This is a genomic window from Acidovorax sp. (assembly GCF_046341535.1).
Classification (GTDB): Bacteria; Pseudomonadota; Gammaproteobacteria; order Burkholderiales; family Burkholderiaceae_C; genus Acidovorax.
This window is the reverse complement of the sequence record NZ_JBKDRI010000078.1, coordinates 1-48,505: the sequence shown is the minus strand read 5'-3', so window position 1 is coordinate 48,505 and position 48,505 is coordinate 1. Positions and strand designations below refer to the sequence as shown.

Below are 48,505 nucleotides of genomic sequence, written 5' to 3'. Positions count from 1 at the left end.
AAAGCGAAAATCGGCGAGAGCGAGGACAGTTTTTGCCGAATTTGCAGCCCCATAGCCGAGCTATGGGGCAAAAAGGCGGTTAAAAATGGACCGCTGCGGTCGATTTGCAGCCGACGATTTCCAAGTCCGACAGGCTCCTAGCCGCCGTTGTGTCTCCAGCCATGTGCCACCCATGAAGACCCGATTCATCCTGATCCAGACCAGCCATGCCGGCAATGTGGGCGCCGCCGCGCGCGCGATGAAAACCATGGGGTTTGATGACCTTGTGCTGGTCGCCCCCCGCTGGCCGAACGTGCTGCGTCGGGAAGAAACCATCCAGCGCGCCAGTGGGGCGCTGGATGTTCTGGCGAACGCCCGCATCGTGGCCACGCTGGATGAGGCGCTGGAGGGCATGAGCCACCTTTGCGCCACGGCGATGACCCCCCGCGACTTCGGCCCACCCACGGCAGCGCCCCGCCAGCATTTCGAAATGCTATTGAATAAGGAGCATCTTGACGCCACGGGATCCGCGCGGAAGGCTGAAAACATTCATCAATCCGATGCTGCATCTCCCGGATCGGCTGCGCAGACAGGCGTGGCCTTCCTGTTTGGATCTGAGCGTTTTGGCATGGCCAACGAGGATGTTTACCGCTGCCATGTGGCCCTGTCGATTCCGACGAACCCGACGTTCGGCTCGCTCAACCTGGGCGCGGCCATCCAGGTCATTGCCTATGAGTGGCGTCTAGCGCTGGGTGGATTCGAGGTACAGGACGCAACACCCGCTCGCATCCAGGCGGATGCGGCCCAGGTGGCGGGGATGTTGGATCATTGGGAGCAGGCGCTGACAACCATCGGGTTTCTCGACCTGGCCGCACCCAAGAAGCTGATGCCCCGCCTGAACCAGCTTTTCAATCGGGCGCAGTTGGCGCCGGAGGAAATCCATATCCTGCGCGGTGTCGCCAAAGCCATGATCGAGGCTGCGCACCCAAAACGCTAGACTGGCCAGCCTTACATCAAAGAGTTCACCCATGTTCGCTCGCCTGCGTTCAGACATCCAGTGCATCCTCGACCGCGACCCTGCTGCGCGCAGTACGTGGGAGGTGATCACCTGCTACCCAGGTTTGCACGCTATCTGGCTGCACCGGCCGGCCCACTGGTTCTGGAATCACGGTTTCAAGTGGCTCGGCCGGTTCACGTCGCACTTTGCGCGCTGGTTCACCGGTATCGAGATCCACCCCGGCGCCAAGATTGGCGAACGGGTCTTCTTCGATCATGCGATGGGGGTGGTGGTGGGCGAGACCGCCGAGATCGGAGACGGCTGCACCATTTACCAGGGGGTCACGCTGGGCGGTACCTCCCTGTACAAGGGCGCCAAGCGCCACCCCACGCTGGGCAAGGACGTGGTGGTCAGTGCGGGCGCCAAGGTGCTGGGCGGTTTCGAGGTCGGCGACGGCGCCAAGATTGGCAGTAACGCGGTGGTCATCAAGCCCGTGCCCGCTGGCGCCACGGCCGTGGGCATCCCTGCGCGCATCATTCCGTCCAAGGTCGGCGAGAGCGCCGACGTCACCGAGTCGCAGCAAGCTCGCCAGTTCACGGCATACGGCATCACGCAGGACGACGATCCGCTCTCGCAGGCCATGCGGGGGCTGATTGACAACGCAGCCACCCAGGATCACCAGATCACGCTGCTATGGCAGGCCATTGAGAAGCTGTCGGCCTCTCATAGCGGGGCCAAGGACTGTGTGCCGTGCGATGCAGCCCTCAAAGAGCAGTTCGAGGCTGGCAAACTCAATGAGCTGGTGGGAAAGTGAGACCACCTTGCATCGGTGCGTCTCGGCCGTGAGCCTGAGGGCCCCGGAAGGGTCAGTTCTTGATGTACAGCAGGATGGCCGCCCGGGTCGCATCATCCAGGTTGGGGGTTGACATCCCTAGCTGGAACCCGCCTCCGCTGCTGCTCAGGATTGCGTACAGGACGATGGCACGCAACTTCAGCGGCTTGCGTCCGCTGGGCGGTACGGGCAAGGGCAGATGCACGACGCACTCGGTGTGCGCTGGCAAACTGACCAAGCACAGCACACTGAGACCGCCCTCGCTGATGTCCATGGTGCGCACCGACATGGGGGGGCGACCGGCAATATGGAGTTCTGCCTGTACCCGTAACACGCGTCTGGGCTGTACGCGACGTTCGGCTCCGGATGGTTTGGGTGGGGGAGTACTCATGATGGTCTGATGGTCGTCTCGACCTGCCTGCATCAGGGTGGTCGTTTTATGGTTTAGCCCCTCCTGGGCCGTACCGCATTATTAGGGCGGAACGATCTGCACACATCCTCGCGCGTTTCCAAGTAAGGTCCGCCCAGCAAGTCTACACAATATGGCACCGCTGCAAAGATACCGGGAACGCCTGCCGGATTGGCTTGAGTGGCCGGTAGTCCGGAAAGAGTCTGCCCAATCGCCTTGGGCTGCCCCGGAAGGTTGATGATCACGCTCTGGCCTCGCACCACCGCAACCTGGCGCGACAGGATGGCGGTGGGCACAAACTGCAAACTGATCTGGCGCATTTGCTCGCCAAAACCGGGCATCTCCTTGTGGGCCACGGCCAGCGTGGCCTCGGGCGTCACGTCGCGCAGGGCGGGGCCTGTGCCGCCGGTGGTCAGCACCAGGCTGCAGCCGGCATCCACCAGTTCGATCAGCGTGGCGCTGATCCGATCCTGCTCGTCGGGGATAAGGCGGGGCTCGAAGGTGATGGGGTTGTAAAGGGCCCGCGTGAGCCAGTCCTGCAGCGCAGGCAGACCCTTGTCTTCGTACACGCCGGTACTGGCACGGTCGCTCACCGAGACGATGCCGATGCGCACCGGGTCAAAGCCAGATGCGGCCTCTTGCGTATCAGTCATTGACTTCATCCTCCACTTCGCCGCGACCGTGACCGACCGCTGCGGGGCCGCCCAGGTGCTCTCGCACCAGTTGGAACAGTTCGCGGTAGGCGCGGCCCTTGCGCGGTGCCAGGCCTTGCGAGACCTGTACGTTAGCCTGTTTGCCGGCGGGCTGCGCGTCCTTGCGGGCTTGGCGGATCAGCGCGCGAAGCTGCTGAGTATCCGTGTCGGCGTGTTCTGCCATCCACACGGACAGCGCCTCGTCGTCGGCAATCAGACGGTCGCGCCAGTACTCTGCCAGGTGCAACTGCATTTTCTCGGTGGCCGAGCCCTTGTGCTGCTCTTGCAGGGCCTGGCGGGCCGCCTGAACCACTTCAGGGTCGAGCTTGCGCATGATCTTGCCCACATACTGCATCTGGCGGCGCTTGCCTTCAAAGTTGGTGATGCGCCTGGCTTCGGCCAGGGCGTCCACCAATTTGTCGGGCAGCCCGACGGCGTTGAACAGGTCAGCGCGCAGCGTCAGCAGTTCTTTGCCCAGATCCTGCAGTTCGTCACTTTCGCGCTTGAGGTCGGTTCGGCTGGCATCGGGTGTGCCTTTGAGTTCGGCCTTGAGCTGGATGTCCAGTTCGCTGCCTTCGGCAACGAACTGGCCTCGCACGAAGTAGCCTTTTTTGGGTTTGCGTGACATGGGTTGGGGGCAAAGGGGGCCCGTGAGCAAGGTGCGTCACGGCGGCAAGTATCATAGCCTCCGCTATGAACAAACCCACCCTAGGCGCCGTGCGCGCCGCCGCCGCCCGGGCCACCGGGTCTGACCGCGCCACCTCTTCCGACACTCCGCAACAAGGCTTCAGCTACAGCCGGCCTTTCTTTGAAGCGCTGGTGGATCGCGCCCTGGCGCACGCCAAAAAGCTGGGCGCCACCGACGCGGGTGCCGAGGCCTCCGAGGGTTGCGGCCTGTCGGTCAGTGTGCGCAAGGGCGAGCTCGAAAACGTGGAGCGCAACCGTGACAAGTCGCTGGGCGTTACCGTGTACATTGGCAAGCGCCGCGGCAACGCCAGCACCTCTGATTTCTCCAGCCGCGCCATCGAGCAGACGGTGCAGGCGGCCTATGACATTGCCCGTTTCACGGCCGAAGATCCCGTGGCGGGCCTGCCCGACGCCGACGATATCGCTGCACCCGAAACGCATCGCGACCTGCAACTCTTTCACCCCTGGGTCATTGACAGCGAGGGTGCCGCGCGCCTTGCGATGGAGTGCGAGGCCGCAGCATTCAAGACGCACCGGCGCATCACGAACAGCGAAGGCGCGGGCGTGTCCGCGCAGCAGAGCCATTTTTTCAGCGCCCACACGCGCGGGTTTCGCGGCGGCTATGCGAGCTCGCGCCACAGCTTTTCGGTGGCACCCATTGCCTCGTTGCCCGGCAAAAACTCTGAAATGCAGCGCGATGTTTGGTACAGCTCCATGCGCAATGCCGATGAGCTGGCCTCGCCGCAGGATGTGGGCCGCTATGCCGCCCAGCGCGCCCTGAGCCGCCTGGGCAGCCGCAAGATTGCCACTACGCAGTGCCCGGTGCTGTTCGAATCCACATTGGCCGCCGGTCTGCTGGGCGGTTTCGTGCAGGCCGTGAGCGGTGGCTCTCTGTATCGCAAAAGCAGTTTTTTGCTCGACTCGCTGGGCAAGATGGTTTTCCCCAAACATGTCGATGTCCTGGAAGACCCCTTCATCCTGCGCGGCAAGGGCAGTTCGCCGTTTGACGAAGAAGGCGTTCGCGTAGCCCCGCGCAAGGTGGTCCAGGGTGGGCGCGTGGAAGGCTACTTCCTGTCCAGCTACTCGGCGCGCAAGCTTGGCATGAAGACCACCGGCAATGCCGGCGGCTCGCACAACCTGGTGATGACATCACGCCTGACCCAGCCTGGTGACAACCTCGATGCCATGCTTCAGAAGCTGGGCACCGGCCTGTTTGTGGTCGAGCTGATGGGGCAGGGCGTGAACTACGTCACGGGCGACTATTCACGCGGCGCCAGCGGCTTTTGGGTCGAAAACGGCCGCATTGCGTACCCGGTGCACGAGATCACCATTGCCGGCAACCTCAAGGACATGCTCAAGGGCATTGAGGCCGTGGGCGCCGATGCCTACAACCATGGTGCCAAGACCGTGGGGTCCATCCTGGTCAACCGCATGAAGGTGGCGGGTAGCTGAGGCCTCGTCAGGCCGCCATCGGGCGGTGCTGGGCGCGGTCTGCGTAAGCCGTCACAGATCGTCCAGCCGACCCAGCAGCGCCTTCGCTTGTGCCCGGATGGCGGCCGTGTCGGTATCCGGCATCTTCTGCAACTGCCGGTACACCAGGGCGATGCGCACGTTCTTGCCCAGCGTGCCCTGGTGGCGCAGGAAGAAGTCCCAGTACAGTGCGTTGAAGGGGCAGGCGGACTCGCCCGTGCGCTGCTTGCGATCATAGGCGCAGCCCTTGCAGTAGTCGCTCATGCGGTCGATGTACGCTGCGCTGCTCACATAGGGCTTGGTGGCCAGGAGGCCGCCGTCGGCAAACTGGCTCATGCCCAGGGTGTTGGGTAACTCCACCCATTCAAAGGCGTCGATGTACACACCCAGGTACCAGCGGTGTACGGCTGCGGGGTCCAGCCCGGCCAGCAGCGCAAAGTTACCGATCACCATGAGCCGCTGTATGTGATGGGCGTAGGCACCGTCGAGCGACTGGCCTACCGCGTGCGACAGGCAGCGCATGCGGGTTTGGCCGGTCCAGAACCATGCGGGCAGCGGCGTGGTGTGGCCCAGCGCGTTGCGCCCGTCGTACCCCGGCATCTGCGCCCAGTAGATGCCGCGCACGTATTCGCGCCAGCCGAGAATCTGGCGGATGAACCCCTCCACCGCCGCCAGGGGGGCCTTGCCTGCGCGGTAGGCGATCTCGGCGCGCTGCACCACCTCTTGCGGCCCCAGCATCTTGGTGTTGAGCGCGAAGGACAGCAGCGAGTGGAACAAGCGCTCGCCGCGGGTGCTCATGGCGTCTTCATAGGCGCCAAAGTGGGGCAGTGTGGTGTCGATGAAGTGGTCCAGCCATTGCAGCGCCTCAGCCCGGTTCAGTGGCCAGCGCAGTTGCGCTGCATGCGGGTTGCCAAAGCTTTTGACGCCCGCTGCCTCAATGCGGGCCCACAGCGCACTGTGGTCGTGGGTGGGCCGTGCGTCGGCGGGAAGGGCGGGCGTGCCGGGCCAGGGCTTGCGGTTGTCGTGGTCAAAGTTCCATTGCCCACCCTCGGGCTCGCCAGCGTCGTCCATCAGCACCGCGTGCCGGGTGCGCATGCGGCGGTAGAAGCTCTCCATCAACCATTGCTTGCGGCCTGTGAACAGCTCGGCCACCTCGGTGCGCGTGGTGTAGAAATGTGCGCTATCGACCGCTTCCACCGCAAACGCTTGCGTGGCGGCCCACTCGCGCAGCTGTGCGTCGAGCCGCCATTCGTCGGGCTGCTGGTACTGCAGCCGGTTGGCGCGGTAGTGGGCCATCAGCGCCTGCAGGTTGGCCGGGATGGATTGCCGGTTGCTGGCGTCATCGATGGCGACATACCGCACGCGATGTCCTGCCTCGCGCAGTTGCCGCGCCAGGTCGCGCATCGCGGCAAAGAGGGCCAGGATTTTTTGCGCATGGTGCAGTACGTAGTCGGTTTCTTGCCGCACCTCCATCAGCAGGTACACCACCCCGTCGTCGCGGCTGGAAAACCAGTGGTGGTCCGGGTTGAGCTGGTCGCCCAGCACCAGGCGCAGTGTGTGTGCGCGCGCGGGCAGGGCTTCGGTGTCACCCGTCATGCGGCGCTCCACATGCGGCGGTAGCTGCCGTCGGCGTCGTGGTCCTGTGCCTGCTTTTGCGGGTTAAAGCGCCTGCCACCTCGTGGGTCGGTACCACGCCCGGCGATATACAGCCAGTTGCCCTGGTTGCTGTAGGGGTCGTAGTCCAGCAGTTGCGATTCAAACCATGCCGCGCCGGCACGCCAGTCGCCGTACAGGTCGTGGATAAGGTAGCTGGCCGCGACCTGGCGCAGCCGGTTGCTGAGGTAGCCGGTGGTCGATAGTTCGCGCATGGCGGCATCGACCAGGGGCTCGCCGGTGCGGCCTTCGCACCAGCGGGCAAAGCCCTGTGCGTTGTGGGTGGGTGGTGGCAGCGCAGACAGGCCGCGCGCACGGTACAGCGCGCGGCCGTGCTGCAGGTGCAGCAGCCGGAAATAGTCGCGCCAGAGCAGTTCGAACCACAGCCAGTAGCTGCCATCGCTCGCGCCGTGGCTTTGTTCAAACGCCCGCAGTTCGGCCATCCCCTGCCGTGCCGACAGCGCGCCGCAGGCCAGCCAGGGCGAGAGCTTGCTCGAATAGTCGATACCGGTCAGACCGTTGCGCGTGGCCTTGTAGCTGTGCGGCAATTTGCGCGCCAGGTATTGCGCCAGATGGGCGCGCGCGGCATCCTCGCCGCCGTGGAACGCGCTCAGGCCGTAGGGGAAAGACGAGCGGGTGTCGGTGGCGCCCGCGCTGTAGGCGGGTTCGGTGGGGGCAGGCGGCTGCAGGTCATGGGGCGGTGGAGGCAGCAGCGTTTTGGGCGGTTCCAGCGGCTGCGGTGGCTGAACGCCCTTGCGCTCCACTGCCTGCCGGAATGCGGTGAAGACGCCCGGCAGCTCCTGTGGCCCCCAGGGCAGGTCGCCCGGATCCAGCAGGCTGCTGTTCCACACAGCGTGTACCTGCACGCCCGTGGCGCGCAGGGCTGCCACCTCATCCTGTTCATAGGGTACGGCAATGTCTTCACACACCACCACGCTCGCGCCCACCCGCCGGGCCAGGGCAGGGATTTCGGTGGCGGCGCTGCCATGCAACGGTACCAGCGGGTTGCCCAGCCCGGCCAGGCGCGTGCCCAGCGCCTGCACCGCCGCCTGCTCAAAGGCGCGGCGATGTATTCCCACCCGCGCAAAACCCCAGCGGGTCGCCTCATCGGGCGGCGGGTGGCAGAACACGGGAATCAAATGGGTGGCGCCACAGCGCAGCGCCGCGACCAGTGCGGGCTGGTCGTGCAGGCGTAGGTCGCGGCGAAACCAAAACAGCACGGTGCTCATGCGGCGCTTTTCCCCATGCGTTTGCGCTCGTTGCGGCAGCGCTCCGAACAGTACTTCACCTCGTCCCAGACCTTGTCCCACTTTTTGCGCCAGCGAAACGGCAGGCCGCAGTGCAGGCAGATCTTTTGAGGAAGGTCTTGTTTCTTGCGCATGGGCGGGTCGATGGGTGTTACTGGGTCACAAGCTTCGCCCGGGATGGACGCGCCGAACCACCTCGCGGCGCTCGGTGCGAGCGCAGGCGTGCTTTACCGTGGGCTGATCATCCGGCTGGCGACGGCCTGGCCGCTCAGCCAGGCGCCCTCCACCTTGCCGCCGTGCAGCCAGTCTCCGCACAGGCCCAGCTTCACGGTCTCGTCCCACCAGAAGCCGATGGTCAGCGGCGGCTCGGTGTCTGCATAACGCCAGCGGTGGGCTGTGGCGGCCAGCGGAGGCGGCCCGCCCAGCGCGCGAAACGCGTCGACCAGGGCGGCCGTCACCGACTCGGCGGTGTCTTCGATGTGGGCCTCACTCCATTCGGGGCTGGCGTGCAGCAGCCACGTCTCCTGGCCTTTGCGTCTGGGCTTGCTGCTATTGCGTGCCACCCAGCGCAGCGGGCCTGCGTTGATGAATGCCCCTTCCCAGCCCAGCGGCGGCGGAGCCGCAAACCGCAGCATGACAGCCCAGCAGCCGCGCATCTGCGCACTCTGGGCCACCTCCACGGCCGGAAACGATACCGGTGTCAACAACTGCACCGCCTGCGGTGCGGGCACGGCCAATACCACGGCACCGTAGGTGGGGGCGTGCACCCCGTGTTCGACGGACTCGATCTTCCAGCCTTTTGCGCTGTGCTCCAGACGCTGCACGGTCGTTTGCACCCGCAACGTCCCGGACTCGCCCAGCCGGGACGCAAGCCATCCGGCTGGCGATGTCATGCGAGGCGTGCCCACAAAGCGTTCGAGCGGGGTGGTTGGTGCAGACCAGGTGTTTCCATCGAAGCTTGTCAGGCGCGCATCCCACAGGCTGGCGACGCCTGCGGCCTCCCAGCGTGCCACCTCGGCGCGAAAGGCCGGGTCGCGCGCCGTGAAATACTGGGCGCCGTGGTCGCATTGCCACAAGCCCGCAGTGTCCTCGGCGCGGCGGGTGCTCATGCGGCCCGAAGGGCCCCGGCTCTTGTCGAACAGGTGGACGGTGTACCCCGCATCCAGAAGCCGGTGCGCGCATGACAAACCGGAGAGTCCGGCGCCAATGACGGCCACTGGAAGGTATGCGGCAGTGATCATGGTTTGGGGCCTGTGCGTTGGTGGCTCACCCAGATAAGAGCCTTCGGATCGATGCCCAGCTGCGCCACGCGCGTGATGAGCTGCTCACGCAGGGCGGGGGGCATCTGCCGGTCGCGCGACAGAATCCAGCAGTAGCTGCGGTCGGGCCCGACCACGATGGCCCAGCGGTAGTCGCTATCGAGCGCCGCGACGTGATAGCCGCCGTAAAACGGGCCAAAAAAAGACACCTTGAGCGAGCCTGTTTGCGAACTGCCGGTGAACAGCGCTTTGCCCACCGCCTCGCGCCATTCCTTCTTGCCTTCGTCGTAGCCGCGGTTGATGACCCGCACGCTACCGTCGGGCTGGCGCTGGTAGGTGGCGCTCACGTCGTTCATGCCGCGCTCAAAACGGTGGTCGAGCCGTGCAAGTTCGTACCAGGTGCCTTCGTATCGACCCAGGTCGAAGGGGGCAACAGCCTCAATACCTTCAGGTGGCCGGGTAGAGCCGCAACCCACTAGCAACACAGCGACTGCGCTGGCCAGTACCAGCGCCGCCAGCCGAGAAATGGAATACCGGGTTTTCATACGATACGATCAGGTCGCGAAACAAACCTGATGGTATCGCAGTCGGCCAGTGGTTCACGGCGCGACCGATGCGATGCGCCTGCCCTGGGGATACGAAAATTGCAGTGAAATTAGCCACCAGCGCTCGCTGCATATTGATAAGTTGCTATAAATATAGTAGCAATTTATTTCGTATGAGCCTGCCGATACCCGGTCGGCACCCGGGGCGCGGCAGTGAAAACGATGGCACCTCCGCCTGTGAGAGCCAGTTGTCGATCTTGTAAACCCCGGCGAGATCGTCAACAGGCAGGCCCCCAGGAGCGAGACCAGCCGTCTGGTAAGCGCGGGAAGCGATCAGAAATAGACCGGCCTTGACGCGGTGGTGCAGGGGCCAATCAGCCCGCCAACGCCGCTTTCACGGCAGCCGACACCTGGCCCATGTCGGCCTTGCCGGCCAGGCGGGTCTTGACCACGCCCATCACCTTGCCCATGTCGCCCGGGCCCGATGCACCCAGCTCGGCCACGATGGCTTTTACCGCGGCGAGGGTTTCATCGGCTGACATGCGCTCAGGCAGGTAGGCCTGCAGGACGGCCATCTCGGCCTTTTCCTTGTCGGCCAGGTCCTGGCGGCCTGCGCTTTCGAAGGCGGCGATGGAGTCCTTGCGCTGCTTGATGAGCTTGTCCACGATGGCCACCACGGCCACATCGTCCAAAACGATGCGCTCGTCCACTTCCTTTTGCTTCATCGCGGCTTGCAGCAGGCGGATGGTGCCCAGGCGCTCGCTGTCCTTGGCGCGCATGGCGGCTTTCATGTCTTCGGTGATCTGGTCCTTGAGGCTCATGGCGGCTTCCTTGGTTGGTGTTAGACAAGAACGGGGGGTTGCCAAAACGCTTTCTGGCCAGGCGCTCACGCCGCAGACAGCCGTGCTGCGACGGCAAGGCGTTGCAACGACGCCAGAAAGCCTTTTGGCGAACCCCAAAAACGAAAACCCGCGCTTGGCGTCCCTAGCGCGGGTTTGGCGGCTGTCGTCCAGTCAAGGACTGGGCCAAAGCTGTGCTTAGTACAGCTTTTTAGGCAGCTGCATGCTGCGCACGCGCTTGTAGTGGCGCTTGACGGCGGCTGCCTTCTTGCGCTTGCGCTCGGCGGTCGGCTTTTCGTAGAACTCGCGGGCGCGCAGGTCGGTCAGCAGGCCGAGCTTTTCGATGGTGCGCTTGAAACGGCGCAGGGCAACGTCAAAGGGTTCGTTTTCTTTTACGCGGATCGTGGTCATTAGCGAATGGTTTCCAATTGGTGCCTGCAGAGGGGCTTGGGGAGATCGGGCCACAAGTCCTTGCAAAGCGGTTTCCCCGTCTGTAACTAGTATTTGGCCGACGGGGCAGTGCCAGCAAAGCCGAGTATTATAGCTTGAAGGTTGAGGGCAGGCGCAAGCCCGTCAGCCGTGGAGTCTAAAAAAATGGCAGGGTAGGCGATTTTCCCCGGCGCTGGGCGGGCGCTGACCGCGCCCTGGTGCTTCAAGGGGGGGTAGGCGGCAAGGCTTGCGCACAGGCAAAGGCGCTCGACCACGCCCACTGAAAGTTGTAGCCCCCCAGCCAGCCCGTCACATCGACCACTTCGCCGATGAAATACAGACCGGGCTGCGTGCGGCATTCCATGGTCTGTTGAGATAGCGCGCGCGTGTCCACACCGCCCAGCGTCACTTCAGCCTTGCGGTAGCCCTCGGTGCCGGTGGGGGTCAGCTCCCACCGTGCCAGCTGCTCAGCAAGCTGTGCCAGCGCCTTGTCCGATGCTTCGTTGACCGGGCGTTGCCACTGCGCATTGCGCTGCGCCCAGGTGTCGGCCAGGCGGCTGGGCACCAGGGTGGCCAGCTCATTGGCAATCAGCTTGCGCGAACGGGTCTTGGCCTGGAGCAGTGCCTCAGCCAGGGGGGCTCCGGGCGCCAGGTTGATGACCACTGGGGTGCCCGCGTGCCAGTAGCTGGAAATCTGGAGCACGCCAGGCCCCGAAAGCCCACGGTGCGTGAACAGCAGGTCTTCGTCAAAGGCCATGTGGTTCTTCTTGCCGCCCGTGCTGATCCGCACCGGCAAGGCCAGCCCGGCAAGCTGGGCGTAGGGCTGCCAGGCGTCGCCGTCGAAGGTCAGCGGCACCAGACCGGGGCGGCGCTCGACCACCGGCACGCCAAACTGCTGTGCCAGCCGGTAGCCGAAGTCGGTGGCGCCGATCTTGGGGATGGAAAGGCCCCCCGTGGCCACCACCAGCGAGCGCGCCTGCACCGCCCCCCGGCTGGTATCAATTTGATAGCTGTGAGGGCAATCAGGACTTGCGGAACCGGCTAAAAAACTTATTTTTTTGACACTGCAGGGTTGCCAGCGCTCCACGGCGCCCTGGGCGCACTCGGCCAGCAGCATGGCGATGATGTCCTCGGCGCTGCGGTCGGCAAACAGCTGGCCCTTGTGTTTTTCGTGGAAGGCAATGCCATGCTTTTGCAGCAGGGCCGTGAAGTCGGCGGGCGTGTAGCGCGAGAGTGCCGAGCGGCAGAACTGCGGGTTTTGACCCACAAAATATTTGTGGGGCGCGGCCGGGTCCAGGTCGCGGTTGGTGAAGTTGCAGCGCCCACCGCCCGAGATCCGAATCTTCTCGGCCACCTTGTCGGCATGGTCGATGAGCAGCACCTTCAGGCCGCGCTGCCCGGCCTGCGCGGCGCAAAAAAGCCCGGCTGCGCCAGCGCCGATGATGACGGCGTCAAAGGAAAAATCGATAGGTGGCACTGCAGGATCTGGGGTTGGGCGGGCGCATGCTCGCCATTGTCGCGCCTGCGCGTCGGCGTCAGGCCGATGCGGTCCGCGAATGCGGTGGATGCACTGCGGCGTCCTTCGCGCTGGAGCGTGGTTGCCAAGGTGTCCCGGCAGCCGCTCGGCTTTGCGCAATGACGCATCCCCCTACGGCTGCGCTAATATGGGATTTTGCCTGGGGAGGAGCGCGCCATGAACCCTGTCCGTTATGCCTTGTGGCTTGTGGTGCTGGGCTGCATGTCGCCTGCCTGGGCCGTTTACAAATGCACCGACGCCACCGGCAAGGTGTCGTTCCAGGATGCTCCTTGCCCCGGTCAGGGGCAGAAGATTGAGGTCCGCCCCGGCACCCGGGGCGCCACGCCGGTGCAGGCGCCGGGCAGTGTGGCAGCCGAGGGTGCTTTTGGCGCGACGTGGCAACGCAAGAACTATCTGCAGACCAAAGGCATTCCGCAGGCGCGCGCTGCGGTGGAGCGCAGTCAGCGCGAGTGCGCGGCCACGGGCGAGGTGGCTGCGCATGCCGGTCCCTTGCGACGCGGCAACCTCCCCGCCGGTAATCAGCCTGTTCAGGACATGGCTGCCAAGGCCGCCGAGGCCAAGGCGGCATGCGATGCGCGGACCCAGTCGCTGCGCGAACAGTTGCAGGACCTCGAGAAAGAGCTCGCCGGGCTCTGACGTCGCGGCCCCAGAGGGCACCCATCGCCGTCAACCAACACTTCTCCCGGCGCGGCATCGCGTTTGGACGGTGGCGCCGGACAAGGACTTCAGGAAGGCCCATGCGCGGCATCGATATTGCCCTGTGCCGCCTAAAATTGCGCGCATGAATATCCCCTCGCACCAGCTCAGCATGACCGTGCTCATGACGCCCGACATGGCCAACTTTTCGGGCAACGTGCATGGTGGCGCCATCCTCAGGTTGCTCGACCAGGTGGCCTACTCGTGCGCCAGTCGGTACTCTGCCTGCTACGTGGTCACGCTGAGTGTGGACCAGGTGATGTTCTTGCAGCCCATCCATGTCGGTGAGCTGGTCACGTTTTTGGCCAGCGTGAACTACACCGGATCGTCATCGATGGAAATTGGCATCAAAGTGGTTGCCGAGGACATTCGCTCGCAGGTGGTGCGGCATGTCAACAGCTGTTTCTTCACCATGGTGGCGGTGGACGAATCGCGCAAGCCGGTGCAGGTGCCGCGGCTTTCGCCCTCGACGCCGGAGGAGCGCCGCCGCTGGGATGCGGCAGTGATGCGCAAGACGCTGCGCAAGGAACTGGCCGAGCGGTTTGAGCAGGTACGGCAGCCCACCGTGGCGTGACCCTGCTGTCGTGAGGTTGAACCTAAAAACGGCAGTTGGATGCATTTGCCAGCGCTGCTGATGGGGCGCCAGGCAAGGCGCGACGACGCGGCAGGCTCGTGCCTGCAAGGAGGAGCAACACCGCATGGCGCTCCAAAAGCGGTGCTAGGAGCCTGTCGGACTTGGAAATCGTCGGCTGCAAATCGACCGCAGCGGTCCATTTTTAAACGCCTTTTTGCCCCATAGCTCGGCTATGGGGCTGCAAATTCGGCAAAAACTGTCCTCGCTGGGGCCGATTTTCGCTTTCGACGCTCCAAGTCCGACAGGCTCCTAGCAAGTGCATAGCGCTGTCACCCCCAAGGTGCGGCTGCGAAAACAACCCAAGGCTCGAGTCCACGCGGTGTGCGGCAAGATGACAAGCGGTCAACTGCCGTTTTTAGGTTCAGACTGCGCGCTGCAGCGCCATGCCCTCGCTGGCATCGCTGGGTTCACCTGTGAAGACACCCGCGCCGATGACCGCCACGCATTCGACCACATCCCCCACCACGATGACGGAGGGGCTGATGAGCCCTTCGCGCACGATGGTGGCGTGCAGCGCATCCAGCGTGGTCACGGCGTGTCGCTGCTGCGGCAGGCTGGCATGCTGGATGATGGCTACGGGCGTCTTGGGCGGCAGACCGGTCAGCAGTTCCTGCTCGATCACGGCGGCACTGCTCACGCCCATGTAGATCACCAGCGTGAGCTTGGCATCGCGGGCGGTGGCGGCCAGTTGCCGCCAGTCGGTACCCGCGTCGCCGGGCTTGGCATGCCCGGTGACAAACACCACGCCGTGCGCGTGCTCGCGGTGGGTGAGTGGTGCGCCCAGCGATGTGAGTCCCGCCAGCCCAGCCGTGATGCCGTTGATCACCGTCACCGGCACACCCGCCGCGCGCAGGTGCTCCACTTCCTCACCGCCACGGCCGAAGATGAACGGGTCTCCGCCCTTGAGGCGCACCACGTTTTCGCCTTCGTTCACGGCCATGAGCATCAGCTTCTCAATGAAGGCCTGCGGCGTGCTCTTGCAGCCGCCGCGCTTGCCCACGTAGACCACGCGAGCCCGGGGCGATGCGTGCGCCACGATGGCATCGCTGACCAGATCGTCCACCAGCAGCACCGTGGCGGCCTGGATCGCCTTGAGTGCCTTGATGGTCAGCAGTTCCGGATCACCCGGGCCGGCTCCCACCAGCGTGCAACTGCCGCCGGGGGTTCGCGGCGGCGATCCGGGGGAGGCTGTGAAGGGGGTGGGGCGGGTCATGGGGTTGTCTCCGTGGCAGTTTGGTGTGCCAGCTGCAAGATATGTTCCACCTGTCGCTCGATGGCTGTGGGCACGGGTAGCTCGCCCGCCAGCACGCGGCGGGTGTAGGCGGCGGTGGTGGCCACATCGATCTCGGCGGGCAAGCCTGGCACGTCGCTGGCGGTGCCGGGCCTTTGGGCGTCCAGCACCGTGTGGGTGCCATTGAGGAAACCGTCGTAGCGGGGGCTGCGCCGGGGGTCGGTGACGACTTCGCCCTCCAGTCCGCGCGAGAGCAGGGCGCTCATGCGCAAGTGGGTGAACACGGCGAGCAGCATCTCGAAGTATTCCGGGTGGGTGTAAGCCGTGACCACCACCGATGGCCCCGCGCACGGGTTGATCAGTTTGACCACGCTGTGCCCCGGGTTGCGCAGGCCTACCACCTCGCGCACGGCCAGCAGGCGTGCGAGGCCCGGGTGCAAGTGCTGCGTGTGGATGTGGCGCACCTCACCGTTTGCTATTTTTTCAGGAGCTGTCAGGGCAGGCACACCAAGCGTAAGCAGTACATCTGATGCCAGAACCCGCCGCGCCTCGGTGCGCATGCCGTGCAGCAGCACGGGCAGGCCCTTGCGGGCCAGCAGCAGGGCCAGCAGCGGCGTCAGCACCGGCAGCTTGCGGGCACCGTTGTAGCTGGGCAGCACGATCAGCGGGCGGTCGGTGGCAGGTAACCGTGCCACACGCTGGTGCGTAGCGTCCAGAAAGCCACACATCTCGTCGGCTGTTTCGCCCTTGATGCGCATCGCCAGGCAAAAAGCCCCGACCTCCAGGTCGGTCACCTGACCCTCCAGCACCTGACCGAACAGGTCGGCCGCCTGCTCGCGCGACAGCGGCCGCGCGCCGCGCGCGCCGCGCCCGATCTCTTTGATGTACTGGCTGATGCCCATTTTGTCTGGCGGCAGGGCTTGTAAAACAGGGCCCCAGCGTCGTTGTTTCGGCTTGCCGTACACGTGTACTGTCTGCGCCGAAAATGCCTGGCCGGAGCCCTGTTGCACAAGCTTTTGTGCGGTAGTGGTGAGGTAGATGGCTATTTTGGCGCAGTCAAGCCAACTTCTGGTTATATGGCTGCCTGCGTTTGCGTCAGCGGCTTGAGTGCAAGCGGCCCGGTACTGCGCACCATGCGCTTGAGTTCGGGCAGGCACGAGCCGCACTGGGTGCCGCATCGCAGTTGGCCTTGCAGTTGCGCCAGGCGGTCGTCGTCGGTGCCTTGGCACTGTGCCAGCGTGGCCGCGATGGCGGTATCGGTCACGTTCAGGCAGGAGCACACGGGCTTGCCGCGCGACTGCACTGCCACGGGCGCCGTGGCGCCGGGCACCAGCAGCAGGCGGCCGTAGGTCTGTGCGGGCAGTTCTTCCTGCAGCAGCGTCTTGAGCCAGCCCTCGGCGCGGGTGTCTCCGGCAAGCACGATGCCTTCAAGCCGGGTGTCATCACCCTGGCGTGCCAGCCGCGCGGCCCGGCGCTGGCCGCGTTTTTTGTCTGCATAGCGCAGCGTGTCGGGGCCTGCCATGCCCAGCAGGGATTCAATGTGCGACAGCAAGGCATCGGACGATGCTTCGTGGGCGGCGGCGCGCAGCAGCACGCCGCAGCGCTCGCGGCCGGTCGCATCCAGCGCGGCATGGTTGCCAAAGGGCACGCACGTTGCGAACGGAAACTGGGCCATCAAGGCAGACAGCGCTTGACGGGTGGCCAGCGCGTTTTCAGCAGGGAGCCAGGCCATGGCCAGCAGGGTCCAGGGCAACTCGGCCCGCAGGACTTTGACGGCGGCATGTTTCAGCTCTGGCTGCTTGGAGGTGGGGCAAAACGCCGAGGTCGTGAGCGCATTCACCCCCGCCAGCCGCTCGCCGGTGGATGACATTCCGCTCAAAAATTCGCTGCCCCAGTGCATGGCCATGAACACCTGGGACAGGCCCAGTGAGGTGTCGGCCTGCACAGGTACCACGATGGAGCCGCGCTTGCTGGTCACCTGCACCAGGTCGCCGCTGGCAAGCTGGCGCCGCTGCATGTCCTGCGGGTGCATCTGCAGGCTGGGTTCGGCCACATGGCCGAACAGGCGGCCCAGCGTGCCAGTGCGCGTCATGCCGTGCCACTGGTCACGCAGGCGGCCCGTGGTCAGGCTGAAGGGGTAGCGCGATTCACGGGGCTCGGCGGTGGGCTGCCAGGCGTGGGCGGCAAAACGCGCGCGGCCGTCGGCAGTGGGGAAGACGCCGTCTTCATACAGGCGGGCCTTGCCCGTGGTGGAGCCTTCAGGCAGTGGCCATTGTTGGGGGCCTGCAGTCTCGAGCAGCTCCCACGACAGGCCGGTGATGTCCAGGTCGCGCCCGCGTGTGCTTTCGCGGTGTTCGTTCCATATGGCCTCTGCGCCTGCCTCTGCGGTGTCTGTGGCGTAGGGAAACAGCGTGGGCGCACTAGGCCGCAGGCGCGCCTCGAGCCGGTGCGCAAACTGCACCGCGATGGCCCAGTCATGGCGCGTCTGGCCGGGCGCGGGGACGGCCGGGCGCACGCGCGAGATGCGGCGCTCGCTGTTGGTCACGGTGCCGGTCTTTTCGCCCCAGGTGGTCGCGGGGAGCAGCAGGTCGGCGTAGGCGCAGGTCTCGGCGGTGGCAAAGGCTTCCTGAACGACCACAAACTCGGCGCGCTGCAATGCGCGGCGCACGGTGGCCTGATCGGGCATGCTTTGCGCCGGGTTGGTGCAGGCAATCCACAGGGCCTTGATCTCGCCGTCTGCCGCAGCCTGAAACATCTCCACGGCTGTCTTGCCGGGTTGGCTGGGCACATCGGCCACACCCCACAGCGCGGCCACTTCGGCGCGGTGCCCTGGGTTGGCCAGATCGCGGTGGGCGCTCAGCAGGTTGGCCAGGCCGCCGACCTCGCGCCCGCCCATGGCGTTGGGCTGGCCGGTCAGGCTGAAGGGGCCTGCGCCGGGCTTGCCGATCTGCGCCGTGGCCAGGTGCAGGTTGATGAGTGATGCGTTCTTGGCGGTGCCGCTGCTGCTCTGGTTGAGGCCCTGGCAGTACAGGCTCAGTGTGGCTTTGGATTGGGCAAACCATCGGGCTGCCGTGGTCAGGTCGGCCTCGGAAATGCCGCACACCTGCGCCACGCGCCCCGGCGTGCAGTCGCGCACCAGGGCCTTGAGTTCGGCAAAGCCCGTGGTGTGCGCGTCGATGTAGACGGCATCGATCCAGCCTTCCCACAGCATCAGGTGCAGCATGCCGTTGAACAGCATTACGTCGCTGCCCGGCTGGATGGGCAGGAACAAATCGGCCATGCCCGCCGTGTCGGTGCGGCGCGGGTCGGCGACGATGATTTTCATGGCCGGATTGGCCGCGCGCGCGTCTTCAATGCGGCGAAACAGCACGGGGTGGGCCCAGGCCGCATTGCTGCCCACGATGAACAGGCACTGCGCGTGGTTCACGTCGTCGTAGCACGCAGGCGGCGCATCGGCGCCCAGCGTCTGCTTGTAGCCCGCCACCGCGCTGCTCATGCACAGGCGCGAGTTGGTGTCGATGTTGTTGGTGCCAATCAAGCCCTTGGCCAGCTTATTGAAGACGTAGTAGTCCTCGGTCAGCAACTGGCCGCTGACGTAAAGGCCCACCGCGTCGGGGCCATGCTGGGCGATGGTGCGGGCGAATTGGTCTGCGGCCACGGTGAGTGCCGCGTCCCAGGTGACCGGCCGTGCGGTTTCGCCGCGCTGGCTGCGGCGCAGCGGTTGCAGCAGGCGACTTTGCACCGTGACGGGACTGGCCGCGGTGAGGTGCAGGGTCGAGCCCTTGGTGCACAGGCGACCGAAGTTGGCGGGGTGGGATGGATCGCCGCGCACACCGGTGATCTGCGCCCCTTCCGTCTGGATGATCACGCCGCAGCCTACGCCGCAGTAGGGGCAGGTGGATGGGGTTTCTTGCATGGCGTGGTTTGGGTTTTTTGGTGCTCTGGCGCTTGTTGATCAACTGCCAGCAGCACGATGTTCAAGCGTTTTGGTGTGGATGCCAAGGGTTGCTTGGTGCCTGGCGAAGCCTGGGCTGGCTGGTCTGGAATGCGCAGCATCCAAAAAAATGCCGCGCACCCAAGGCCACCTCAAACCCCAGCCACCCGCCGAGCAGGCCCCGCGATCGGGCGCGTCAGATCCGTGGCCACGGAGCGCAGCTCCCCCGCATCCAGGTACACCGCGCCGCCCTCCACCTTCACCGCAAACTTGGGCGTGCACCCCTCATCCGGCGCGGCCGCCTGCCCGTCGCACAGCCCGATCGACCAGTTGTGCAGCGGGCAGGCCACCTGGGTGCCAAACACAATGCCTTGGCTCAGCGGCCCGCCCTTGTGCGGGCAGCGGTCCAGCAGCGCGAAGATGCCGCCGGCATCGTTGCGGAACACCGCCACATCCAGGCCTTGTTCGCGGGCCACGCGGCGGGAGCCGAGCACAGGGATGTCGTCCACGCGGCAGATCAGTTTCCAGGTGGTCATTGCTATTCCTTTCGTAGCTGCTTACGCTTATCCATCAAGCGTGATGGCCATTTTTGTTTGGTAGTTTGCCTCAGCGATACCGTTCGCCCTGAGCCTGTCGAAGCGCTGTGTGCAAAAAGCGCCCCGGCCTGGACCGGCTCAGCCTGAACGGATGGGGGCCGCCCGTGGCATGGAGTGCGTCAAGTCTGTGCATCCCCAGCCGGGTCAAGCCACCGCAATCGGGATGAACTGGCGTGTATCCACCGCCGCCTTGTCCAGCTCGAACCAGGGGTCGGGCTCGCCATCCAGGGCAAACTGCAGCTGTTCCCACAGCGCCTTGCGGCCTGCATGGTCCTCCAGAATGCGCTTTTTCACGTAGTCCAGGCCGACGCGGTTCACGTAGTGAACGGTGCGCTCCAGATACCAGCCTTCCTGGCGGTACAGCTCGCAGAATGCGCCGGTGTATTCCAGCACCTCCTCTGCGGTTTTGAGCTTGGTGAAGAAGTGCGCCACCTCGGTCTTGATGCCACCGTTGCCGGCGACGTACATCTCCCAGCCGCTGTCCACGCCGATGATGCCCACATCCTTGATGCCTGCTTCGGCGCAGTTGCGCGGGCAGCCGCTGACGGCGAACTTAACCTTGTGCGGCGCATACATGCGCCACATGGCGCGCTCCAGGTCCTTGCCCATTTGCGTGCTGTCTTGCGTGCCCATGCGGCACCACTCGCTGCCCACGCAGGTCTTGACCGTGCGCAGTGCCTTGGCATACGCGTGGCCGCTGGGCATGCCGATGTCTTTCCACACGGCCTGCAGGTCTTCTTTTTTGACACCCAGCAGGTCGATGCGCTGGCCGCCGGTGACTTTGACGGTGGGGATCTTGTACTTGTCCACCGCATTGGCAATGCGGCGCAACTCGTCGGCGGTGGTCTCGCCGCCCCACATGCGAGGGATGACGCTGTAGGTGCCATCCTTTTGGATGTTGGCGTGGCTTCGCTCGTTGATGGCGCGGCTTTGCGGGTCGTCCTTGGCCTGCTTCGGCCAGGTGCTGATGAGGTAGTAGTTCACGGCCGGGCGGCAGGTGGCACAGCCGTTGGGCGACTTCCAGTCGAGTGCCTTGAACACATCGGCAATCGTCAGGAGCTTGCGGTCGCGGATCGCCTCCCGCACCGCCTGATGTCCATGGTCCGTGCAGCTGCAGATCGCCTTGGTTTTGGGCGTTGCGCTGTAGTCGCCACCCGCAGTGAACATGATGATCTGCTCCACCAGGCCGGTGCATGAGCCGCACGATGCGCTGGCCTTGGTGTGCTTGCGGACCTCTTCCAGGGTGAACAGACCCCGGTCCTTGATGGCCTTGCAAATCGCGCCCTTGGTGACGCCATTGCAGCCGCACACCTCGTCAGTGTCGGCCATGGCCGATGCCTTGCTCTGGCCCTGGTGGCCCACATCGCCGATGTTGCTTTCGCCGAACATCAGCTTGTCGCGAATGTCGCCCACACTGCGTCCGTCGCGCAGCAGCTTGAAGTACCAGCTGCCGTCCACCGTGTCGCCGTACAGGCAGGCACCCACCAGCTTGTCGTTTTTGATGACCAGCTTCTTGTAGACGCCACCAAACGGGTCGCTCATCACGATTTCTTCGGTATCGTCGCCGCCCTGAAAGTCCCCCGCAGAAAACAGGTCGATTCCCGTGACCTTGAGCTTGGTGGAGGTGAGCGAACCCTGGTAGCGGCCAATGCCATGTTCGGCCAGGTGGTTGGCCAGAACCTTGCCTTGCTCGAACAGGGGCGCCACCAGGCCGTAGGCAATGCCACGGTGGGCAGCACATTCGCCCACGGCGTAGATGCGTGGGTCCGTGGTGGTCTGCAGCGTGTCGCTCACCACGATGCCGCGGTGGACATGCAGGCGCATCTTTTCGGCAAGCTGTGTGTTGGGGCGTATGCCCACGGCCATCACCACCAGGTCGGCGGGCACCTCGGTGCCGTCCTTGAAGCGGACGCTGGCCACCCGGCCTTGCTCGTTGCCCGAGAGCTCGACCGTCTGGGCGCCCATTAAAAACTTCATGCCGCGTTCGTTGAGCGACTTTTGCAGCATCCTGCCGGCCACCTCGTCGAGTTGGCGCTCCATCAACCAGTCGGCGACATGCACCACGGTCACCTGCATGCCGCGTTTCATCAGCCCGTTGGCGGCTTCAAGGCCCAGCAGCCCGCCGCCGATCACGACGGCGTGCCGGTAGGTGGCGGCGGCGTCGATCATGGCCTGCGTATCGGCAATGTCGCGGTAAGCCAGAACGCCTTGCAAATCCTTGCCGGGGATTGGCAGGATGAAGGGATTGGAGCCGGTGGCCATGATGAGGCGGTCGTACTCGGCGGTGATGACGCGGCCGTCCTTGCTGCAGGCGCTGACCACGCGGTGCACGCGGTCCACGTCCGTCACGGTGAAGCCGGTGTGCAGCGTGATGTGGTGATCTCCATACCACTGCCAGTCGTTCAGGACGATTTCGTCGATGGTTTGCTCGCCCGCCAGCACGGGCGACAGCAAGATGCGGTTGTAGTTGGGGTGGGGCTCAGCGCCAAACACCGTGATGTCGTACAGGTCGGGCGCGATCTTGAGCAGCTCTTCCAGCGTGCGCACCCCTGCCATGCCGTTTCCTACCATCACCAACTTGAGCTTCTTCATTGCGACTCCCCTGCACTGCGGCGCGCCGCTGTGCGTGGCCAAACAAAAAAGGCGCCCTCACGACGCAGCTTCGAATGGTTCGAAACCGCATGTGGGGACGCCTTCGTCCTGACTGCCCGCAAAGTGCGCCGTTGCACTGGGCAAGAGGCCCCTTTGGGCCTGCGTGCCTCGTTCAAGCAATGTGTGTGCCAGGCTCGCCGCACCGCCGTGGGGCGACAGACGTCGTTGTTAACGTCTTGCAACACTTGCGAGCTAAAAAAATAAATTGGTTGTTGATTTCGAATCGATCGTGCTCAATCGCGCCGAAAGAGTCGACGTTGAGGCACCTGTGCATCACGGCCTGCGGGCTGCGCTGGCCCGGGCTGGGGGCGCCCACCGCATAGCTTTTGTGGCCCATGGCGTGCCCGTGGGCTGCAAAAAGCGCCTGGTGGCCCATCCCGATGAGGGCAAGCGTTTCCTCGCGAGGGTCGTACAGGCTTACCCGGCGCTTTCTTGACCTAGGTTAAGTTCGCATCGACAACCGCGCGTAAGCTGTGCGAACGCTTTGCACCGCCCGCGGTGAGTGACGCCAAGGTTCCTGATCGTGATCTTTGAGCCAACTGGATGGAGTTGATTTCACTTCGCCGCGTGCGGTTGCGCAGGGCGTACATTTGCTTTCAAACATTGCCCTTTTGAGATCGTTGCCGAGAATCAGAACTTAGTTACCACTCGATGCGACGGCGGTCCTCAGAGTGGGTAGACAGGAGACCTTTCATGCGCGTAAATCTGCCCGTCAACCAGAATGAATATCTGTTTCCCAAGGGTGAGACGTTGGTGTCAACCACGGATCTCAAGGGCCGAATACTCTATTGCAACCCCACCTTTGTGGAGGTCAGCGGCTTTGAAAAGGAGGAGTTGCTGGGCCAGCCCCACAACATGATCCGTCACCCGGACATGCCTGAAGAGGCGTTTCGCGACATGTGGGCCACCATCGAGAGTGGGATCCCCTGGTCTGCCCCGGTCAAGAACCGGCGCAAGGATGGCAGCTTCTATTGGGTGATGGCCAACGTAACCCCATTGATGGACGGCAGCAAGCCCATGGGGTTCATGTCGGTGCGCACCGAGGCCACGCGGGAGCAGATCAAGGCTGCCGAAGCGCTCTACCAGACGATGCGCGAGGAAAAGGCTGCGGGCAAGGCCATCCATGTGCTTCGTAGTGGTCGGCTGGTGAAGACCGATTGGTGGAGCCGGCTGGCATCTCTGGCGCGGCTGGGGGTTGCGGGCAAGACGGTGGTCCTTCAGATGCTGGTGGTGCTGGCTGCATGGGGCGCGGCCACGGTGGGTGGCGCAACGATGTCGCTACCGGCCGTGCTGTCGTGGCTTGGCGTGCTGGTGTTGGCAGCAGGTTCCGTGGTGTACCTGCAGTCCGTCACGATTGCACCCTTGCGCCAGATGCTGGCTTGGGCCAACCGCATGGCTGCCGGCGACCTGACCCAACGGATCACCGTGACCCATCAGGACATCATCGGGTCCCTGCAGCAGGCTCTGTCACAGCTCAATGTGAACCTGATGTCGATTGTTCGGGATGCTCGGCATGAGAGCACCCGGATGCAGGTCTCCACCCGTGAAATCGCGGAGGGCAATCAAGACCTGTCGGCCCGCACCGAGTCGCAGGCCAGCAACCTCGAGCAGACCGCTGCTTCGATGGAGGAGATCACGGGCACCGTGCGTCATACGGCAGATTCTGCCCAGCAGGCCACGTCGCTGGCGTCCCAGGCTTCCTCGGTGGCCGAGCGCAGCAGCGCCGCAGTCGATAGCGTGGCGGACACCATGCGGCAGATCCAGTCGTCGTCGGGCCGCATCGGCGAGATCACCCAGCTGATTGACAGCATTGCGTTTCAGACGAACATCCTGGCCCTGAACGCGGCGGTCGAGGCCGCACGCGCTGGCGAGCAGGGGCGGGGTTTTGCGGTGGTGGCGGCCGAGGTGCGAAGCCTGTCGCACCGAACGCTGTCGGCCGCCAAAGAAATCCGCCAGCTCATCGATGCCTCTGCGGCCAAGGTTACGGAGGGTCACCAACGAACCGATCAGGCGCAAAAGACCATGTCGGAGGCGCTGGACTTGGTACGCCGGGTCAACACGCTCATCGGTGAGATTCACCATGCCTCCAACGAGCAACTGAGCGGCATTTCACAGGTCAATGCTGCCGTGGCGCAGCTGGACAACATCACGCAGCAAAACGCCGCCCTGGTCGAACAAAATGCGGCGTCTGCCATGCGCCTCAATGAGATGGCTCAGACGGTCACCGAGACAGTGCAGGTGTTCCGGGTCGATTCGTCGCCTTCGGCTCCAAGCCGCGATGCGGTAGCGCTGCGCAAGGAAATGAAGGCAGCGTCGGGCGTGCGGGCGCTCAGCTCCTCCTGAAAGCCAGGGTGGCACCGGCTGGCAGCGCTGGGCTTGCGCTGTCGGCCCGAATGGGCTGAAATCACCCCGAGAACTGGGTTGCGCTTGACGCGCCGGTGGAGCGTGAGCGCTGCAAGCGCGGGGTTTCGTGGTGAGAGCGTGAACACCATTGCACCGTCCGGTGGTGCCTTGGCGTTTTTTGAAGGAGATGTTTATGACCGTCGTCTCAGAAATTCTTCAGTCCAAGCCGGATGCCACGGTGCACACCATCGGCCCTTCAGCCTCGGTGCTGGATGCCCTGCGGCTCATGGCCGACAAGGGGATTGGCGCCGTGATGGTCATGGAGGCAGACGCCATCGTGGGCATCTTCACCGAGCGCGACTACGCCCGCAAAATCGCCCTGATGGGGCGCACCTCTACCGCCACACCGATGAGGGATGTGATGACCGCCGCAGTGCTGTTTGTGCGGCCAGACCAGACCAGCCAAGAGTGCATGCAGATCATGAGCAGCCACCGCTTGCGCCACCTTCCGGTGGTCGATGGCGGCAAGCTCGTGGGCATGATCTCGATCGGTGACCTGGTCAAAGACATCATTTCCGAGCAGAAATTCATCATTGAACAGCTCGAGCAGTACATCAGCGGAAGCCATTAAAGACAAGCACCTGAGTGGCTGCGCCACGTCCCCCTTCTCTCGCGCAATGGCACTGACTCCGGGCTGAGCTTGTGCCATGGTCTGCCAAGGGGTATGAACGGGAAAGGGCTCTGACCGATCTGGTCAGAGCCCTTTTTGTTGGGGGTTTCTGGGGCCTCTGCGACCCCGCCGCTCAAGCGGCTTTTTCGACGTGCCCCTGGCGCGTGTACAAAAAGTCGATCACGGCCTTGCGGTAGTGCAGGTACTGCGGGTCTTCAGCCAGCTCGACGCGCTGGCGGGGGCGGGGCAGTTGAACGGTCAGCACCTCGCCAATGGTGGCGGCGGGGCCGTTGGTCATCATCACGATCTTGTCGGACAGCAGCACCGCCTCGTCCACGTCGTGCGTCACCATCACCACCGTGCTCTGCGTGCGCGCGACGATCTCCAGAAGCTCGTCCTGCAGCTTGGCGCGGGTGAGTGCGTCCAGCGCGCCGAAGGGCTCGTCCATCAGCAGCACCTGGGGCTCCATGGACAGCGCCCGGGCGATGCCCACGCGCTGCTTCATGCCGCCCGAGATTTCGCCCGGGCGTTTTTGCGCGGCATGCGTCAGGCCCACCAGGGCAAGCGCCGCCTCGGTGCGCGCGCGCAGCTGGGCTTTGGTTTCACGACCACCAAACACGCGCTCCACCGCGAGATAGACATTGTCGAAACACGTGAGCCAGGGCAGCAGCGAGTGGTTCTGGAACACCACTGCGCGCTCGGGGCCCGGGCCCTTGATTTCCTTGTTGGCGCACAGCAGCGCGCCGCTGGTGGGGGTGGTCAGGCCGGCAATCAGGTTCAAGAGTGTGGACTTGCCGCAACCCGAGTGGCCGATCAGCGCCACGAACTCGCCCTTGGCGATGGTCAGGTTGATGTCCCGCAGCGCAGGAAACAGGCCCTTGGTGGTCTTGAAGGTCTGCTCGACACCTTGAACCTCAATGAATTTACTGGAGTGCGATGCGTGGGTGGATGGGGATGTCATGCCTTGACCTCTTCAAACGTGAATGCCGTTGCCAGCTTGATCAGCGCGAACTCGAGCACCAAGCCCACGATGCCGATCACGAAGATGGCGATGATGATGTTCTTGACGTTGAGGTTGTTCCACTCGTCCCACACCCAAAAGCCAATCCCCACGCCGCCGGTCAGCATCTCGGCGGCCACGATCACCAGCCACGCGGTGCCCACCGCCAGGCGCACGCCGGTCAGCATGTAGGGCAGCACGGCGGGGAACAGGATCTTGGTGGCGATCTTCCACTCGCTCAGGTTGAGCACGCGGGCCACGTTCATGTAGTCCTGCGGCACGCGCTGCACCCCCACGGCGGTGTTGATGATCATGGGCCAGATCGAGCAGATGAAAATGGTCCAGATGGCGGCCGGGTTGGCACCCTTGAACACGAGCAGGCCGATGGGCAGCCAGGCCAGCGGAGACACGGGGCGCAACAGGCTGATCAACGGGTTGAACATGCGCGAGAGGAACTTGAAGCGCCCGATGATGAAGCCGGTCGGGATTCCGACCAGCGCCGCCATGCCAAACCCGATGGCCACGCGCTGCAGACTCATCAGCACGTTCCAGCCCACACCTTGATCGTTGGGGCCGTTGCGGTAAAACGGGTTGCTAAACACATCCAGCGCCTGAAGCCAGGTGTCCTTGGGGCTGGGAATGTTGCCCCCCGTGGTGGTGGAGACCATCGCCCAAAGGCCCACGAGCAAGCCCAGGCCGCACAGCGGCGGCAGCACGGCCATCCAGAAGCTGCGCGACAGCGCGGCCCAGTCGCGGGCGGGAGCCGCCGGGGGCGCGGTCTCTGTGCCAGCGGCTGCAGATTTAGGGTTATTTTGGCCTGTTACGCTTGATGGTAAAGCGCTGACCGCTACTTTATTCATAGCATTGTGCGCAGCCATGGGGGCTGCATCCAAAGGGGAATGAAAAACGGCACTGACCATGGTGTTCTCCTGAGTGCACGGCTGACTGGCGTGGGATGGGTCGGTAGTACGGCTGGCGCTAGGAGCCTGTCGGACTTGGAGCGTCGAAAGCGAAAATCGGCCCCAGCGAGGACAGTTTTTACCGAATTTGCAGCCCCATAGCCGAGCTATGGGACAAAAAGGCGGTTAAAAATGGACCGCTGCGGTCGATTTGCAGCCGACGATTTCCAAGTCCGACAGGCTCCTAGGGCGGCCCGCGGTCAGGCCTTGATCTTGAAACCGTCGGCGTACTTGGCGGGGTCTTTGCCGTCCCACACCACGCCGTCGATGAACTTGCTGGTGCGCATCACGTCCTTGGGCACGCTGATCTTCATGGCGCTGGCCACCGACTTGTACAGGTCAATCTGGTTGACCTGCTTGGCCACGGCAAGGTAGTCCGGGTGGTCCTTGAGCAGGCCCCAGCGCTTGTGCTGGGTAAGGAACCACATGCCGTCGGACAGATAGGGGAAGTTGACCGCTCCGTCGTTGAAGAACTTCATGTGGTTCGGGTCGTCCCAGGTCTTGCCCAGGCCGTTTTGGTAGCGGCCCAGAATGCGCTGGTTGATGGCGTCCACGCCCGTGTTCACATAAGCCTTGCCCGCCACCGTTTCGGCCATCTTCATTTTGTTGGACAGGCTGGCGTCAATCCACTGGCTTGCCTCCAGGATGGCCATCATAACGGCGCGGGTGGTGTTGGGGTACTTCTTGACGAACTCGGCCGTGGTGCCCAGCACCTTTTCGGGGTGGTCTTTCCAGATGTCTTGCGTGGTGTTGGCCGTGATGCCAATGCCATCCATGATGGCGCGGTGGTTCCAGGGCTCGCCCACGCAAAAGCCATCCATGTTGCCCACGCGCATATTGGCCACCATCTGCGGTGGCGGCACGGTGATGAGCTTGGCGCCCGACAGCGGGTTGATGCCCGCGGCCGCCAGCCAGTAGTGGATCCACATCGCGTGGGTGCCGGTGGGGAAGGTTCCGGCGAAGGTGTATTCGCGCTTTTCCGTGGCCATGAGCTTGGCCAGGCTGGGGGCGTCCACCGCGCCTTTATCGGCTAGTGCCTTGGACAGCGTGATGGCCTGGCCGTTGTGGTTGAGGTTCATTAGCACGGCCATGTCCTTCTTGGGGCCAGCGGTGCCCAGGTGCACGCCGTAGATCAGGCCGTAGAGCACGTGGGCAAAGTCCAGTTCGCCGTTGACGAGCTTGTCGCGAACGCCGGCCCAGCTGGCCTCTTTGTTGGGGATGATGGTCACGCCGTACTTCTTGTCAAACCCCAGCACGGACGCCATCACCACGCTGGCGCAGTCGGTCAGCGGGATGAAGCCGATCTTGACTTCCTTCTTCTCCGGGGCGTCGGAGCCTTGTGCGTGCACCAGGGCGCGCAGGGCCGGGCTGACGCCCACGGCCCCCACACTGGCGGCCTGCAGCACAGTGCGGCGGCTGAGGCTGGTTTTCAACAGATCGGTCATGGGGTGGTTCCTCGCTGCGTTAAAAAAGCAAAAGGCGTCCTCACCGCGCCCGCAAACCATGCAGTGCATGCCTTGCGCGAGGGTGGGGACGCCTTTGTCCGGTGCGAAGCCCTGGGGCTTCTGTGACTGCACCTGCCCGCCATTGGGCGGGTGCCGCCAGTGAGACCTTCATTGGTCTTGCGATATGTGAAGCAAGCAGCGTGCCAGACTTTCGGGATCGGAAGGGGCGCCCCATTCACTACAAAATACGTAGCACTTGGCCGATATTTGAAGCGCGATTTGGTCTATGTCAGCCTGGCTGTTTGCGCTGACCGGCTGCGCGACGACTGAATGCTGCGCCGGTGTTTCTTTCAGCGGTCTGCACGCTATTTGTGCATTGCACCATGGCTGATACCGGTCATCGCCGTGGTTTCATCGCGCCCCAACGGCCGGCCCGTGGCGCGTGTTGCGCCTGCCCCTCAGCCCAGCAGTTCGGCCGCATCGAGCATGCGCTGGGAGACTTCGGCCAGTTTCAGGCCCTTGTCCATGGCGGTCTTGCGCAGCTTGTCATAGGCGGCCTGCTCGGTCAGGCCCTGGCGCTGCATCAGCAGGCCTTTGGCGCGGTCGATGGTTTTGCGGTCTTTCAGCTCGCTTTTGGCGTCGGCCAGCTCGGCGCGCAGGGCCTGCTCGTGCTGAAAACGCGCCATCGCCACGTCCAGGATGGGGCGAATGCGTTGCGGAGCCAGCCCGGCCACGATGTAGGCCGACACGCCCGCGGCCACGGCGTCCTTCACATGCGAGGTGTCCTCGTCGTTGGTGAACATGACGATGGGGCGCCGTTCGTTGCGAGTGGCCATGACCACATGCTCGAGCGCATCGCGCGCCTCGCTCTCTGCGTCCACGATGATGAGATCAGGCTGCAACTGCGCCAGCCGGTCACTCAGGAACACATCGGCCGGCAGGGTGGCGATCAGGTTGTAGTGGTTCTCCAGCAGGCCGATACGCAGCGCGCGCGAGCGCTCCGCCTGCAGCGCGGCATGTTCGTCGTCGAGGTCTTCCACCGCCAGGTCCGGTGCCACCACCACGATGCGCAACGTCTCTTTCATGGCCTCTCGTCAAGCAAGTTTCACGCCTTGGAGTATGCGCCAACACGGTGCAGGGGCCTCAATGTGAGCCCGGTGGCGTGATCCTTTTGAAGCCTGAAACTTGCTAATAGATGCTAGCGCGGCAGGGCATACCCGATAGGGGTAACCCAGGCCCGCGCATTCAAATGCCCCCTCTTTGGATCATTGATTGGAGCTTTTTGAATGACAAAACATGTTGACCGGCGTCATGCTTTGGCCCTGACCGCGCTCTCGCTGGCGGCGGCCACGCTGCTTTCGGGTTGTGGCAAGGTCCCCGACACGATCAAGATCGGTGTTGCACAGCCGTTGAGCGGTCCCTTGGAAGCGCTCGGGCAGGATTTGCTCAACGGCGTGAACCTGGCGGTCGCGGAGCTCAATCAGGCCGGATACACAGTCGACGGGAAGCGCGTGACGCTGGAAGTGGTGGCGGTGGACGATAAGGCTGACGCAGCGACGGGCAAGACCGTGGCCCAGCAGTTGGTGGATGGCGGCGTTGTTGCAGTCATTGGTCACCTCAACTCGGGCGTGAGCATTGAGGCCGCACCCATCTACGCGGCCAAGGGCATCGCGCAGATTGCCATCTCAACCAACCCCAAATTCACCCAGCTGGGGTTTCCCACAACGTTCCGCATGGTGGCCAACGACAACTTGCAGGCCCGCGCGATTGGCTCTTTTGCGGCTACGCAATTGGGTGCGACCCGCTACGCTGCGTTGGACGACGGCACCCCCTATGGCAAGGGCTTGGCAGACGGCGCCGCCGAGCAGCTGAAGGCGGAAAAAAAGGAAATCCTGATCCGAAAGTCTTTCGATGACAAGACGGTGGCGTTCGATGATCTGGCAGCTGAGCTCAAAGCCTCAAAAGTAGAGGTGATTGTCTCTACCCTGAACGATTTTCAGGCGGTTGCCTTGCTGGAGGCCCTGCGCAAAGTCGGTTACACCAAAGTAAAGCTCCTGGGCGGCGACACCATCAAGACCACGGACATGGCCAAGGCCATGGGCATGGTGGATGGTATCTACGCCACATCGCCCGTGCTGGAGGCCAAGGAATTTGGCTCTACCGGCAAAACGTTCCTGGAAAAATACACCGCCGCCTACAAGAAGCCACCGGCCTATGGTGGCCACTACAGCTACGACAGCACCCATGTGCTGTCTGCCGCCATCCGGAAGGCCAAGTCGGCCAACCCCACTGAAATTACCAAGGCCATGCACTCCATCAATGGCTACGCCCCCGTGATCGGCACCATGACCTGGGATGACAAGGGCGAGCAACGCTATGCAGCGGTAGGCGTATACGAGCTGCGCGCCGGTGCATGGGAGCTGCGCATGCGGTCCGACCGCTGGTAGCGCAGCGCCCGTGGGGCCATGGTTTGTGACCCGGGTTTTACACTCGGCGCATGAGTTTGCTGATCCTCGGTATCGAATCGTCCTGCGACGAGACAGGCGTGGCGCTGGTGCTTTGCGCGGGCCAGGCGGTGCCCACGCTGCTCGCGCACGCGCTGCACAGCCAGATTGACATGCATCAGGCGTACGGCGGCGTGGTGCCCGAGCTGGCCAGCCGCGACCATATCCGCCGGGTGCTGCCGCTGACCCAGGCGGTGCTGGCCGACGCGCACCAGACGCTGGCCGATGTGGATGTGGTGGCCTATACACGCGGCCCCGGCCTGGCCGGAGCCCTGCTGGTGGGTGCGGGTGTGGCATGTGCGCTGGGCGCTGCGCTGGGCAAGCCCGTGCTGGGCGTGCATCACCTGGAGGGGCACCTGCTGTCGCCATTTCTCAGCGCAGACCCGCCCGAGTTCCCGTTCGTGGCGCTGCTGGTATCGGGTGGGCACACCCAGCTGATGCGCGTGGACGGCGTGGGTCGCTACAAGATTTTGGGCGAAACCATCGACGATGCTGCGGGCGAGGCGTTTGACAAGTCTGCCAAGCTGATGGGCCTGGGATATCCGGGCGGGCCTGCCTTGTCGCGCCTGGCCGAACGGGGTAGCGCAACGGCCTTCAAGCTGCCGCGCCCGCTGCTGCACAGCGGCGATCTTGACTTCTCGTTTGCGGGCCTGAAAACCGCTGTGCTTACGCAGGCGAAAAAGCTGGGCGACGACCTGGAGGCCCGCAAGGCCGACCTGGCCGCGAGCACCGAGGCGGCTATCGTCGAGGTTTTGGTGAAAAAGACCCTGGCAGCGCTGCGGCAAACGGGCCTGCAGCGCGTGTTGGTGGCCGGGGGCGTGGGGGCCAACCGCCACCTGCGCGCGCAACTGGATGCGGCCTGCGCGCGCAGCAGCGTGCGCGTGCATTACCCCGAGCTGCACCTGTGCACCGACAACGGCGCCATGATCGCCATGGCGGCCGCCATGCGGCTGCAGTCGGGCCAGCAGCAAGCCCACACCGACTACGCGTTTGACGTCAAGCCGCGCTGGCCGCTGGATGCCATCGGGGCGAAGGCCTGATCGGGCCATCGCCGCCCGCATCGCGGCGAACGCCTGACCGCGCGGTGCACGGTCGGGGCAGCCCGCCCGGGCTCAGTCGATCGCCAGAGGGATGGCCTGGCTCACAGGTTCCACGCGCGCCAGCGTGAGTGTGAGCACGCCGTTTTCCAGTTTGGCGCGGCTGGCGCTGGCATCCAACTCGTGGGCAAGCTCCCAGGTGCGGTGCAGCTTGCGCGGCGCGCCTTCTGCGCTTTGCACGCTGACCGTGGAGCCTGCCAGGTGAATCTGAAGCTGTTCCCGGCTCAAGCCCGGCACATCCAGGGCCAATGTGGTGGTCTTGTCGTCCTGGGTCACGGTGCAGCCGCGGCTCGGCGTGGGTGCGGAGCCGGCCAGCGCGCCCATCAAAAAGCGCTGCAGGGCCAGGTCGGCGCGGCGTGGCTGAAACACGTAGGAAGCACGGGGAATCATGGGGGTAAAGATCATGGAGGAGCTCCTATACACTGCGCGGCTTTCGACATGGCGGCCGCATGCTCGGCAACTATGTGCGACAGCAATGCATTTCAAGGGAATCACTGGCATGAATAAATTGCGTCTTGCACGCTTGAAAAATAGCTTGAAGGCTCTAGGAGCCTGTCGGACTTGGAGCGTCGAAAGCGAAAATCGGCCCCAGCGAGGACAGGTTTTGCCGAATTTGCAGCCCCATAGCCGAGCTATGGGGCAAAAAGGCGGTGAAAAATGGACCGCTGCGGTCGATTTGCAGCCGACGATTTCCAAGTCCGACAGGCTCCTAGGTCCGGCCGCTTGCGGCGTCTGCGCGGCTCTGGCCCTTGTGCTGCCTGCCCCGGCAGTCTGGGCCCAGGTGGCCGCCCCTGCTACCTCGACGGCATTGCCTGCAACGCAGGCCCGACCCGTGAAAATCGCGCTCATTGAAAGCCTGTCCGGCGCATTCGCCAACACGGGCGAGGCGGTGTACCGCAATGTCTTTTGGGCACTGGAGCGCGTGAACGCGCGCGGTGGCGTGCAATTGCCGGCGTCGGCCGGTGGCCCGCGCCCGCTGGCGCTGGAGCGCTACGACAGCAAGGGGCAAAACGAAGAGGCTCTGTCGGCGCTGCGCGCAGCCATCGACGATGGCGCGCAGGTTGTCTTGCAGGGCAACTCGTCGGCCACGGCAGCGGTGCTGATCGACGCCATCAACAAGCACAACGAGCGCGAGCCCGGCAAGCGCGTGCTCTTTCTGAACTACTCGGCTGTCGATCCGATCCTCACCAACGAAAAGTGCAGCTTCTGGCACTTTCGCTTTGATGCGCATGCCGATATGCGCATGGCCGCTCTGATGGAGGTGATGCGCGAGGACAAGGCGCTCAAGCAGGTGTACCTGATTGGGCAGGACTACAGTTTTGGCCACGCCGTGCTGCGCGAGGCGAAAAAGCAGCTTGCGGCCCAGCGCCCCGATGTGGCTGTGGTGGGCGAAGAACTGCACCCCATTGGCCGCGTGAAGGATTTCGCTCCCTACGCGGTCAAGATCAAGGCCAGCGGCGCGCAGGCGGTGGTCACGGGCAACTGGGGCAACGATCTGACCTTGCTGGTGAAGGCGTCGCGCGAAGTGGGCTACGAAGGCAGTTTCTACACCTTCTATGGCAATGCGCTGGGGGCCCCGGCGGCCATGGGCGACGCGGGCATTGGCAAGGTGTTTGCCGTGGCCGACTGGCTGCCCAACGTGCCGGGCGCGCAAAGCGAGGCGTTCTACCAGTCATTCCGTGCGCGTTTTCCCAAGCCGCAGGACGACTATGTGCACATGCGCATGCAACTGATGGTCGAGGCCCTGGCTCAGTCGATTGAACGTGCCGCCAGCACCGACACGCTGGCAATCGCGCGCCAGATGGAGAACGCCAGCGTGCAACTTGCCGGGCAGGGCGGCAGCATGCGTGCGGGCGATCACCAGTTCCAGCAGGCGCTGGCGGTCGGCGTGATGGACAAGAAGGGCGCGCCCGGAGTCAAGTTTGATGTGGAAGGCTCGGGCTATGGGTTTCGCGTGGTGCGTCAGATCCCGGCGGCCAAGGCGCAGCAGCCGCACAGCTGCAACATGCAGCGGCCCTCCTGATCGACCGCTTGGCCCCTGGGGCGGCTGCCGTCACGGGCTGCGGCGCGCAGCAGCGACTTCGCGCCCCAGCTCGATGACGGCCATGGCGTAATAGCTTGACCAGTTGTAGCGCGTGATGGCGTAGAAGTTCTCGGTGCCTGCCACATAGTTTGGAGGCTCTGCGCCGTTTTGCAGCTCCACCAGCGCCAGCAGTCCGGCGTGCTGCGCGCCAGCGGCATCCAGCACGGCGCCCTTGGCCTGCATGCTGGCCGCACTGAAGGTGGGCAAAATGTCGGGGACCAGCAGGTCATCCAGCTGCAGCCTGCTCGCGTCAAACTGCACGGCAAAGTGCGTGGGCATGCCCGGTGTCCAGCCGTGTCCGCGAAAGTAGTTCGCCACCGAGCCGATGGCGTCCGGCGCGCTTTTGAAAAGATCCACCCGGCCATCGCCGTCGAAGTCGATTGCGTAGCGCACCCAGCTCGATGGCATGAACTGGCCCAGCCCCATGGCCCCGGCATAGCTGCCGCGCGCTTCGAACGGATCGGCACCACTGCGCTGGGACAGGCTCAAGAACTGCTCGAGCTCGCGCCGGAAGAATTCCGTGCGCTCTGGCGCGCGGGGGTGCGCGGCAGGAAAGTCAAATGCCAGCGTCGCCAGCGCATCCATCACACGGAAGGTTCCCATCTGCTGGCCGTAGATGGTTTCCACGCCGATGATGCCGACGATGATCTCCACCGGTACCCCGTACTCGCGCTCAGCGCGCTCCAGCGTCGCCTGGTTCTCTTGCCAAAAGCGCAGACCGGCGCGGATGCGGATCGGGTCGATGAACCGGCCTCGATAGGCGCGCCAGTTCTTGGCAGTGCCTTTGGCGGGGGGCAGCATGAGCCGCGGCACCTGCGGCAGAAACCGTGCCTGCCCGATGGTCTGGCGAACCCATTCGCGGTCCAGGTCGCGGCGGGCGGCCACGTCGTCTGCAAACTGCAGCGCCTGCGGACGCGACGCGTAGAGCACCGGTGCCTTGGGATGGGCGGCCCCGTGGCCGGTCGCTGGCCGGTGGGCTGCGGGCTTGGAAGATTTTGGTTTATTTTGCGCAGTTGCGCCTGCTGCTACTATGGTTGTAGCTATCATAAAGATAGCGGCCGCAAGCCGGGATGCTGCTGTGTGCATGGTCTTCCCTAGGCGTTGCTGGCGTGCCGACGGGCTTGCCCCGCGGCAGCCGCGTTTGCGTTGCTGGGGGCCTGAGGCCAGCGCAGGGCGCGGTACTCGCGCCGCAGGTCGGTCAGCGCTGTGCGGTCTGACTGCGCGGTGGGCGCATAGCGCAGACGCTCCAGGCGCAGCAGCCAGTCGGCCACGGCGGCTCCTTGCGCTCCAAACTGCGCCTGTATGCGCTGCGCCATCGACCGCGGCGGAAGGTGGTCCGGCAAGGGCAGGCCCGCCATTGCCAGGCGTCGGCGTGATCGGTCCAGCAAGCGCAGCCACGGGTCGTGCTGGCTGCGCTCCCACAGGCTCCATCCCACGCCCCCCAGTGCAAAGGTCAGCACGATGATCCCCAGCACCATGGTCAGGTCTTGCCAACTGGGCGACTGGAACCCGAGCGCCTTGAGCAGATCCATCTGCCGCGACTGGGTGTAATTGAGCACCCACTGATTCCAGCGGCTGTTGACGGCCTCCCATACGGCGCGCATGTTCTGCACAAGGTCTGGACTCAGCGCGCCTACGGCGTTGGCGAATGCGCCGCGCGGTGCTTGCAGGCGCTGGGAAGCCCCGGTGCGCCCGGGTGAAACGGCGCTGGTGGGGTCCACGCGCACCCATCCTTTTGCGGGCATCCATACCTCGGTCCAGGCGTGGGCGTCGCTCTGGCGTACTGTCCACAGCGAGTCCACCGGATTGCGTTCCCCGCCCTGATAGCCGGTGACGATGCGCGCCGGGATGTCCATGGCGCGCATCAGCACGACGAACGCCGAGGCGATGTGTTCGCAAAAGCCTTCCTTGCGGTCAAACCAGAACTCATCGGCCGTGTGTTGCCCGTACACGCCCGGGTCGAGCGTGTACACGAAGCCGCCGGTGCGCAGCCGTGCGAGCACTGCCTCGACGAGGGCGGGGGAGTTGTCCCGCGAGGGGTCGGGCGCAATGCGCGGGTCGTTGCGCATTTGCTGGGCCAGTGCCAGTGTGCGCGGGTTAAATCCCGCGGGCAGTTCGGTGTAAGCCCGCAGCGCGGGCGTCATGGCCACCGGGCCGTGCGCGAATCGCGGGTAGCTGGTGGCGCTGTAGCGCACAACATCGGTGATCGGACGCATCGCCAGCCACTGCAATTCCTGCGTCATGAACGTGCCGACGTTGGCAATTTCGGGTTTGTCGGGCGCAGCGTCCAGTAGCAGCAGCCAGGGATGCTTGTGGGGCTCCAGAACGACTTCGTAACGCAGTGGTTCGCCCTGGGTGCGCAGGTTGGCGGGCGGGGTGGGCCTGGCGGCAATGATCTCCCCGGCCTGGTCGGACATCGGCAGCCACTCGGCGCCATCGAATGATCCAAACACCGGGCCGCGGAAATAAAGATCGCGTTGGGGCGGGGGTTCGCCGCCGGGCGTCTCGAACCGGATGCGCATGGCCACACCATCGTCCAGCGCCATTTGCGCCACGCTGCCAATCTTCATCACCCCCGAGAGTCCGCTGCGCCCGGCCATGGCGTCGCCAGGCACGCCCCACAGCGGGGCCATGCGGGGAAACAGCATGAACAGTGCAGCCATGATGGGCGCGCCCAGAAGCGCCATGCGCACCGCCGTGCGCAGCGACTGCGCCAGGGGCGGACGGCCTACCGGCATGTGGGCATTGACCAGCGCTGTGAGCAAGCCCAGCAGCGCCACCAGCATGGCGGCTGCGGTCAGCAGCGACTGCGAATAAAAGAAGTTGCTGAGCATGGTGAAAAAGCTCAGGAAGAACACCACCATGGCATCGCGGCGGGCGCGCAGCTCCAGCATCTTGAGCGTCAGCAGCATCACGATGAGCGTGACCCCCGCATCGCGCCCGAGGATGGTGCGGTGCGTGAACAGCGTGCCCGCCACTGCAACCCCCAGCAATAACAAAAGCGTCCAGCGGCTGGGCAATGGCTGGCCGCTCCACGCCAGCCAGCCCCGCCACAGCATCAGGCTGGCGACCATCAGCGTGGCCCACACCGGCAGGGTGCCGACCTGCGGCGCGATCACCCACACGATCACGAACAGCAAAAACAGGGTGTCGCGCGCGTCGCGGGGCAGGGATGCGAGTGTTTGGCGCAGGGTCATCGGGTGGCGTGGCTAGGGGTGCGAGTTGCTATAAAAGTAATAGCTATCAGGGATTGGCGGACGTGCGTGGCAGGGTTTTTTGGTTCATATTTTGGTGCCAGGTTCGTTCACAGCAGCGCCAGGGTTTCCAGGCAACGCCGCCGGTGGGCTGCGCCCGTGTCGGGGGCGATCTCGGTGCCTGCCACGCGCAGACCGTAGTCCAGCCCCAGCCGGTCGGCCTGCAGCACCCAGGCCGTCAGGCGCGAGATGCGGGCTTCGGGGTTGGGCACGGCGGCCAGGTTGATGTCCAGCCACAGTTCATGCCGCTGCGCCTGCTGCGCGTCGCGGCTGACCAGATCGTCAGTGCCGGTGCCCAGCGACTTGGCCGCCTTCTTCCAGACCACCAGCTTGAGCGGATCGCCGCGGCGGTATGCGCGCACGCCATCGAACTCGTTCATGCCCTGCGACTGCGCGCTGCCCGTGCCGCCGCCGCGCGGCACGCCTGCGGGCAGGGGCGGAGCCGGAGTTTCCGGCGTGGGGTACACCAGCACCTGGGCTGCGGGGCGCCAGTAAGTCCACACGCGAAACGTGCCCAGCGGGAAGCGCGTTTCAGCCGTGAGGGTAGGGATGCGATGCAGCCCGCGCCGCAGGGGCCGAAAGGCGATCTGCACCGTGGCAGTGCCTTGCGCGGGCACATCGGACCAGACCCAGTGGTGGGCTTCGCTGCCGTCGCCATGCACCGACATCCCCACGCCGTAGCGGGCGCTGGTGCGGTCGCTGGAGAGCTGTACCTCAATCGCCGCGGCGCTGCCCAGAAACTGCGGTTCGGGCGCGTTCAGGTGCAGCGTCAGGCCGCGCAGGTTGGCATGGCAGATATGCATGCCCACCACGGCGCTACCCGCCAGCAAAAAGGTGAGCAGGTAGCCAAGATTGAGCTGGTAGTTGATGGACGCGACCAGCAGCACCAACAACGTGAGCGCAAGCATCCATCCCGATGCAGTGGGCAGGATGTAGACATTGCGCTGCGTGAGCGTGAGGGTGTCGCTCAAGGGCAGGCGTGCCTCCCACCAGCGTTGAAAACGGCGGCGAACGGCTGTCCAGGGAGCCATGGCGCCCACGCCGGATGCGCTGGGTGTACTGATCGCGTTCGTCACGGTGCGGCTTGCATCAGGGAAGTGGCACGGCGTCCACCATGGCCCGCACCTGTTCCACGGCACCTCGCCCGGCATCGCCCACTGGTACCAGGCGGTGGGCGATGGTCTGCGGCAGGATGGCCTGCACATCGTCGGGGGCCACGTAGTCGCGCCCGCTGATCAGCGCCTGGGCCTTGGCCGCGCGCACCAGCGCAATGCCTGCCCGCGGCGACAGCCCCTGCAAAAACCAGCGGCCCGAGCGCGTGGCGGCGATCAGGTCCTGCACGTAGTTGAGCAGCGGCTCGGCCGTGTGGATGGCCACCACCTCGCGCTGCAACTGCATCAACTCGTCATCGGACAGCAGGGGCAGCATGCTGCCAACCATGTCGCGGCGGTCGGCACCGGCCAGCAGCATGCGCTCGGCCGCCCGGTCGGGGTAACCGATGGAAATTCGCATCAGGAATCGATCGAGCTGCGACTCAGGCAGTGCAAACGTGCCCAGCTGGTCATGCGGGTTTTGCGTGGCAATCACGAAGAAGGGGTGCGGCAGTGCGCGTGTCTCGCCTTCCACCGACACCTGCCTTTCTTCCATGGCCTCGAGCAGCGCGCTTTGGGTCTTGGGGCTGGCGCGGTTGATCTCGTCGGCCAGCAGCACCTGGGCGAACACAGGGCCGGGGTGGAACACAAAGGATTCCTTGCCGCGCTCGTACACCGACACGCCGGTGAGGTCGCTGGGCATGAGGTCGGCCGTGAACTGCACCCTCGAGAATTGCAGGCCAAAGGTGCGCGACAGCGCGTGCGCCAGGGTGGTTTTGCCCACGCCGGGAACGTCTTCGATCAGCAGGTGTCCGCCCGCCAGCAGGCAGGCTACGCAGTCCTGGACCTGGGACGTTTTACCCACAATCACCGTGTTAAGCTGGTCTAAGAGCGATTTGATTTTGTGCTGTGCGTTCATGGCGTGACGTTATCCGAAAAACCGGGAAAAATGCGATACGTGGGGATAAGACTGTGAGCGGAACGGGCTATTTCACCCATCGGGATTGCTGGAAACACGAAATGGGCCCCGGGCACCCAGAGTGCCCCGAAAGACTCGATGCTATCGAAGACCGGTTGCTGATCACCGGCGTTGCTGATGCGCTTACGCGCTACGAGGCCCCGCAAGCGGCGCTCGCCGACATCGAGCTGGCGCATGATCGCATGCACGTGGCGGCCATGCGCGGGATGTCCGATCGGCTCAACGAAGAGCTGTTGGCCGGTGGCCCCCAGTACGCGCAGATCGACCCCGACACCTCCATCAACGCCCACACCTGGGATGCCTCATTGCGCGCAGCGGGCGCCGCGCTGGCCGCCACCGATGCGGTGATGGCGGGCGAAATCGAAAACGCCTTTTGCGCCGTGCGTCCGCCGGGTCACCACGCCTGCCGCGGCAAGGCCATGGGTTTTTGTTTCTTCAACAACGTCGCCGTGGCCGCCAAGTACGCGCTGCAGCGCTACAACCTCCAGCGTGTGGCCGTGGTGGACTTTGACGTGCACCATGGCAACGGCACGGAAGACATTCTGGCCAACGATCCGCGCGCGCTGATGGTCGGGATCTTCCAGCATCCCTTTTACCCCTACAGCGGCGACCGCGACCCTGCGCCCAACATGCTGAACGTGCCGGTGGCGGCATACACCCGCGGCCCGGACATCCGCGAGATCATCGAGACCATGTGGATTCCCCGCCTGGAGGCCTTCAAGCCCGAGATGATCTTTGTTAGCGCCGGCTTTGACGGTCACCGCGAGGACGACATGGGCCAGCTGGGGCTGACCGAGCAGGATTACGCCTGGATCACACAGCGCATCAAAGACATAGCCCGCCGGTTCTCGAAGGGGCGCATCGTGTCCTGCCTGGAGGGCGGCTACGTCATGTCGCCGCTGGCGCGCAGCGTGGAAGCGCATCTGCGCGTACTGGCTGATGTGTGATCGTTGCCCAAGCCGTGCGCGGCCGCGCTCCCCTGCATGGCCGTTGTCGCGTGCAGGTGTGCCTGCCTCCGCGGGTGGGGGCAACAGGCTCCCCAAGGGAACCTCTGCACCCGTCCCTGCGGGCTGCGCTGGCGCGGGCCGGGCAGCTCACCGCGTTGCTTTTCTTGCCCCTGGCGCGGCTATGGGCTGCGAAAAACGCCTTGGGGCCTGTCCCGATCCACGCCAGCGCATCCTCGCGAGGGGTTTGCAGAGATTCCCCAGGAGATTGACCCATGACCCATCCCACTAGCACCGACCTGCTGCACGTTGCGCGAGATGCGCGGGGCGTGTGGACACTCACCTTGAACGACCCGGGCCGCTTCAACGCCCTCGGCAGCGACATGCTGAGCGCCTTGCAGCAGGCGCTTGCCAGCGTGGCCCAGGACGAATCGGCAAGGGCGGTTGTGCTGGCGGCCCATGGCAAGGCGTTCTGCGCTGGCCACAACCTCAAGGACATGGCCGCGCATCCGGACCTGGCCTGGTACCAGGCGCTGTTTGCGCAGTGCAGCAAGGTCATGCTGGCGATCGTCAGGCTGCCGGTGCCCGTGATTGCCCGCGTGCAAGGCATGGCGACGGCTGCCGGCTGCCAGCTGATGGCGCAGTGCGATCTGGCCGTGGCGGCCGACAGCGCCACGTTTGCGACCAGCGGCATCCACTACGGGCTGTTTTGCGCCACGCCCAGCGTCCCCCTGGTGCGCAATGTGCCGCTCAAGCGCGCCGTGGAGATGCTGGTGACGGGCGACTTCATCGACGCACCGACGGCGCTGGCGCAAGGCCTGGTCAACCGGGTGGTGCCAGCGGACCTGCTGGACGCCGAGGTGGCAAAACTGGTGGCGTCCATCGTTGAGAAGCCGCGTGTGGCGGTGGCCATGGGCAAGGCGCTGGTGTACCAGCAGCGCGAACTGGGCCTGGACGCGGCCTACCAGCTGGCGGGGCAGGCCATGGCGGTCAACATGATGGACGCTGCAGCGCAGGAAGGTGCGCGGGCCTTTTCCGAAAAACGCCAACCGGATTGGAAGCACTGATGGCCGCCGATACTGCCACCAAAGCGCTGGTGATGGTCACCGACCTGGACAGCTGGATGCGGGCCTTTGCGCGGCCAACCGTGTTGATCGAACTGGCCCTGCTCGCGCTGTGCGTGGCCGCCGCGTGGACGTTCGTGTGGGGGCTGCGTCAGGGCGCTCACAGCAAGGATCCGCGCTCCATCTGGTTCGGGTTACGGGTGGTCGACGGCGCGCTGTTCCCGCTGGTACTGCTTTGCTTTGGGTACCTCGCGCGCACGCTGGCGCAGCATTGGATTCCACTGGCGGCGTTCAAGGTGGCCATACCGGTCCTCTTGTCGCTGGTGGTGATCCGCATTGGCGTCAAGGTGCTGCAGGTGGCGTTTTCACAATCGGCCTGGGTGCGGCCGATCGAGCGCAGCATTTCGTGGGTGGTCTGGATGGGCATGGCGCTTTGGATCACCGGGCTGCTGCCGCTGGTATTGCAGGAACTGGACGAGATCCGCTGGAAGGTGGGCGCATCAACCCTGTCGGTGCGCACCATGATCGAGGGTGCCGTCACGGCCGGCGCGGTGCTGCTGGTCGCCCTGTGGATCTCTGCCGCCATCGAGGCGCGGCTGCTGCGTGAGGCCACCGGCAGCGAGCTGTCATTGCGCAAGGTCATCAGCAACGCCTTGCGGGCGGTCCTGGTGTTCATCGGGCTCATCATGGCCTTGTCGGCCGTGGGTATCGACCTCACGGCACTGTCGGTGCTGGGCGGTGCCGTGGGCGTGGGTATCGGCTTTGGTCTGCAGAAGGTGGCCGCCAACTATGTCAGCGGGTTTGTGATCCTGGCCGAGCGCAGCATGCGCATCGGCGATAACGTCAAGCTGGACGCGTTCGAAGGCCGCATCACCCAGATCAACGCACGCTACACCGTGATCCATTCGCTCTCCGGTCGCGAATCCATCGTGCCCAACGAACTGCTGATCACACAGCGGGTGGAAAATCTTTCGCTCTCGGATCCCAAAGTGTGGCTGTCCACGGTGGTCAGTGTGGCCTATGACTCGGATGTCGATCTGGTGGTGCGCCTGCTGGGCGAGGCGGCATTGGTCAGCCCCCGCGTGCTGCGCGATCCTGCGCCAACGGTTGCGTTGTCGGCCTTCGGGGCAGATGGTCTAGAGTTCACGGTGGGTTTCTGGATTACCGATCCTGAAAGCGGCACGCTCGGACTGCGCTCAGAGGTCAACCTGGCCATCCTTCGCGCTCTGCGCGAGCATCATGTGGAGGTGCCGTTTCCACAGCGCGTGGTGCATTTGCAGGCCGCAGAATCGCCCACCGCAGCGCGTGCCTCGGGCGCATCAGCAGTGCAGCGCGCGCCGTCGCCCCCGCGGGGGCTTACCCCCTGACGCGCCGGCAGGTCCGCCCCCCCAGGTGGCGCAGATGGGCTGTGGCGCTGCGGCCCCTGGCTCACCGGCACCTGGCGCGGCATCGCACCCCCAGAGGATGCTCGCCCCGTATTCCCCGGGGGCATGTACGCAAGGTCACGCTGCTGGCCTATAATTCACGAAAAGCACGACCGTTCTTTTTTTCTGCGCGATAAGCGTTCTGCGTTGATGGCCTGCCGGGTGCCGTGCGACATAGAATGTTCCAGTTTACGTAAACGTCAATTCAACCAACTTTGGTTCAACCAACTTTAGGAGTCGCAGCCATGAAGGTTTTGGTCCCCGTCAAGCGCGTGGTGGACTACAACGTGAAGGTCCGTGTCAAGTCGGACAACAGCGGTGTGGATATCGCCAACGTGAAGATGAGCATGAACCCCTTTGACGAAATTGCCGTCGAAGAGGCCGTGCGCCTGAAGGAAAAAGGTCTGGTGACCGAAGTCATTGCGGTGTCCTGCGGCGTAGCCCAGTGTCAGGAAACGCTGCGCACCGCCATGGCGATTGGTGCCGACCGGGCCATCCTGGTGGAAACGGATGTGGAGCTCCAGCCCCTGGCAGTGGCCAAGATTTTGAAGGCCCTGGTCGACAAGGAACAGCCCCAGCTCATCATCCTGGGCAAGCAAGCCATCGATGACGACGCCAACCAGACCGGCCAGATGCTCGCAGCCCTGGCGGACCTGCCCCAGGCCACTTTTGCCAGCAAGGTGGAGCTTGCCACGGACAAGGTCACCGTGACCCGCGAAGTCGATGGCGGCCTGGAAACCCTGGCATTGAGCCTGCCCGCCGTCATCACCACCGACTTGCGCCTGAACGAGCCCCGCTACGTCACCTTGCCCAACATCATGAAGGCCAAGAAAAAGCAGATGGACACCTTCAAGCCCGAAGACCTCGGTGTGGACGTGGCCCCCCGCCTCAAGACGCTCAAAGTGCAGGAGCCAGCCAAGCGTGGCGCGGGCATCAAGGTGGCCGATGTGGCTGCCTTGGTCGAGAAGCTCAAGAACGAAGCGAAAGTCATTTGACCCCCCTGAGTCGCTTCGCGCCTTCCCCCCAGGGGGACGACACCCTCGGTGCGGGGCGGCCCTTCCTCGGTGTCTCGCGCATCGGCCCCGGTTGATCGACGACCACGGTGAATGCAGACACCTTCCAAGATTCAAGAGAAAGACGACTGTCATGACAACTCTCGTTATTGCTGAACACGACAACGCGTCCATCAAGGGCGCAACCCTGAACACCGTCACGGCAGCCGCAGCCTGCGGTGGCGACGTGCACGTGCTCGTCGCTGGCCACAACGCCGGTGCCGCCGCACAAGCCGCCGCCCAGATCGCTGGCGTTGCCAAAGTCATCCACGCCGACGCATCCGGACTGGCCCACGGCCTGGCCGAGAATGTCGCGGCGCAAGTCCTGGCCATTGCCAGCAACTACAGCCACATCCTGTTCCCCGCGACTGCCAGCGGCAAGAACGTGGCCCCCCGCGTGGCGGCCAAGCTGGATGTTGCCCAGATCAGCGACATCACCAAGGTGGTGAGCGCCGACACTTTCGAGCGCCCCATCTACGCCGGCAACGCCATTGCCACCGTGCAAAGCGCAGACAGCATCAAGGTCATCACCGTGCGCACCACCGGCTTTGACGCCGCGGCTGCCTCGGCTGGCAACGCACCCGTTGAAACCGCCGCTGCCATCGCCGATGCCGGCAAGAGCAGCTTCGTCGGTAGCGAAATCGCCAAGAGCGATCGGCCCGAGCTGACCGCCGCCAAGATCATCGTCTCCGGTGGCCGGGCGCTGGGCAGCAAGGAAAAATTCGACGAAGTCATGACCCCGCTGGCCGACAAGCTGGGCGCAGCCCTGGGCGCCAGCCGCGCCGCGGTGGACGCCGGCTACGCCCCCAACGACTGGCAAGTGGGCCAGACCGGCAAGATCGTGGCACCTCAGTTGTATGTGGCTGCCGGAATCTCGGGCGCGATTCAGCATCTGGCGGGCATGAAGGACTCCAAGGTGATCGTGGCCATCAACAAGGATGCCGAGGCGCCGATTTTCAGCGTGGCCGACTATGGGCTCGAAGCGGATCTGTTTGCCGCCGTGCCGGAACTGGTCAAGGCGCTTTGAAGCCCCGAGGCTTGCACTCAGGCATCGCTCGCGATGCCTTTTTTTTGAACAAATGTCGCTTTCTCGGAGACACCCATGAGCTACACCGCCCCCGTCAAGGACATGCTGTTCGCCATCGAGCACCTGGCCCACATGGAACAGATCGCCCAGATTCCCGGCTTTGAAGATGCTGGCCTGGACACAGCCGCTGCCGTGCTGCAAGAGTGCGCCAGGTTCAACGAGGGCGTGCTGGCGCCGCTCAACTGGGAAGGCGACAAGAACCCTTCGAGCTTCAACGCGGCCGTGGTCACCACCACGCCCGGCTTCAAGGAGGCTTTTCGCCAGTACGCGGACGGTGGCTGGCAGGGGCTGCAGCACCCGGCCGAGTTCGGCGGCCAGGGCTTGCCCAAGACGATTGGCGCAGCCTGCATCGAGATGACCAACAGCGCCAACATGAGTTTCGCGCTGTGCCCGCTGCTGACCGACGGCGCGATCGAGGCGCTGCTCACTGCGGGCAGTGACCCGCTCAAGGCCAAGTACCTTGAAAAGCTGGTGACCGGGCAGTGGACGGGCACCATGAACCTGACCGAGCCCCAGGCGGGCTCCGATCTGGCGCTGGTGCGCACCCGCGCCGAACCCCAGCCTGATGGCACCTACAAAATTTTCGGCACCAAGATCTACATCACCTACGGTGAGCATGACATGGCCGAGAACATCATCCACCTGGTGTTGGCGCGCGTGCAGGGTGCGCCCGAGGGCGTCAAGGGCATCAGCCTGTTTGTGGTGCCCAAGTTCATGGTGGGCGACGACGGCAGCCTGGGCGCGCGCAACGACGTGCACTGCGTGAGCATCGAGCACAAGCTGGGCATCAAGGCATCGCCCACGGCCGTACTGCAGTTTGGTGATGGCACGGCGGCGAGCATTGCAGACAGCGCCGGACCCGGTGCGGTGGGCTACCTGGTGGGCGAGGAAAACCGTGGCCTCGAATACATGTTCATCATGATGAACGCTGCCCGATACGCGGTGGGAATCCAGGGCATCGCGATCTCGGAGCGCGCCTATCAAAAAGCCGTGCAGTACGCGAAAGACCGCGTGCAAAGCCGCCCCGTGGATGGCAGCATCAACGCCAGCGCTGCCATCATTCACCATCCCGACGTCAGGCGCATGCTCATGACCATGCGCGCCACGGTCGAGGGTTGCCGCGCCATGGCCACCGTGGCGGCTGCCGCGTTTGATGCCGCGCACCACCACCCCGATGCCGAAACGCGCAAGCAGCATCAGGCGTTCTACGAATTCATGGTGCCGCTGGTCAAGGGCTACAGCACCGAAACCAGCCTGGAAGTGACCAGCCTGGGCGTGCAGGTGCATGGCGGCATGGGTTTCATCGAGGAAACCGGGGCGGCACAGTACTACCGTGACGCCAAAATTCTCACCATCTACGAAGGCACCACCGCCATCCAGGCCAACGACCTGGTGGGCCGCAAAACGGCACGCGACGGCGGCCAAGTGGCCAAGGGCGTTGCCGCGCAGATCGAGAAGACAGAGGCCGACCTGCTGACCAGCGGTACGCCCGCCGCGCAGGCCGTGGCCCAGCGACTGACAGCGGCGCGCAAGGCGCTGCTGGATGTGATCGACTTTGTGGCTGCCAATACCAAGGCCCAGCCCAACGCAGTGTTTGCGGGCAGCGTGCCGTACCTGATGCTGGCGGGTAACGTGGTGGCAGGCTGGCAACTGGCCCGCAGCCTCCTCGTGGCCCAGGACCTGTTGCACAAGGGACAGGACACCGCGTTCATGCAGGCAAAAATCACAACCGCACAGTTTTACGCCGACCACATCCTGGTGAAGGCCCCGGGTCTGCGCGACAGCATCGTGCAAGGCGCTGCCAGCGTGACCGAACTGGCGCTGGAAGCGTTCTGAACGCGCCCCGTTGCAGAGGGAGCGGTGTGGCACAAGGTCATTGCGGCTGGCGGTTGTTTGCTATAAAAATAATAGCTTTAAAGTCTTTCGCGATAGGCGTAAGCGGGCATTTTGATTAACAAATTTTTCCTGGAAGCCGTTGCCATGTCCCATTTGCCCCCCGTCCTCCAAAACCTGTCGCCTCCCATCATTGGCGCGCCGTTGTTCATCATCAGCAACCCCCAACTCGTCATCGAGCAGTGCAAGTCGGGCGTGGTTGGCTCCATGCCCGCATTGAACGCGCGGCCCGTCGCGATGCTCGATGAGTGGCTGGCCGAGATCACCGAAACCCTGGCAGCCTACAACCAGGCCCACCCCGACCGGCCCGCAGCCCCCTTTGCCATCAACCAGATCGTGCACAAGAGCAATGACCGGCTGGAACATGACATGCAGGTCTGCGCCAAGTACAAGGTGCCCATCATCATCACGTCCCTGGGCGCTCGCGAGGACGTGAACCGTGCCGTGCACGACTGGGGCGGCGTGGTGCTGCACGACATCATCAACAACAAGTTCGCGCACAAGGCCATCGACAAGGGCGCTGACGGCCTGATCGCTGTGGCCGCCGGGGCGGGTGGCCATGCAGGCACCAAGAGCCCGTTTGCCCTGATCCAGGAAATCCGCCAGTGGTTTGACGGCCCGCTCGCATTGAGTGGCTCCATCGCCAGCGGCGGGGCCGTGCTGGCTGCGCAGGCGATGGGTGCAGACTTTGCCTACATCGGCTCGGCGTTTATTGCCACGCACGAAGCACGTGCCAGCGACGCCTACAAGCAGGCCATCGTGGACTGCAACTCTGACGACATCATCTACAGCAACCTGTTCACCGGCGTGCACGGCAATTACCTGGCCCCTTCGATCCGAGCGGCGGGCATGGACCCCGAAAACCTGCCCGAGTCCGACCCCAGCGCGATGAATTTTGGCGGCGACGCCAAGAAGGCCTGGAAGGACATTTGGGGCTGTGGTCAGGGCATTGGCGCCATCGATGCGGTGGCGAGCACCGCTGAGCTGGTGGCCAGGTTCCGTGCGGAATATGAAGCAGCCCGAGCGCGCCTGAAGCTCTGAAGCCCCGAAGCTCCGAAACCCTGCGGCGGTCCACCTTGCCTGGCGCTGAGGCCATGGTTGCCTTCACATGCGCAGCCGCCGCTTGCGCCCTGCTGGCGTAGCATGGAAAGACTGTGGGGAACCTCTAAAAACCCCCCACCTCAAACGCCGAAGACAAAACGAAAGCCTAGCCGATGCCTTCCCCGCCAACCCGCAGCGCCATCAAACACGATCTCTTTGCCGACAACACGCGGCTGGCCAAGCTCGATGCGCTGGGC

Annotated in this window: 42 protein-coding genes; 17 read left to right on the top strand and 25 right to left on the bottom strand. The window is 64.4% G+C overall.

Annotated features, from left to right (window positions below; genetic code table 11):
- Positions 1-172 precede the first annotated feature (172 nt).
- Both ACK543_RS05410 and cysE read left to right on the top strand, forming a co-directional pair.
- Positions 173-976, top strand: coding sequence for an RNA methyltransferase (locus ACK543_RS05410; RefSeq protein WP_409941828.1), 804 nt, complete (start codon positions 173-175; stop codon positions 974-976).
- Positions 977-1,007: 31 nt separating this feature from the next.
- The gene (gene cysE / locus ACK543_RS05405; protein ID WP_409941827.1) at positions 1,008-1,790 is read left to right on the top strand and encodes a serine O-acetyltransferase; all 783 of its coding nucleotides are present in this window, start codon (positions 1,008-1,010) and stop codon (positions 1,788-1,790) included.
- A 52-nt stretch (positions 1,791-1,842) separates the two neighbouring features.
- On the opposite strand, the gene ACK543_RS05400 is transcribed toward cysE, so the two are convergent.
- From ACK543_RS05400 to yjgA, 3 genes are read right to left on the bottom strand one after another with little or no spacing between them, the layout of a single operon-like run.
- A complete protein-coding gene (locus ACK543_RS05400; RefSeq protein WP_409941826.1) occupies positions 1,843-2,199 on the bottom strand; it encodes a PilZ domain-containing protein in 357 nt (118 codons plus the stop codon).
- Between the two features lie 53 nt (positions 2,200-2,252).
- Entirely contained in the window at positions 2,253-2,870 is a 618-nt protein-coding gene (gene mog, locus ACK543_RS05395) for a molybdopterin adenylyltransferase (protein WP_409941825.1), read from the bottom strand.
- On the bottom strand, positions 2,863-3,537 hold the full coding sequence (yjgA, locus tag ACK543_RS05390; RefSeq protein ID WP_409941824.1) for a ribosome biogenesis factor YjgA: 675 nt from the start codon (positions 3,535-3,537) through the stop codon (positions 2,863-2,865). Before yjgA ends, mog begins: the two co-directional genes overlap by 8 nt.
- A 65-nt stretch (positions 3,538-3,602) precedes the next feature.
- On the opposite strand from yjgA, the gene pmbA reads away from it, so the two are divergent.
- A complete protein-coding gene (gene pmbA, locus ACK543_RS05385; RefSeq protein ID WP_409941823.1) occupies positions 3,603-5,048 on the top strand; it encodes a metalloprotease PmbA in 1,446 nt (481 codons plus the stop codon).
- A 51-nt stretch (positions 5,049-5,099) separates the two neighbouring features.
- Here pmbA and ACK543_RS05380 read toward each other — a convergent pair whose 3' ends face one another.
- The 8 genes from ACK543_RS05380 to ACK543_RS05345 form a co-directional block, all read right to left on the bottom strand.
- The gene (locus ACK543_RS05380) at positions 5,100-6,662 is read right to left on the bottom strand and encodes a cryptochrome/photolyase family protein (protein WP_409941822.1); all 1,563 of its coding nucleotides are present in this window, start codon (positions 6,660-6,662) and stop codon (positions 5,100-5,102) included.
- Positions 6,659-7,948 carry a DASH family cryptochrome gene (locus ACK543_RS05375; RefSeq protein ID WP_409941821.1) on the bottom strand — a complete coding sequence of 430 codons (1,290 nt, stop codon included), beginning with the start codon at positions 7,946-7,948 and terminating at the stop codon, positions 6,659-6,661. Before ACK543_RS05375 ends, ACK543_RS05380 begins: the two co-directional genes overlap by 4 nt.
- Positions 7,945-8,100, bottom strand: coding sequence for a DUF2256 domain-containing protein (locus tag ACK543_RS05370; RefSeq protein WP_409941820.1), 156 nt, complete (start codon positions 8,098-8,100; stop codon positions 7,945-7,947). Before ACK543_RS05370 ends, ACK543_RS05375 begins: the two co-directional genes overlap by 4 nt.
- A 93-nt stretch (positions 8,101-8,193) precedes the next feature.
- A complete protein-coding gene (locus ACK543_RS05365; RefSeq protein ID WP_409941819.1) occupies positions 8,194-9,207 on the bottom strand; it encodes an NAD(P)/FAD-dependent oxidoreductase in 1,014 nt (337 codons plus the stop codon).
- Positions 9,204-9,770, bottom strand: a complete 567-nt coding sequence (locus ACK543_RS05360; RefSeq protein WP_409941818.1) for a lipocalin family protein — start codon at positions 9,768-9,770, stop codon at positions 9,204-9,206. The genes ACK543_RS05365 and ACK543_RS05360 overlap by 4 nt, the downstream gene beginning before the upstream one ends.
- Positions 9,771-10,144: 374 nt before the next feature.
- Positions 10,145-10,591: a GatB/YqeY domain-containing protein gene (locus ACK543_RS05355; RefSeq protein WP_409941817.1), complete on the bottom strand. Its 447-nt coding sequence runs from the start codon at positions 10,589-10,591 to the stop codon at positions 10,145-10,147.
- Between the two features lie 216 nt (positions 10,592-10,807).
- Entirely contained in the window at positions 10,808-11,020 is a 213-nt protein-coding gene (gene rpsU, locus ACK543_RS05350) for a 30S ribosomal protein S21 (RefSeq protein WP_007833691.1), read from the bottom strand.
- A gap of 241 nt (positions 11,021-11,261) precedes the next feature.
- A complete protein-coding gene (locus ACK543_RS05345) occupies positions 11,262-12,515 on the bottom strand; it encodes an NAD(P)/FAD-dependent oxidoreductase (protein ID WP_409941816.1) in 1,254 nt (417 codons plus the stop codon).
- A 216-nt stretch (positions 12,516-12,731) separates the two neighbouring features.
- On the opposite strand from ACK543_RS05345, the gene ACK543_RS05340 reads away from it, so the two are divergent.
- Positions 12,732-13,211: a DUF4124 domain-containing protein gene (locus tag ACK543_RS05340; RefSeq protein ID WP_409941815.1), complete on the top strand. Its 480-nt coding sequence runs from the start codon at positions 12,732-12,734 to the stop codon at positions 13,209-13,211.
- A 145-nt stretch (positions 13,212-13,356) separates the two neighbouring features.
- On the top strand, positions 13,357-13,845 hold the full coding sequence (locus ACK543_RS05335; protein ID WP_409941814.1) for an acyl-CoA thioesterase: 489 nt from the start codon (positions 13,357-13,359) through the stop codon (positions 13,843-13,845).
- Positions 13,846-14,266: 421 nt separating this feature from the next.
- Here ACK543_RS05335 and cobA read toward each other — a convergent pair whose 3' ends face one another.
- The 5 genes from cobA to nirB all read right to left on the bottom strand — a co-directional run bounded on the left by cobA (position 14,267) and on the right by nirB (position 22,258).
- A complete protein-coding gene (gene cobA / locus ACK543_RS05330; RefSeq protein WP_409941813.1) occupies positions 14,267-15,118 on the bottom strand; it encodes a uroporphyrinogen-III C-methyltransferase in 852 nt (283 codons plus the stop codon).
- A complete protein-coding gene (gene ybiB / locus ACK543_RS05325; RefSeq protein ID WP_409941812.1) occupies positions 15,115-16,038 on the bottom strand; it encodes a DNA-binding protein YbiB in 924 nt (307 codons plus the stop codon). The genes cobA and ybiB overlap by 4 nt, the downstream gene beginning before the upstream one ends.
- A gap of 170 nt (positions 16,039-16,208) precedes the next feature.
- Entirely contained in the window at positions 16,209-19,052 is a 2,844-nt protein-coding gene (locus ACK543_RS05320) for a molybdopterin-dependent oxidoreductase (RefSeq protein WP_409941811.1), read from the bottom strand.
- 170 nt (positions 19,053-19,222) lie between these two features.
- Positions 19,223-19,606: a nitrite reductase small subunit NirD gene (nirD, locus tag ACK543_RS05315; RefSeq protein WP_409941810.1), complete on the bottom strand. Its 384-nt coding sequence runs from the start codon at positions 19,604-19,606 to the stop codon at positions 19,223-19,225.
- 204 nt (positions 19,607-19,810) lie between these two features.
- On the bottom strand, positions 19,811-22,258 hold the full coding sequence (gene nirB / locus ACK543_RS05310; protein ID WP_409941809.1) for a nitrite reductase large subunit NirB: 2,448 nt from the start codon (positions 22,256-22,258) through the stop codon (positions 19,811-19,813).
- A 753-nt stretch (positions 22,259-23,011) separates the two neighbouring features.
- Here nirB and ACK543_RS05305 point away from each other — a divergent pair.
- Positions 23,012-24,661, top strand: a complete 1,650-nt coding sequence (locus tag ACK543_RS05305; RefSeq protein ID WP_409941808.1) for a methyl-accepting chemotaxis protein — start codon at positions 23,012-23,014, stop codon at positions 24,659-24,661.
- A gap of 193 nt (positions 24,662-24,854) precedes the next feature.
- Positions 24,855-25,292 (top strand): CBS domain-containing protein, encoded by a 438-nt coding sequence (locus ACK543_RS05300; RefSeq protein ID WP_409941807.1) that lies wholly within the window; start codon positions 24,855-24,857, stop codon positions 25,290-25,292.
- 172 nt (positions 25,293-25,464) lie between these two features.
- Here the strand turns inward: ACK543_RS05300 and ACK543_RS05295 are convergent, their stop codons facing one another.
- The 4 genes from ACK543_RS05295 to ACK543_RS05280 all read right to left on the bottom strand — a co-directional run bounded on the left by ACK543_RS05295 (position 25,465) and on the right by ACK543_RS05280 (position 29,820).
- Positions 25,465-26,292 (bottom strand): ABC transporter ATP-binding protein, encoded by an 828-nt coding sequence (locus ACK543_RS05295; protein ID WP_409941806.1) that lies wholly within the window; start codon positions 26,290-26,292, stop codon positions 25,465-25,467.
- Positions 26,289-27,251: a nitrate ABC transporter permease gene (gene ntrB / locus ACK543_RS05290; protein ID WP_409941805.1), complete on the bottom strand. Its 963-nt coding sequence runs from the start codon at positions 27,249-27,251 to the stop codon at positions 26,289-26,291. Before ntrB ends, ACK543_RS05295 begins: the two co-directional genes overlap by 4 nt.
- A 239-nt stretch (positions 27,252-27,490) precedes the next feature.
- Positions 27,491-28,735, bottom strand: coding sequence for a CmpA/NrtA family ABC transporter substrate-binding protein (locus ACK543_RS05285; RefSeq protein WP_409941804.1), 1,245 nt, complete (start codon positions 28,733-28,735; stop codon positions 27,491-27,493).
- A gap of 458 nt (positions 28,736-29,193) precedes the next feature.
- The gene (locus ACK543_RS05280; RefSeq protein WP_409941803.1) at positions 29,194-29,820 is read right to left on the bottom strand and encodes an ANTAR domain-containing response regulator; all 627 of its coding nucleotides are present in this window, start codon (positions 29,818-29,820) and stop codon (positions 29,194-29,196) included.
- Between the two features lie 201 nt (positions 29,821-30,021).
- Between ACK543_RS05280 and ACK543_RS05275 the strand changes: the two genes are divergently transcribed.
- Entirely contained in the window at positions 30,022-31,182 is a 1,161-nt protein-coding gene (locus ACK543_RS05275; RefSeq protein ID WP_409941802.1) for a branched-chain amino acid ABC transporter substrate-binding protein, read from the top strand.
- Between the two features lie 50 nt (positions 31,183-31,232).
- Positions 31,233-32,279 carry a tRNA (adenosine(37)-N6)-threonylcarbamoyltransferase complex transferase subunit TsaD gene (tsaD, locus tag ACK543_RS05270; protein WP_409941801.1) on the top strand — a complete coding sequence of 349 codons (1,047 nt, stop codon included), beginning with the start codon at positions 31,233-31,235 and terminating at the stop codon, positions 32,277-32,279.
- Between the two features lie 72 nt (positions 32,280-32,351).
- Here the strand turns inward: tsaD and ACK543_RS05265 are convergent, their stop codons facing one another.
- Positions 32,352-32,741 (bottom strand): Hsp20/alpha crystallin family protein, encoded by a 390-nt coding sequence (locus ACK543_RS05265; protein ID WP_409941800.1) that lies wholly within the window; start codon positions 32,739-32,741, stop codon positions 32,352-32,354.
- 229 nt (positions 32,742-32,970) lie between these two features.
- Between ACK543_RS05265 and ACK543_RS05260 the strand changes: the two genes are divergently transcribed.
- Positions 32,971-34,359 (top strand): branched-chain amino acid ABC transporter substrate-binding protein, encoded by a 1,389-nt coding sequence (locus tag ACK543_RS05260; RefSeq protein ID WP_409941799.1) that lies wholly within the window; start codon positions 32,971-32,973, stop codon positions 34,357-34,359.
- Positions 34,360-34,389: 30 nt separating this feature from the next.
- Here ACK543_RS05260 and mltB read toward each other — a convergent pair whose 3' ends face one another.
- From mltB to ACK543_RS05240, 4 genes are all read right to left on the bottom strand, one after another.
- Positions 34,390-35,466 (bottom strand): lytic murein transglycosylase B, encoded by a 1,077-nt coding sequence (gene mltB / locus ACK543_RS05255; RefSeq protein WP_409941798.1) that lies wholly within the window; start codon positions 35,464-35,466, stop codon positions 34,390-34,392.
- A 47-nt stretch (positions 35,467-35,513) separates the two neighbouring features.
- The gene (locus ACK543_RS05250) at positions 35,514-37,616 is read right to left on the bottom strand and encodes a transglutaminaseTgpA domain-containing protein (protein ID WP_409941797.1); all 2,103 of its coding nucleotides are present in this window, start codon (positions 37,614-37,616) and stop codon (positions 35,514-35,516) included.
- A 107-nt stretch (positions 37,617-37,723) separates the two neighbouring features.
- A complete protein-coding gene (locus ACK543_RS05245) occupies positions 37,724-38,704 on the bottom strand; it encodes a DUF58 domain-containing protein (protein WP_409941829.1) in 981 nt (326 codons plus the stop codon).
- Between the two features lie 58 nt (positions 38,705-38,762).
- Complete coding sequence (locus ACK543_RS05240; protein WP_409941796.1) at positions 38,763-39,683, bottom strand: AAA family ATPase; 921 nt, start codon at positions 39,681-39,683, stop codon at positions 38,763-38,765.
- Between the two features lie 101 nt (positions 39,684-39,784).
- Here ACK543_RS05240 and ACK543_RS05235 point away from each other — a divergent pair, with 101 nt between their 5' ends.
- The 7 genes from ACK543_RS05235 (at position 39,785) to ACK543_RS05205 (ending at position 48,248) form a co-directional block, all read left to right on the top strand.
- Positions 39,785-40,690 carry a histone deacetylase family protein gene (locus ACK543_RS05235; protein ID WP_409941795.1) on the top strand — a complete coding sequence of 302 codons (906 nt, stop codon included), beginning with the start codon at positions 39,785-39,787 and terminating at the stop codon, positions 40,688-40,690.
- A gap of 272 nt (positions 40,691-40,962) precedes the next feature.
- Positions 40,963-41,754: an enoyl-CoA hydratase gene (locus ACK543_RS05230; RefSeq protein WP_409941794.1), complete on the top strand. Its 792-nt coding sequence runs from the start codon at positions 40,963-40,965 to the stop codon at positions 41,752-41,754.
- The gene (locus ACK543_RS05225; protein ID WP_409941793.1) at positions 41,754-43,118 is read left to right on the top strand and encodes a mechanosensitive ion channel family protein; all 1,365 of its coding nucleotides are present in this window, start codon (positions 41,754-41,756) and stop codon (positions 43,116-43,118) included. Before ACK543_RS05230 ends, ACK543_RS05225 begins: the two co-directional genes overlap by 1 nt.
- Positions 43,119-43,420: 302 nt before the next feature.
- Positions 43,421-44,170, top strand: coding sequence for an electron transfer flavoprotein subunit beta/FixA family protein (locus tag ACK543_RS05220; RefSeq protein WP_409941792.1), 750 nt, complete (start codon positions 43,421-43,423; stop codon positions 44,168-44,170).
- Positions 44,171-44,321: 151 nt separating this feature from the next.
- Entirely contained in the window at positions 44,322-45,254 is a 933-nt protein-coding gene (locus ACK543_RS05215) for an electron transfer flavoprotein subunit alpha/FixB family protein (protein WP_409941791.1), read from the top strand.
- A gap of 75 nt (positions 45,255-45,329) precedes the next feature.
- Positions 45,330-47,150 (top strand): acyl-CoA dehydrogenase, encoded by a 1,821-nt coding sequence (locus ACK543_RS05210; protein WP_409941790.1) that lies wholly within the window; start codon positions 45,330-45,332, stop codon positions 47,148-47,150.
- Between the two features lie 144 nt (positions 47,151-47,294).
- Positions 47,295-48,248 carry an NAD(P)H-dependent flavin oxidoreductase gene (locus ACK543_RS05205; protein WP_409941789.1) on the top strand — a complete coding sequence of 318 codons (954 nt, stop codon included), beginning with the start codon at positions 47,295-47,297 and terminating at the stop codon, positions 48,246-48,248.
- Positions 48,249-48,505: the final 257 nt, after the last annotated feature.

Bases quoted from the DNA above. Each gene is read 5' to 3' on its own strand.
- ACK543_RS05410 (WP_409941828.1), top strand. From the start codon at position 173: ATGAAGACCCGATTCATCCTGATCCAGACCAGCCATGCCGGCAATGTG.
- cysE (WP_409941827.1), top strand. From the start codon at position 1,008: ATGTTCGCTCGCCTGCGTTCAGACATCCAGTGCATCCTCGACCGCGAC.
- ACK543_RS05400 (WP_409941826.1), bottom strand. From the start codon at position 2,199: ATGAGTACTCCCCCACCCAAACCATCCGGAGCCGAACGTCGCGTACAG.
- mog (WP_409941825.1), bottom strand. From the start codon at position 2,870: ATGACTGATACGCAAGAGGCCGCATCTGGCTTTGACCCGGTGCGCATC.
- yjgA (WP_409941824.1), bottom strand. From the start codon at position 3,537: ATGTCACGCAAACCCAAAAAAGGCTACTTCGTGCGAGGCCAGTTCGTT.
- pmbA (WP_409941823.1), top strand. From the start codon at position 3,603: ATGAACAAACCCACCCTAGGCGCCGTGCGCGCCGCCGCCGCCCGGGCC.
- ACK543_RS05380 (WP_409941822.1), bottom strand. From the start codon at position 6,662: ATGACGGGTGACACCGAAGCCCTGCCCGCGCGCGCACACACACTGCGC.
- ACK543_RS05375 (WP_409941821.1), bottom strand. From the start codon at position 7,948: ATGAGCACCGTGCTGTTTTGGTTTCGCCGCGACCTACGCCTGCACGAC.
- ACK543_RS05370 (WP_409941820.1), bottom strand. From the start codon at position 8,100: ATGCGCAAGAAACAAGACCTTCCTCAAAAGATCTGCCTGCACTGCGGC.
- ACK543_RS05365 (WP_409941819.1), bottom strand. From the start codon at position 9,207: ATGATCACTGCCGCATACCTTCCAGTGGCCGTCATTGGCGCCGGACTC.
- ACK543_RS05360 (WP_409941818.1), bottom strand. From the start codon at position 9,770: ATGAAAACCCGGTATTCCATTTCTCGGCTGGCGGCGCTGGTACTGGCC.
- ACK543_RS05355 (WP_409941817.1), bottom strand. From the start codon at position 10,591: ATGAGCCTCAAGGACCAGATCACCGAAGACATGAAAGCCGCCATGCGC.
- rpsU (WP_007833691.1), bottom strand. From the start codon at position 11,020: ATGACCACGATCCGCGTAAAAGAAAACGAACCCTTTGACGTTGCCCTG.
- ACK543_RS05340 (WP_409941815.1), top strand. From the start codon at position 12,732: ATGAACCCTGTCCGTTATGCCTTGTGGCTTGTGGTGCTGGGCTGCATG.
- ACK543_RS05335 (WP_409941814.1), top strand. From the start codon at position 13,357: ATGAATATCCCCTCGCACCAGCTCAGCATGACCGTGCTCATGACGCCC.
- cobA (WP_409941813.1), bottom strand. From the start codon at position 15,118: ATGACCCGCCCCACCCCCTTCACAGCCTCCCCCGGATCGCCGCCGCGA.
- ybiB (WP_409941812.1), bottom strand. From the start codon at position 16,038: ATGGGCATCAGCCAGTACATCAAAGAGATCGGGCGCGGCGCGCGCGGC.
- ACK543_RS05320 (WP_409941811.1), bottom strand. From the start codon at position 19,052: ATGCAAGAAACCCCATCCACCTGCCCCTACTGCGGCGTAGGCTGCGGC.
- nirD (WP_409941810.1), bottom strand. From the start codon at position 19,606: ATGACCACCTGGAAACTGATCTGCCGCGTGGACGACATCCCTGTGCTC.
- nirB (WP_409941809.1), bottom strand. From the start codon at position 22,258: ATGAAGAAGCTCAAGTTGGTGATGGTAGGAAACGGCATGGCAGGGGTG.
- ACK543_RS05305 (WP_409941808.1), top strand. From the start codon at position 23,012: ATGCGCGTAAATCTGCCCGTCAACCAGAATGAATATCTGTTTCCCAAG.
- ACK543_RS05300 (WP_409941807.1), top strand. From the start codon at position 24,855: ATGACCGTCGTCTCAGAAATTCTTCAGTCCAAGCCGGATGCCACGGTG.
- ACK543_RS05295 (WP_409941806.1), bottom strand. From the start codon at position 26,292: ATGACATCCCCATCCACCCACGCATCGCACTCCAGTAAATTCATTGAG.
- ntrB (WP_409941805.1), bottom strand. From the start codon at position 27,251: ATGGTCAGTGCCGTTTTTCATTCCCCTTTGGATGCAGCCCCCATGGCT.
- ACK543_RS05285 (WP_409941804.1), bottom strand. From the start codon at position 28,735: ATGACCGATCTGTTGAAAACCAGCCTCAGCCGCCGCACTGTGCTGCAG.
- ACK543_RS05280 (WP_409941803.1), bottom strand. From the start codon at position 29,820: ATGAAAGAGACGTTGCGCATCGTGGTGGTGGCACCGGACCTGGCGGTG.
- ACK543_RS05275 (WP_409941802.1), top strand. From the start codon at position 30,022: ATGACAAAACATGTTGACCGGCGTCATGCTTTGGCCCTGACCGCGCTC.
- tsaD (WP_409941801.1), top strand. From the start codon at position 31,233: ATGAGTTTGCTGATCCTCGGTATCGAATCGTCCTGCGACGAGACAGGC.
- ACK543_RS05265 (WP_409941800.1), bottom strand. From the start codon at position 32,741: ATGATCTTTACCCCCATGATTCCCCGTGCTTCCTACGTGTTTCAGCCA.
- ACK543_RS05260 (WP_409941799.1), top strand. From the start codon at position 32,971: ATGGGGCAAAAAGGCGGTGAAAAATGGACCGCTGCGGTCGATTTGCAG.
- mltB (WP_409941798.1), bottom strand. From the start codon at position 35,466: ATGATAGCTACAACCATAGTAGCAGCAGGCGCAACTGCGCAAAATAAA.
- ACK543_RS05250 (WP_409941797.1), bottom strand. From the start codon at position 37,616: ATGACCCTGCGCCAAACACTCGCATCCCTGCCCCGCGACGCGCGCGAC.
- ACK543_RS05245 (WP_409941829.1), bottom strand. From the start codon at position 38,704: ATGGCTCCCTGGACAGCCGTTCGCCGCCGTTTTCAACGCTGGTGGGAG.
- ACK543_RS05240 (WP_409941796.1), bottom strand. From the start codon at position 39,683: ATGAACGCACAGCACAAAATCAAATCGCTCTTAGACCAGCTTAACACG.
- ACK543_RS05235 (WP_409941795.1), top strand. From the start codon at position 39,785: ATGGGCCCCGGGCACCCAGAGTGCCCCGAAAGACTCGATGCTATCGAA.
- ACK543_RS05230 (WP_409941794.1), top strand. From the start codon at position 40,963: ATGACCCATCCCACTAGCACCGACCTGCTGCACGTTGCGCGAGATGCG.
- ACK543_RS05225 (WP_409941793.1), top strand. From the start codon at position 41,754: ATGGCCGCCGATACTGCCACCAAAGCGCTGGTGATGGTCACCGACCTG.
- ACK543_RS05220 (WP_409941792.1), top strand. From the start codon at position 43,421: ATGAAGGTTTTGGTCCCCGTCAAGCGCGTGGTGGACTACAACGTGAAG.
- ACK543_RS05215 (WP_409941791.1), top strand. From the start codon at position 44,322: ATGACAACTCTCGTTATTGCTGAACACGACAACGCGTCCATCAAGGGC.
- ACK543_RS05210 (WP_409941790.1), top strand. From the start codon at position 45,330: ATGAGCTACACCGCCCCCGTCAAGGACATGCTGTTCGCCATCGAGCAC.
- ACK543_RS05205 (WP_409941789.1), top strand. From the start codon at position 47,295: ATGTCCCATTTGCCCCCCGTCCTCCAAAACCTGTCGCCTCCCATCATT.